The following is a 57671-nucleotide window of genomic DNA, read 5'->3' as shown; positions in this document are numbered from 1 at the left end:
GAGGCTGACCGAGCCCCGCAGCAGCGGCGCGTCGGAGGAGGTCCTGGCCACCTAGGGGGTGTCTTGCAAGTCCTGTGCGGTGCCTGCGGTGCCTGCGGTGCCTGCGGTGTCCGGTGCGTGCTCTGGGGGTCCCCCCTGCTCGAAGAGCTTGGGGCAGTGCCGGACGAAAGCCCTCGTACTGGACGTACTTGGGGTTTCGGCCGGTGCGGCGAGAGTGCGTGCCGGGCGCCGTGGGTGCTGTGCGGGATTTTCCAAGCGCCCCCTGGCCGGCGCCACGGCCCCACGCGGCTTCCTCATGGTCCGGGCGGATCCTGCGGTCCCCGCCCGGACAGCACCTCCCCGTACGCCTGCATCAGATCCGGCAACCGCAGCGTCGCGAGATCCTCACGCCCCAGCGCCCCGGGGTAGAGGGACAAGCGCAAGTCCCGGTAGGCGCAGCTCTTCTCGTACAGCGTCCGCAGGAACCGCCCGTTGCCCAACTCGTCGATCCACCCCTGGTCCACCACGTGCCCGGCGACGGACCGCAGCTCGTCGAGGGCTTCCTCGTCCCAGAGGTCGCCGTTCTCCGCCGCCAGTACCTTGCCGATCTCGGTGAGTTCGAGGGGCCGGTACGACGGGAAGTCGACGCGGGTGGTGAAACGGGACGACAGCCCGGGGTTCGCGGCCAGCAGGCGGTCCATGCCCTCCGGGTAGCCGGCCAGGATCACCACGAGGTGGTCCCGGTTGTCCTCCGCGCGCTTCAGCAGCACCTGCAGGGCCTCGTCGCCGTAGGCGTCCCCCTTGCCGTAGCCCGAGTTGGACAGCGCGTAGGCCTCGTCGACGAAGAGGACGCCCCCGAGGGCCGAGTCGATCAGCTCGTTCGCCTTCACCGCCGTCTGCCCGAGGTACTCGCCCACCAGATCGGCCCGCTGCGCCTCCACGAGGTGGTCGCCGCCGAGCAGCCCGAGTGCGTAGAAGACCCGGCCGAGGATGCGGGCGACGGTGGTCTTGCCGGTGCCGGAGGGGCCCGAGAAGACGAAGTGCCGTTTCGGCGGCTGGACCGGAAGGCCCTGCCCGGCCCGCAGCCGGGCCATGTTCAGCTGCGCCGACAGGGCCTTGACCTGGCGTTTCACCGGCTCCAGGCCCACCATGCGCTCCAGCTCGGCGAGTGCATCCTCCAGTAAGGCCGGGTCGGTCGGCCCGGCGGGCAGGGAGGAGGCCGGGCCGGTCCTGGCGCGGACCGGCGGGACGGTCACCGGAGGCAGGGGAGTGATCGGCGGCTCGGGGTCGGGCAGTCTCAGGTCGCGCCCCTCCGGACCGAAGAGCGGATCGAACCCGTCCGGCCCGTCCACGACGTCCTGGCCCGCGCCGGTGAGCGTCATCGCGGCGAGGTCCGTGACGTCGTCGTATCCGTCGCCCTCGGCTATCGCGGTGAGCCGGGCCGAGGTGTCCATGAAGGCCGGGTCGACGCGGTGCACGGCCCGGTACAGGGGGAGCGCGGCGGCACTGCGGCCGGTGCCCTCGTGCGCCCGGGCCAGCCAGTACCGCAGCTCCTTGCGCTGGGGCTGCTCGCTGCGGCAGCGCATCAGCGCGGCGGCCAGCAGCGGTTCGGCCTGGCCGTACATCTCCAGGCGGACCCGGGCCATGCCCCCGAACAGGCCCGCCTCGATGCCGAGCATGGGATCGTCGAGCAGCGGATCGGTGTGGCGGACGAGCTGCTCCCAGTCCTTGACCAGATAGGCGCGGCAGGAGTGCAGGAAGCGGACCTGGTGGTCGGTGTCCACCGGCGGCAGCCCGGCGAGCGCCCGGTCCAGCTCGGGAACATGGCGGCCGTCGAGCCAGTGGGAGGCGTGCGCGAGGAGCAGGTCGCGGGGGCTCTCCAGCACGGGTTGCACCCACCAGCCCAGCCAGTACCAGGAGTTGAGCGCACGACGGTAGCGGGAGCGCTGCTCCCCGAAGCGGTCGCGGTGCTGGAACATCCGCAGCAGCGCGGTCGTCGTGTCGACGCGCAGGGCGTGCAGTCCGAGCCAGCCGTCGGCCATCCCGGCGTCCATGCGCACGGCGGCGCGGAACTCCTCCTCCGCCTGCGGATAGGCGCCCATGGTGTAGGCGTCCACGCCTCGCAGCCAGGCGAGGTCGGCCGGGGCCTGAGAGCCCTGCGTGCCGAAGTCCATCCCGTCCCCCACGAACCGTGCCCCCGTCGGTAGGTCAACGAGCCGTCCCCCAGCCGGCTGCCCTGCTCGAACCGCTGTGCCACGGACCGCAGTTGCCGTGCGCGAAGCAACCGTCCGCAGGTCGCGACGAGGGCATCGTACCGTCGCGGGCGGCGCCCCCGTAGGGTGCCGCACGGGCCGTTCGGCGAGGTGGGAGCGGGGGCGACGGACTCGCGCGCGGTGACCCAGGGTGAGCGGTCGGCGCCCGCGCGGCGGCCGGAGAACCGGAAGAGGGCAGAACGAAGCCCCCGATCACGGGGGAACAACCGGGGGCTTCGCGTCTGCGGGCGGCTCAGATGCCGCACATTGAGAACGTAAGACCTGTACGGCCCAGCGGTCAAGCCGAGTTGAGGCGCTGCGGCGAGTTGCCCGCAAGGCCCTTCACAAGTTCAGCACACTGCGGGTGGTCCGTCACCGTGCGTGAAGGGCTGGTCCGGTCCAACGGTCCCCGCGGGTCCCGCGAGCACCTCGTATCCCTCCTCGCGCTGCCGTACCAGAAGGTCGGCGAACGGTCGCGAGGGATCACCGGCGAAGTGCCGGCGCTCCGCCGGGACCCAGCCGTCCCAGAATTCCCGCTGCTCCGCCCCGTCCCGCGACCGTCCTCGCGCCCAGGCCTCCTCGCGCGGCAGCTCCATCCACAGCAGCAGGGCCAGGTGGGGGCGCAGCGCCCGGCGTCCCACGCCGACGCCCTCCACGAGGAGCACCGGCGCGGGCGGGAGCGGGACCGGCGCGCCGAAGCGGCGGTCCCGCCAGTCGTAGGGGGTGTAGTGCGCCGTCCGGCCATGGGAGAGCGGCTCGATCACCTGGTCCAGCAGCCGCCCGGTCCAGTCGAAGAGCGCCTCGTGGCTGGCGATGTCGTCGAGACGCAGCACCGGCGCACCGCCCAGCGCCGTGGCCAACCACCCGGCGAACGTGCTCTTTCCGGACCCGGCGTGGCCGTCCACGCCGACGAGGCGGACCGGGCCGCAGGAGGGGGGGAGACGGCGGATCCGGGCGGCCAGGTCGTGCACGGCGGGGCCCGGTGCGGGGCGGAAGGACTCAGTCATCTCGCCCCGCACTCTAACGACGGTGCCCCGCGCGGTCGCCACTGGTCGACGCCAATATTGGTGGGCGTGGCGCGCGTCGAAGTGCTGGCAGGACACGGCGGGCTGTGCTCATATGTGGCGCACGCACGGATGCGTCCGGCCGTGCACGGACCTGCCCCGCCCCTGCCCGACTCCGACATCCGGGGGTCCCCGCCATGCGCAGAGCCGAACAGCCCGCCCGCAGAACCGTCCTGGCCGCCGCGGTCGCCGCAGCAGCCGTCACCGCGGGCGCGGGTCCGGCGGCCGCCGACCCCGAGGCCGCCATGACGACCGACACCGCGGACCGCGCCCGGGCGGTCCCGGCCCCCACCGTCGACAACCGGGCCTGGATCTCCTACGGCGACTGGCGCGGCGGCACCGCCATGGGCACCCGGCCCGTCCCGGGCACCCGCCCGGGCCTGGTGATCGCCCGGCCCGCCGGAACGGCCGACTACACCGACCCGCACACCGGCACCACCGCGGCGTGGGAGTACGGCACCTGGACCTCGCCCGTGCACCGGCTCACCGTGCCCGCGACCGAGGCGATCGTCTCCTGGAACGCGCGCACCCCGGCCGGCACCTGGATCCAGGCCGAGATCAGGGGTACCTACTCCGACGGCACCAGCACCCCCTGGTACGTGATGGGCCGCTGGGCGGCGGGCGACCAGGACATCCGGCGCACCTCCGTCGACGACCAGAGCGACGGCAGGAGCACGGTCTGGACCGACACCCTGGCGATCGACGCCCCGTCGACCGGTCTGCGCCTGGCCGCGTACCGGCTGCGCCTGACCCTCTACCGCAAGCCCGGCACCAAGGCCACGCCCACCGTCTGGCGGCTCGGCGCCATGGGCTCCGACGTGCCCGACCGGTTCACCGTCCCGGCGTCAGCGCCCGGCCTCGCGAAGGAACTGGCCGTCCCGCGCTACTCGCAGGAGATCCACAAGGGCCGGTATCCCGAGTACGACAACGGTGGCGAAGCCTGGTGCAGCCCGACGTCCTCCCAGATGATCATCGAGTACTGGGGCGGCCGGCTCACCGAGGAGCAACTCGCCTGGGTCGACCCGTCGTACACCGATCCGCAGGTCTGCCACGCGGCCCGGTTCACCTATGACTACCAGTACGGCGGCTGCGGCAACTGGCCGTTCAACGCCGCCTACGCGGCCACGTTCAAGGGCCTCCAGGGCGTGGTCACCCGGCTCGGCTCGCTCACCGACCTGGAGAGGCTGATCGCCGCGGGCATCCCGGCCATAACGTCCCAGTCGTTCCTGAAGGAGGAGCTGACCGGCGCCGGGTACGGTACCGCCGGGCACCTGATGACCGTCATCGGCTTCACCGCCGAGGGCGACGTGATCGCCAACGACCCCTTCTCCCCGACCGACGAGGCCGTGCGACGCGTCTACCGCAGGCGGGAGTGGGAGAACATCTGGCTCAGGACGAAGCGGTACAACGCCTCCGGCAAGGTCGCCTCCGGTACCGGGGGTATCTGTTACCTGTACTTCCCGGCCCGCCCGAGCGGGGCTCAGCGCAAGGCACTGGCGGCTGTGGGCGTCCGCGTGTGACCAAGCTCTCGGCCGCGAAAGCCGCTTCCGGTGGCAAGGTGGACAGGACTTCGGGGGGAGTCCGTCCGCACCGCCGACCCTGCGAGAAGCCATGACCGCGTACTCCGTCACCGCCACCCGCGCCCGCACCGGCGGCCCCCAGGAAGACGGCCCGAAGATCGTCGAGCACGTCATGGGGTGGGCCCTCGTCGTGGTCGTCGCGATGCTCGTGACCCAGCTCGGGCTGCTGTGACCTGACCCACGACCCGGCGTCGGCGCCTGCCATACTGCGGAGGTCCCGCCCCCGCCCGTCGAGACCAGGGTCGACCTTGAACATCAGCCCCCAGCCCGCCGCGCGCCCCCGGGCCCGCGGCACCGAGCGCTCGATGGCGCGCCGTGCCGAACTCATCGCCATCGGGCGGAGGTTGTTCGCCGACATCTCCTACGACGCCCTGTCGATGGACGACATCGCCCGGCAGGCGCACGTCGCGAAGGGGCTGATCTACTACTACTTCCAGTCCAAGCGCGGCTACTACCTGGCCATCATCCAGGACTCCGTCACGGACCTTGTCACGCTGGCGGCGAGCGGTTCCGAACTGCCTCCGGTCGACCGGGTCCAGCGCACCGTCGACAGCTATCTGCGCTACGCCGAGCACAACCAGGCCGCGTACCGCACGATCGTCAGCGGCGGCGTCGGCTTCGACACCGAAGTGCACGCCCTCCGCGACGGGGTGCGCGAGGCGGTGGTGACGACCATCGCCGAGGGTGCGTACGGCCGTGTCGACATCACCGCGTCGGCGCGGATGGGGCTGCTGGCCTGGGTGTGCAGCGTCGAGGGTGCCACGCTCGAATGGATCGACCGTCCCGAACTGCCCCGCGCCACCATGTGCGAGCTGCTCGTGAAGACCCTCGGCGGCACTCTGCGCGCGATCGAGGAACTCGACCCGGCCCACCCGGCCCCGCAGCCCGCCCGCCGGGGCGCGTGACGAAGGGGCGGAGGGTCCGCAGCGGACCTCCGCCCCTCGCTGCGGGTGTTACCTGATGGCCTTGATCAGCTCACCGTTCGACGTGTCACCGCTCAGCTCCCAGAAGAACGTGCCGCCCAGGCCCTGCCGGTTCTTGTAGTCCATCTTGGTGCCGATGGTGGCCGGGGTGTCGTAACTCCACCACTCGCCGCCGCACTTGGCGTACGCCGTGCCCGCCACCGTCCCCGTCGCCGGGCACTTGGTCCTGAGCACCTTGTAGTCCTCGATGCCCTGCTCGTACGTGCCCGCCGCCGGGCCGGTCGCGGTGCCGCCCGGGGCGGACTGCGTCACGCCGGTCCAGCCGCGGCCGTAGAAGCCGATGCCGAGCAGCAGCTTCGAGGCCGGGATGCCGAGGCCCTTGAGCTTCGCGATGGTCGCCGAGCTGTGGTTGTCCGCCTTCGGGATGCCGGAGTACGAGGTCAGCGGCGAGTGCGGAGCGGTCGGCCCCGCGGCGTCCCAGGCGCCGAAGAAGTCGTAGGTCATCGGGTTGTACCAGTCGACGTACGGGGCGGCGCCCGCGTAGTCCGCGGCGTCGATCTTGCCGCCCGGGGTGGCGTCGGCGGTGATCGCCGCGGTGACGAGGTTGCGCGAGCCGAACTCGGCGCGCAGGGCCTGCATCAGATCCCTGAAGGCCGCCTTGCCGCTGGTGTCGCAGGTGGCGCCGCAGGTGTTCGGGTACTCCCAGTCGATGTCGATGCCGTCGAACACATCGGCCCACCGGGAGTTCTCGACGAGGTCGTAGCAGGACCGGGCGAAGGCGGCCGGGTTCTTCGCGGCCTCGCCGAAGCCGGCCGACCAGGTCCAGCCGCCGAAGGACCACAGGACCTTGAGGTTCGGGTGCTTCTGCTTCAGTTTGCGCAACTGGTTGAAGTTGCCGCGCAGTGACTGGTCCCAGGTGTCGGCCTTGCCGTCGACGGACTCCGCGGCGGTGTAGGCCCGGTCGGTGGCGGCGTACCCGTCGCCCATGGCGCACTTGCCGCCGGTGACGTTGCCGAAGGCGTAGTTGATGTGGGTGAGCCTGCTGCCCGACCCGGACGTCTCGATGTTCTTGACGTAGTACTTGCGGTCGTAGGTGCCCCATTCGGTGAAGTACCCGATGACCTTGGAGCCCGCGGCCCTGGCCCCGGGGGCGTCCTTCATGGCTGCGGCGGCCTCCTGAGCCGAGGTCGCCGCGGAGGCGGAGGTGCCCGCGCCGGCCAGCAGACCGGCGCCGAGGACGGCGCAACAGGCCGCGGACACGATGGCCCGGAGGCGGGAGGAGTGGGGGGTGTGCATCCGGTGTCTCCTCGTGGGGGGGAGGGGAACGACCGCGCTCATTGGCATGAACGCGGTCAATCGGTGGAGCGAAACAGTAGGAGGACTAGACCAGTTGGGTCAATGGTGCGGACCAATTTCGCCGCTCCGGTCGCGCACGGCCTATTCTTGAAGTGAGCGGTCGTTAACTGGTGACGTGATGCCTCCGATCGGGCATACTCACAGCGCAGAGCCGCTGGTCAGCAGCGCCCGAGACCCGGGACCGCAAGCATCGGCCAGGCACCAGAACGACCCGGCGGCGCCGCCCTCACCCATGGGCCCGTCCGCCAGCGCCCGACAGGGAGGAGAGCGTCGCCATGCCCGACCGCGCCCCGCAGCCGGTGGACCGACAACTGCCCACGGAGGAGGCCCGGGACCTGATCTCGCTCGTGCGCGACATCGCGCAGCAGGAGATCACCCCGAAGGCGGCCGAGGAGGAGGACGCCGGCCGCTTCCCGCGCGAGCTGTTCACCCTGCTCTCCCGCTCAGGGCTGCTCGGCCTGCCGTACGACTCGGAGTACGGCGGCGGTGACCAGCCCTACGAGGTCTACCTCCAGGTCCTGGAGGAGCTCGCCGCGGCCCGCCTCACCGTCGGTCTCGGCGTCAGCGTCCACTCCCTGGCCTCCTATGCGCTCGCCGCCTACGGCACCAAGGAGCAGCAGCTCGAGCACCTGCCCGCGATGCTCGGCGGCGGCCTGCTCGGCGCCTACTGCCTCTCCGAACCACACTCCGGCTCGGACGCCGCCGCCCTGCGCACCAAGGCCGTTCGGGACGGCGACGGCTGGGTGATCACCGGCACCAAGGCCTGGATCACGCACGGCGGGATCGCCGACTTCTACACGGTGATGGCGCGCACCGGCGAGGAGGGCCCGCGCGGGATCAGCGCGTTCCTGGTACCCGGCGACGCCGAGGGGCTGAGCGCCGCCGTGCCGGAGAAGAAGATGGGAATGAAGGGCTCGCCCACCGCGCAGGTCCACTTCGACGGCGTCCGGGTCCCGGACGACCGGCGTATCGGCGAGGAGGGTCAGGGCTTCGCGATCGCCCTGTCCTCGCTCGACTCGGGACGGCTCGGCATCTCGGCGTGCGCCATCGGCGTGGCGCAGGCCGCGCTCGACGAGGCCCTGACCTACGCGACCGAAAGGCGCCAGTTCGGCAAGCCGATCGCCGACTTCCAGGGACTGCGGTTCATGCTCGCCGACATGGCGACGCAGATCGAGGCCGGCCGCGCGCTCTACCTCGCCGCCGCACGGCTGAAGGACGCGGGCCGGCCCTTCGCGCGGCAGGCCGCCATGGCCAAGCTGCACTGCACCGATACGGCGATGCGGGTCACCACCGACGCCGTGCAGATCCTCGGCGGCTACGGCTACACCGCCGACTTCCCGGCCGAGCGCTATATGCGCGAGGCCAAGGTGCTGCAGATCGTGGAGGGCACCAACCAGATCCAGCGGATGGTCATCGCCCGCCATCTCGTCGGTCCAGAGGGACGCTGAACCGGTCGAGGCCCCCCCAGGGGGCCGCGAGCCGCATCCACTCCGGGTCGTGCCGGCCCGGCAGGGTGCGGCCGCCCTCGGCCCAGGTCCGCATCAGATCGCGGTAGATCGGCGGGTCCTGATAGCGGGGCGGAGCCGGTCGAACCGATTCTGCGGGCGGCGGGACGTACAGGAGGCGCTGACGCCCGGTCGCTGAGGAGATGGGGGTCATACCAGGGCAACGCGGCAGAGCCCGGCCAGGTCACCGCATGGTGGAATCGGCCGTGCGTTCAGGGCCCGCCCGGATCGGTCCGTGGCTCCGGGCGCACCGGTCCCGCACCACGGCGGTCTGCGAGCCGTGGCGCGGGGCGGCTACGGGAGCGGGCGGGCGGAGAAGGCCCGCGCTCAGGCCGCGTGGCGGCGCATGACGGGGACCCTGATGGGGCGCGAGCCCGGCCCGCCGACGTGCGAGAAGGGCTGGGTCCGCCAGTCGAGCCCCTGGGGGAGCGTCAACAGCAGGGCGGTGTCCTGCTCCTGCGGTTCCACGGACTCGTCCGCGGGGCGGGCGTCCGCGGCCCTGCGGCCGGTTCCGGCGCAGACCGTGAGTCCGAAGGGGTTCCACGGCGAGGCGCATATCGCGTGCTCCGGCAGCACCTCCTCGTCCGCCAGCAGGGCGATGGGCTGCGCGCAGTCCGGGCAGACGACCCGGAACATCTCGAACGTGTCGTAGGCGTCGAGTTCGTCGTCGAGGGTGTCCGGTTCGACACCCTCCGGCTCGGGCTCGACGACGAGCTGCTGCCGCTTGGGTGCGGTGCGACCAGGGCGCTTAAGACTCTGCATTGGGTTCTCCCCCTAGGGCTGGGCCGTATCAGGCACTGCGGCCTCGACCACAGCAAGCACTTCCCGCGCCCCCTGGGCGGTAATCACGAGAACATTACGGAGACTGTTCGAGGACTGTGGCGTTCGTCACATGCCCCGCGCAGGTGTCCGCTGCGGTGTGTTTGTCCCCCCGAACTGCTGACAGCCGGCTTCCGCCCCCGTCACGAAGCGGGCATGACCTGGGCCGCTCGGGTATCCCGGGAGATCAACCGCACTGTAGGTTCTTGCGCCATGGAGGAGCTGGACCGACAGATCGTGCAGCTGCTCGTCAAGGACGGGCGGATGAGCTACACCGACCTGGGCAAGGCCACGGGCCTGTCCACGTCGGCCGTGCATCAGCGGGTGCGGCGGCTCGAGCAGCGGGGTGTCATCCGGGGCTATGCCGCGGTGGTCGACCCGGAGGCCGTGGGGCTGCCGATGACGGCGTTCATCTCGGTGAAACCGTTCGATCCCAGTGCGCCCGACGACATCGCGGACCGGCTGGCCGGCGTGCCGGAGATCGAGGCGTGCCACAGCGTCGCGGGGGACGAGAACTACATCCTCAAGGTGCGGGTCGCCACACCGCACGAGCTGGAGGAGCTGCTGGCCCGGCTGCGGTCGCTCGCCGGGGTGTCGACCCGGACGACGGTGGTCTTGTCCACGCCCTACGAGGCGCGGCCACCCAGGATCTGACCGGTCGGTACCGCGGCCCCGCGGGGCCGCGCGCCGGATCGCGCCCGCGCGGCGGAGCCGCACCTCGACAGCGTTGCGCGCCCCTTCGCGGGGCGTCGAAGGGCGGCCTGTGAGACTGTGCTCCATGAGTGAGTCCAGTGTGCCGCCGAAGACCGTTCTGCTCCGCCGTGGCGAGGTGCACAGCCCCGCCGACCCCTTCGCCACCGCGATGGTCGTGGAGCGGGGGCAGGTCGCGTGGGTGGGGTCCGAGGGAGCCGCTGACGCCTTCGCCGACGGCGTCGACGAGGTGATCGACCTCGACGGGGCCCTGGTGACCCCGGCATTCACCGATGCGCATGTGCACACCACTGCCACCGGGCTCGCCCTGACCGGTCTCGATCTGTCGGGCGCCCCCTCCCTCGAAGCCGCCCTCACTCTCGTACGGGACTTCGCCGCCGCCCGCCCGGAGGACCGGGTGCTGCTCGGGCACGGCTGGGACGCCGCCCGCTGGCCCGGCGGCCGGCCCCCGGCGCGGGCCGAACTCGACGAGGCCACCGGGCACCGGCCCCTCTACCTCAGCCGGATCGACGTCCACTCGGCGGTGGTGAGCACCGCCCTGCTCGACCTGGTTCCCGAGGTCACCCGTGAGGACGGTCCGCTCACCGCCGGCGCCCATCACGCCGTGCGGGCCGCCGCCTTCGCGGCCGTCACGTCCGAGCAGCGCACCGAGGCACAGCGCACCGCCCTCGCGCACGCCGTCTCACTCGGCATCGGCACGGTCCACGAGTGCGCCGGGCCCGAGATCTCCTCCGAGGACGACTTCACCGGCCTGCTGCGCCTCGCCGCGGCGGAACCCGGACCGCGTGTCGTCGGCTACTGGGCCGAACAGGACGTCGCCAAGGCCCGCGTGCTGGGCGCGGCCGGAGCCGCGGGGGACCTGTTCGTCGACGGCGCCCTCGGCTCCCACACGGCCTGCCTGCACCGGCCGTACGCCGACACCGGGGACACCGGCATCGCCTACCTGGACGCCGCCGCGGTCGCGGCGCACATCGTGGCCTGCACCGAGGAGGGCCTGCAGGCCGGGTTCCACGCCATCGGCGACGCGGCCGTGGACGCCGTGGTGGAGGGCGTGCGCGCCGCCGCCGGGAAGCTCGGCCTCGCCCGGATCCGGGCCGCCCGTCACCGCGTCGAGCACGCCGAGATGCTCACCCCGGAGAGTGTCGCCGCCTTCGCCGAACTCGGCCTCACCGCTTCGGTGCAGCCCGCCTTCGACGCCCTGTGGGGTGGCGAGGAGGGCATGTACGCGCAGCGCCTGGGCGTCGAACGGGCCCGTGCCCTGAACCCCTTCGCGGCCCTGCTGCGCGCCGGTGTCCCGCTCGCCTTCGGCTCCGACAGCCCGGTCACCCCGCTCGATCCGTGGGGCACGGTCCGGGCCGCCGCCTTCCACCGCACACCGGAACACCGCGTCTCCGTGCGCGCCGCGTTCACGGCCCACACGCGCGGCGGCTGGCGGGCCGTCGGACGGGACGACGCGGGCGTCCTGGTCCCGGGCGCCCCGGCCGACTACGCCGTCTGGCGCACCGGCGAACTCCTCGTGCAGGCCCCGGACGACCGCGTCGCGCGCTGGTCGACGGATCCCCGTTCCGGCACGCCCGGTCTGCCCGACCTGACTCCTGGCCGCGACCTGCCCGTCTGCCTGCGCACCGTGGTGGGCGGACGCACGGTCTTCGTACGGCCGGGCGAGTGATGTACGGGGGTGGCGCGCTTGAAGCCGTGCGCCGCGCCCCCGGCGTGCGACCTGCGTAACCTCCGCGCTGACCAGGGCCTTGCCGGAAGATGCGCAGCTCGAACGGCTGTTGACAGGCGGCCGGAGGAGGCCGGTAGGTTCGGCGGAGTCCACCACCGGACGCCCGACCGGGGAACGTCCGAGCACTCGCCGCGGCGCCGCCGGGTCAGGGACGGTGTGCCGCACCGGGGCACCGCCACTGGGAGCCAGGCTCAGGCCGGCGCAGCGCCGAGGGAACGTTCCGGCAGGTCGGGGAGGTGTGACCCGGGTGGGGCCCGGGCTCAGTAGACAACGGCTTTCGGTCGATCCGCAGCCGGCGGATCCCAGGCCGGCCCGAAGGGCGCCGGGCCCCCATCCGCCGTACGCGCGCACCCGGAAGCGCGTTCTCCCCCGCGTCTTGCGGATTCGACACCACGATTCGAACCTCCTGTCATGTCGGTGCAGGCCGGGCCCACTATGGTGGACCTCTGCGTATGGACATGAAGGGGCAGTAGTGAACGACGGCGACGGAACCCTCGCGGCGGGGGCCCAGGGGAGGAAGTTCGGCCCGCTCGGCACGGCCTTGGTGATCATCCCGACCTACAACGAGGCGGAGAACATCAAGAGCATCGTCGGCCGGGTGCGCAAGGCCGTCCCCGAGGCGCATGTGCTCGTGGCCGACGACAACAGCCCCGACGGCACGGGCAAGCTGGCCGACGAGCTGACCGTCGAGGACGATCACGTCCACGTGCTGCACCGCAAGGGCAAGGAGGGCCTGGGCGCCGCCTACCTCGCGGGCTTCCGCTGGGGCCTGGAGCGGGACTACGGCGTGCTGATCGAGATGGACGCCGACGGCTCCCACCAGCCCGAGGAACTGCCCCGTCTGCTCACCGCCCTGAAGAGCGCCGACCTGGTGCTGGGGTCGCGCTGGGTGCCGGGCGGCCGGGTGGTGAACTGGCCGAAGTCCCGCGAGGTGATCTCCCGGGGCGGCAGCCTCTACTCCCGGCTGGCGCTCGATCTGCCGCTGCGCGACATCACCGGCGGCTACCGTGCCTTCCGCCGCGAGACCCTGGAGGGACTCGGCCTCGACGAGGTCGCCTCCCAGGGGTACTGCTTCCAGGTGGACCTCGCCCGCCGTTCGGTCAAGGCCGGCTACCACGTGATCGAGGTGCCCATCACCTTCGTCGAGCGGGAACTCGGCGACTCCAAGATGAGCCGTGACATCCTCGTCGAGGCGCTGTGGCGCGTCACCGCGTGGGGGGTGGGGGAGCGGGTCGGCAAGGTCACGGGACGCGCCGGAAAGCCGTCGAAGCCGTAGCGCCGTCCGGTCCCTTCCCGGGCCGCCGCTCACAGAATCAGCTGATGGCGGCCTTATGCCGCGCTGAGCCGGGGCCAGGCACACTGGAGGCATGACGACTGGCGCTCAGACCCCTCTGTCCCCCGCCCGGCCCCGGCGCTCCCGGCTGCGCACGCTCCTGCCGCTGGGCCTCGCCGTGTGGCTGGTGCTGGAGATCTGGCTGCTCACGATGGTCGCGGGGGCGACCAGCGGGCTGGTGGTCCTCCTCGTCCTGCTGGCGGGTCTCGTTCTCGGCACCGTCGTCATCAAGCGGGCCGGCCGGCGGGCCTTCCGTAAGCTCTCCGAGGCGCTGCAACAGCAGCAGAGCGGTGTGATGCCCGAGGCGGCCCGGCCGGGCAGCGAGGGCAACGGCCTGATGATGCTGGGCGGCCTGCTCCTGATGATCCCGGGTCTGGTGTCGGACGCGCTGGGCCTGCTCCTGCTGCTGCCGCCGGTGCAGAAGGCGGTGAGCCGCTCCGCCGAGCGCACTTTCGAACGCAAGCTCAGGGAGGCCCGCCCGGGCACCCTGGGCGGCGCGTTCCAGCAGGCGCGTATGCACCAGCCCGACGGCAAGGTCGTCCAGGGCGAGGTCATCAGGGACGAGCCGGGGGACGCCCCGCGGCCGCCGCGGCCGCCGTTGGCCCACTGAGGCGCCCCGGGCCCAGCCGGTCCGGCATCGGGCCCGGGCACGCGGAAGACCGCGGGCGCCGTACATCTCGTACGGCGCCCGCGGTCTTACTGATGCGCTGTTGCTTCGGCCAGACCCTGGAGGGGCTATGCCGACTTGCGGCTGTCGCGGGGATGAACAGCGATGTTCATCGCACCGGAGCGCAGAACCGCCAGGCGCTCCTCGAGGACCTCTTCGAGTTCCTCACGGGTGCGCCGCTCCATCAGCATGTCCCAATGCGTACGCGCGGGCTTGCCCTTCTTTTCTTCAGGGACATCGCCGTCCACGAGGAGTGCCTGGGCCCCACAGACCTTGCACTCCCACTCCGGCGGGATCTCCGCCTCGACCGAGAAGGGCATCTCGAAGCGGTGCCCCTTCTCGCATGCGTACTCCACGGCCTGGCGCGGGGCCAGGTCGATGCCGCGGTCCGTCTCGTAGCTGGTCACCACGAGGCGCGTGCCGCGAAGAGCTCGCTCACTCATGAATCGTGCCTCCCGGGCTTGTCGCCCACAGGACAGGTGTCGCTGTCGTCGTCATCCGGTCAACGTCCGGTCGGCGGTAAAGATTCCCGTTCCGAGTCCCGTTCCGGGTCATGCGTCGCCGTCGTAGCCGCCCTTGTTGTACCCACCAGCGCCCGGTTTGTCACATCTGCTACCAGATATAACCCAGCGTTTCGGCATCTTTGACGCGCAGTAACGGTCCGCCTGGCAGGCCAAACGCGTACACTACAGCCCTTTCGCGTCCAGTGCTAAATCCTTTCCGGAACCGGGTTCCCCGCTTCGGCGATCGCACGCCGCACCGGAACCCGTGCGAGCAGGCCGAACCCGAGCACGAAGAACGCCACCAGCGAGATGATCGCGTCCCGGTAGCTCCCGGTCAGCTGGTAGGTGACCCCGAACAGCAGCGGTCCCAGCCAGCTCATGCCGCGGTCGCTCACCTCGTACGCCGAGAAGTATTCGGCCTCCTTGCCTGCCGGGACCAGATGGGAGAACAGGGACCGGGACAGCGCCTGGCTGCCGCCGAGGACCAGTCCGATCCCGGCGGCCAGGACGAAGAACCACACCGGCGCCCCGGCCGGCAGGAAGTACCCGGCCGCCAGCGTCACCGTCCACGCGACCAGCGAGCCGAGGATCGTGCGTTTGGCCCCGTACACCCGGGCCAGCCGGCCCATGGTCAGCGTGCCCGCCACCGCCAGCACCTGCACCAGCAGGACCGCGCCGATGAGGGTGGACTGACCCAGGCCGAGCTCCTCCGAGCCGTAGACCGAGGCCTGGGAGATCACCGTCTGGATGCCGTCGTTGTAGACCAGGTACGCGAGCAGGAAGGCCAGGGTGAGCGGGTGGCGGCGCATGTCGCGGATGGTCGCCGCGAGCTGCCGGAAGCCGGGGAGGGCCGCCTCCCGGCCGGCGGTCCGGCGATCGCGCAGCCGCCGCAGCGGGACGAGGGCGAACGCGCCCCACCAGAGCCCGGCCGACGCCAGGCAGATGCGGACCGCCGCGCTCTCGGAGAGCCCGAAACCTTCGTGGCCGGTGTAGAGGACCAGGTTGGCGACGAGAACCAGCGAGCCGGCGGCGTAACCGAAGGCCCAGCCGCGGGAGGAGACCGCGTCCCGCTGCTCGGGCGGGGCGATCTGCGGCAGGTAGGAGTTGTAGAGCATCATCGCCACCGACTGTGCGGCGTTCGCCACGATCAGGAGGACGCCGCCGAGCAGGTAGCGGTCGCCGTCCAGGAAGAACATGGCCGCCGTCGCCGTGGCGCCGGTGTAGGCGGCGGCCGCGAGGAGGGGCTTCTTGCGGCCGGTGCGGTCGGCGGCCGCACCCACCAGGGGCATCACCAGCACGGCCACGATCACCGACAAGGACACCGAGTAGGCGAAGAAGGAGCCGGCCCGCACCGGTATGCCGAGGGGGTGGACGTACCCGTCGGCGTCGGCCGCCGACTTGGCGACCGAGGTGAGGTAGGGGCCGAGGAACACGGTGAGCACGCTCGTCGAGTAGACGGAGCAGGCCCAGTCGTAGACGTACCAGCCGCGCTGCTCGCGCCTCAGCTCCGCGTCCCCGTCGGCCGGTGGTGTCCGCACGGTGTCCTGGCCCACCCGTGCCCTCGCTTCCCCGTGAACGCGCGTGGGGGATGGGCCCGGGGTCTCAGACCCAGTCGCCGCGGTCCTCCATGACCTTGCGCAATGTGTCGATGTGATCGGTCATGATGCCATCCACGCCCAGGTCCAGGAGCCGGTGCATGCTCTCGGCGTCGTTGACCGTCCACACGTGGACCTGGAGCCCTCGCCCGTGGGCGGCGCGCACGAAGCGCCCGTCCACGACCTGGATGCCGGACTGGATCTCGGGGACCTGCGCGGCCACCGCCGAGCGGCGCACCGACGCCGGCAGCCCCCAGGAGCGCAGGCGCAGGTTGAGCACGCCCCGCGTGCCGTACGACGTGGCCAGACGCGGGCCGGCCAGCCGCTGGGCACGCACCACACGGGCCTCGGAGAACGAGCCGAGGCAGATCCGGTCCCAGGAGTCCGTCCGCCCGACCAGGTCCAGGAAGGGCAGCAGGGCCGCCTCCGCCTTGACGTCCACGTTCCAGCGCACGCCGGGGAAGGTCTCCAGGAGTTCCTCGAAGAGGGGGAGCGGTTCCTCGCCCGCCACGCGCGCCTGCCGCACCTCCTGCCACGGCAGGTCGGCGATCCGGCCCGCCCCGTCCGTCACCCGGTCCAGCGTCGCGTCGTGGAAGGCGACGAGCTTGCCGTCCCGGGTGGTGTGGACGTCGGTCTCGATGTACCGGTAGCCGGCCTCCACGGCACACCGGAACTGCCGCACGGTGTTCTCCAGCCCGTCCGCGGCCCCGCCCCGGTGGGCGAAGGCGATCGGGCCGGGATGGTCGAGGTAGGGGTGGCGTATCCGCGGGGTCACGGACGCAGTATCGTCCCTCGGGGTTGAGCGAGGGCAACGGCCGTGCTGACAGAGGGTGCCGGGGGGACGGCGAACACGCGCAGGAAGACCTGTGCGAGCGGGCCGATCGCCAGGGCGTACAGAAGGGTGCCGATCCCGACGGTGCCGCCCAGGACGAAGCCGGTCGCCACGACCGTGAGCTCGATGCCCGTGCGGACCAGACGGATAGAGACGCCCGTGAGCCGGTGCAGTCCGGTCATGAGGCCGTCGCGCGGGCCCGGTCCGAAGCGGGCCGCGAGGTACAGCCCGGTCGCCGCCCCGTTCAGGACGATCCCCGCCACCAGCAGCGTGACGCGCGACGTCAGACCGTGCGCGTCGGGCGCCAGGACCAGCGTCGCGTCCATCGCCATGCCGATGGCCAGCACATTGGAGATCGTGCCGAGGCCCGGTCGCTGGCGCAGCGGGATCCACACGAGCAGCACCGCGGCGCCCACCAGGGTCAGCACGACGCCGATCGACAGGCCGGTCCGCTCGGCGAGGCCCTGGTGCAGCACGTTCCACGGCTCCAGACCGAGACCCGAGCGCACGAGCAGTGCCGAGCTCGCTCCGTACAGCGCGAGACCGGCGTAGAGCTGGACGAGCCGCCGGGTGAGACGCCCCCGCGTGGACATGATGTGCCCCCCTGTGGTGGTAGTGGACTGCTGCATGACACCATGTGGCTTGGATGGAGAGATCATCCATGGCCAATGCGGGGAAGGTGGACTGATTTCGATGGCGGAGTGGACCTCGGCCGTGGGCGCGGCGCAACTCGCCCGGCTCCTCAGCTCTCAGCAGGACCGACCGGCGGGACCCGGCACGCGCCGGCCGCCGGCCTATCGCGCTCTCGCCGACGGCATCCGCCTGCTGGTCCTCGAAGGGCGGGTCCCGGTGGCCGCCCGGCTGCCCGCCGAGCGCGAACTCGCACTCTCCCTGTCCGTCAGCCGTACGACGGTCGCCGCCGCCTACGAGGCGCTGCGCAGCGAGGGGTTCCTGGAGTCCCGGCGCGGCGCGGGCAGTTGGACCGCGGTGCCGGCCGGGAACCCGCTGCCCGCGCGCGGGCTGGAGCCCCTGCCCCCGGAGGCACTCGGCTCGATGATCGACCTGGGCTGCGCCGCCCTGCCGGCCCCCGAGCCCTGGCTCACCCGGGCCGTCCAGGGCGCCCTGGAGGAACTGCCGCCCTACGCGCACACCCACGGCGACTATCCCGCGGGGCTGCCGGCGCTGCGGGCGATGATCGCCGAGCGGTACACCGCGCGTGGCATCCCCACCATGCCCGAGCAGATCATGGTGACGACCGGGGCGATGGGCGCGATCGACGCCATCTGCCACTTGTTCGCCGGGCGGGGGGAGCGCATCGCCGTCGAGTCGCCCTCGTACGCCAACATCCTCCAGCTGATGCGGGAGGCCGGGGCCCGGCTCGTGCCCGTCGCCATGGCGGAGGGGCTCACCGGCTGGGACATGGACCGCTGGCGGCAGGTTCTGCGCGACGCAGCGCCCCGCATCGCCTACGTCGTCGCCGACTTCCACAACCCGACCGGGGCGCTCGCGGACGAGGACCAGCGGCGGCGGCTGGTGGACGCGGCGCGGTCGGCGGGGACCGTGCTGATCGCCGACGAGACGATGAGCGAGCTGTGGCTCGACGCGGAGGTACGGATGCCGCGGCCGGTGTGCGCGTTCGACCCGGCCGGGTCCACGGTGATCACGGTGGGGTCGGCGAGCAAGGCCTTCTGGGCCGGTATGCGGATCGGGTGGGTGCGGGCCGCGCCGGACGTGATCCGCAGTCTGGTCGCCGCGCGGGCGTATGCCGACCTCGGTACGCCGGTGCTGGAACAGCTGGCGGTGAACTGGCTGTTCGGGACCGGGGGCTGGGTGCAGGCCGTGGAAGTGCGGCGGGAGCAGGCCAGGGCGAACCGGGACGAGCTGGTCGCCGCGGTGCGGCGGGAGCTGCCCGACTGGGAGTTCGAGGTGCCTCAGGGCGGGCTGACGCTCTGGGTGCGCACGGGAGGACTGTCCGGTTCGCGGCTGGCCGAGGCGGGGGAGCGCGTCGGGGTGCGGGTGCCGTCCGGGCCGCGTTTCGGGGTGGACGGGGCGTTCGAGGGGTATGTGCGGTTGCCGTTCACCGTCGGGGGTGCGGTGGCCGAGGAGGCGGCCGTGCGGCTGGCCGCGGCCGCGGCACTGGTGGAGAGCGGCGTCGTCGGGGGCGCGGAGGCGCCGCGCACGTTCGTCGCCTAGTGCCGCGGTCGGCGACGTCTGCCCGTTGTCTTCGGCACGGGGTAACGCCACGTCGCAGGCGGGTGCCTACGCCAGGAGCGTTGTCCGGTGCGTGCTCTCGGCGGACCCGGCCGGGCGTCCTCGCAGGGGACGTCCTTGGGCTTTCGGCCGGTGCGGCGGTGGGCCCCTCCCGTTCGAGCGGAGCCGAGGAGGGAGGGAGCGTGCCGGGCGTCGCGACGGGGCGAACCGTCGCCTGCCGCGCACTGGCCAGGACGGGGCGGCGGATCGCCCGCGGCCCGGTGGGCTACGAGCGATCCGCTTCCGAGGGTTTCGTCAGAACCGGCGCCGGATGCGGCCGGGGGTCCTGACCGAGGACCGGCACCGGGCCGGGGTTCGCTTCCGTCGCCACGGGCCCGACGGCCACCGGCTCCGGTTCGCCGGCCGTCGCCACCGGCTCCGGCTGCCCTGCCGTCGGTACCGGCTCCGGTTCGTCCGCCGACTGGTCCTGCTCCGGGATCGTCTCCCCGTCCGCCGGGGTCGTCCGGGGCGGGAGGAGGTCCAGGACCGCCTGGCACAGGGCGTCGGGCGTCGCGTCGTCGTAGGGGTTCGGGGTGGCGGGGACCTGGAGGCGGTGGACCGGGCCCGTGCCCAGGCGGGCGTAGCCGCGGCCGGGTGGGAGCTGGTCGATGGGGGTGGTGTGCGGGGGCGCGCCCAGCACCGACTCGAGCTGGTCCGCCGTCGCCGGGCCCAGGACCACGCGGGCGCGGGTGTGCCGGCGCACCGGCTCGCTGAGGGCGTCCATGCTGTCCAGCTGGTCGGCCACGACCACCGTCACGTTCGCCGGACGGCCGTGCCGGAGGGGGACCTGGAGGAGCGACTGCGGATCCCTGCGGCCGTCCGCGGCGGCCAGATGGGTGAACGCCGTGGGGCGGTCGAGGAGGATCCACAGCGGACGCTTGGTGTCGTCGGGCGGCGGGTGGCCCGCTTGGTGGGCGCGGTTGGCGGCGACGAGGCGGCGCTCCGTCTCGGTCGCCGCCCACTCCAGGCTGGCCGTGACCCCGGCGAGCCCGGCCTCGACGGCCAGGACGCCGTCCCGGCCGGAGAGGCAGGCGTACTCGCCGGTGCCCCCGCCGTCGATGATCACCACATCGCCGTGCCGCAGGGCCTGCAGGGCGATGGACCGCAGCAGGGTGGAGGTGCCGCTGCCCGGCTGGCCGAGAGCCAGCAGGTGCGGCTCGGTGGAGCGCGGGCCCGTGCGCCAGACGACCGGCGGCACGTCGCGGCGGCGTTCGCCGTGGGTGAGGGGCAGGGTGCGCTGGACCAGGGTGGGGTCGGTGAAGCCCAGGACCGTCTCGCCGGGGGCGGTGACGAAACGCTGGGCGGTGATGTCGACGGGCAGCGGCAGGAGGACGCCGAGCGTCAACTGGTTGCCCTCCTCGTCCCACGCGAAGTGGTATTCGCGGCCCCGGCCCGACTTGGCCGCGAGGAGGTGCTCGATGCGGGCGCGGGCCTCGGCCTCGCCGTCGGTGAAGTACGCGGGGTAGCGCACCACCAGCTGCGAGATCCGGCCGCCGCCGTCGAACGCGTAGGTGGGGAAGGCCTTGTCCCACGCGCCGCCGTGGGAGTACAGCGGCTCGGGGTCCTCGGCGGCGGAGAAATGCGGCACGAGAGCCTCGTACAGCGACTTCAGCCGCTGGCTCTGCGACTCGTCGGGCCCGTCGGACGCCGCCGCGGTCCGGTCCCGGCCCTGCCAGGCCGCGGCCCCCATCAGGGTGATGACGGCGAGCAGCGGCCCGTACGGCACCAGCGCCACGACCAGGACCACGGAGGTCACCAGGAACAGCAGCGCCCCCCGTCGCTCCTTGGGGGTCTCGGCCCATCTGCGCCGCCCGGCCGCTGCCAGCCGGCGCAGCCCCCGCGTGATCGTGATCAGCGGGTGGAGGACGTCGGCGGCACTGTCGGCGGCCGTCCGGGCCAGCTCCCGGCTCCGGGCGAGCTGCGCGCTGCCGTTGCTCAGAATGCGGGGGAGGGGGCGCCGGGCCACTACTGCCTCCAGTGGGTGCGTACGGGCGGGATGCGTACGGGGAACGGGGCCGTCAGAACTTGATTCCGCCCAGGAGGCTCGCGAGGCTCTCGCCGCCCGCCTTGATGCTCGGGGCGAGGGCCGTGCTCGCCAGATAGAAGCCGAACAGCATGGCGACCACGGCATGCGAGGCCTTCAGTCCGTCCTTGCGGAAGAAGATGAAGACGACGATGCCGAGCAGGACCACGCCTGAGATGGAGAGGATCATTGGGGATCTCCTGGTTCGCGGGGACAGTCACCATGAGTACTTCCAGGCTCACAGGATGTATCCATACGATAAAAGGTGCAACTGGGTGAAATTTGGACGATTTCTCCCATGTGGTGGAGTGGCCCCGCGCCCGGTGGGACCGGACGGTTGCGCTTGTCCGGGTCTGTGCTGATCTTTACCTCGGGCACATCGGGTCATGTGCCGCGCGAGCCAGTACCCTGGCGATTCACCCGTACGGCTGCGCCCTCGCAGGCGTACACCCGGAGCAGACGCGTAGTGGAGAGGCGGTCCGGCCGATGACCGAAGTCCCCGACCCCGAGGTCGTGGAGCTGGCGACCAAGATCTTCGATCTGGCCCGGCGGGGACAGACCGAGGCCCTCGTGGCGTACGTCGACGCGGGTGTTCCGGCCAACCTCACCAACGACCGCGGTGACTCGCTCGTGATGCTCGCCGCCTATCACGGCCACTCCGACGCGGTGCGGGCGCTGCTGGAGCGCGGCGCCGAGGCCGACCGTAGCAACGACCGGGGCCAGACCCCGCTCGCCGGAGCGGTCTTCAAGGGCGAGACGGACGTGATCAAGGTTCTTCTGGAAGGCGGGGCCGACCCGTCCGCCGGCACGCCCTCGGCGGTCGACACCGCCCGGATGTTCGGGCGGACCGAAGTGCTCGAACTCTTCGGCGAACACTGAGCCGACCGGCCTGACCAGGCACGACACGGAAAACGGGGGAGGCGGTACCAGGCCGCCGAAATTTCGGTCGCGGTGGACGAGAGTGCCGAGTCATCATGACGACGTGGTTCACGGACGTGATGGCTGGGCAGGGGTTGCCGCACCGCGCGGGCCGTGACGCGGTCCGCAAGGGCCACCGACGAGAGGCAGAGGAAGATGGTCTGCAGCAAGCAGGAAACGGCGGGCACTCCGACGTGTTGTCGCGCGGCCAGGTAGTACACGTCCCCGGTTGCGTCGACGCTTGATGTGAGGCTGTTTCCCATGTTCGATCCGGTCATAGCGCCCAGCGGTACGCTGCTCGGCCTGCTCCAGCGGGGCCGCGGCGACGGCACGCTGCACGCGCTCACCGCCCCGCGCCCCGAGGCGCTGGCGGCGCTGAACCACTGTGTGCTGCGCGATCCCCGCCACGACTGGCAGGTGGAGAACCGCTCCCTCTACTACGCCCGCCTCTACCTCGACCTGAACGGCGAGCTGGACGAGGTCGAGGCCCACCTCTTCTGCGCCGAGGACGTCCTCGACACCGACGAGTCCCGCACCGGGCTCGCCCTGGCCGTCCTCGGGCACCTCGCCTCCTACGGCAGGCGGGACGCCCTCGAACTGCTGCGCAGGTACGCCGCCCACGGCTCCAACTGGGCCTGGGCCCTCGACGAGCTGGCCCTCAGGGACGACGACGCGGGTCTGCGCGCCCTCGCCGCACCCGTCCTCGCCCGGTTCCCGGCCGATCCGGAGGGCGACGCCGAGCTGGCCGCCACCGTCCGGGACGCCTTCGAACCCCGGCCCTGGCGCCTGTGGGCGGAGGATCCGCGCGAATCCGTCGCCACGCGCGTGCGTGCCGCCCACGAAACCGGCAGCTTCGACCGCTGGCAGCGGCAGATGCGGCCGTCCGGCCCCCGCCCGGGGTGGAGCGTGCAGGCCGTCTTCGAGTGGGCCCAGCAGGGCATCGAGCGGGGTGCCGCCCTCCATGTGCCGGCCGCCCGCTGTCTCAGCGCCGTGGCAGGGCCCGAGGACCGGGCCGAGATCGTCCGGGCGGCGCAGGACGGCACCGACGGAGCCCGGTGCACGGCCCTCAGGTACCTCGCCGACGGCAACGATCCCGAGGCCCTCGATCTGATCGAGGGAGCCGTGGCCACCGGCTCGACGCTGGCCGTGGACGCCGCCGTCGACGCCTTCGAACGCATGCGCTCACTGGCGGCCGTGGACCGGGCGCGCGGCTGGGCCCGGCGGCCGGACGTGCTGGGCGCCGCGGCCGGACGCCTCCTCGCCTGCCGTGGCGGGGTCCAGGACCGCGACCTGGTCCTCACGGCGCTACGGGAGGCCGTACGGGGCGAAGGCCCCGACGCGCCGACCCTGTGGACCCTCGTGGACGGCACCGGACGGCTCGGCATCGCCTGTGCCGCACCCGTCCTGCGCCATGTGTACCGCGAGACGGCCTCCTCCCATCTGCGCGGCCGGGCCGCCCGGGCCCTCGCCGCCACCGACCCCTCCTTCGCCACCGGCTTCGCCGTCGAATGCCTGTGGGACTGCGAGGAGACCACCCGGGAGATCGCCGCCCGGCACGCCGAGACCGGAGACACCCGCGTCGTCGAGCGACTGCGCCGGCTCGCCGCCGACCCGGCCGAGGAGGCCGAGGTCCAGACGGCCGTCCGCAGCCGCATCGGTCCCGAGGAGACCGCTGTGTGACCCCCTGCCCGACGGGATGCCCGGGCGGATTCGCGCCTCCCGGGTGAACACGGGACGACTCGCGGGTCAGGAGGGCATGGACACGACCTGACCTGCGCGGGTGCACCTCAGAACGCTCATGGACGTTCCACGTGCGGAAAGATCCACGTTGACGCGGCCACGTCCGGCACGGCGACAACACCGGTATGCGTGTCGTCATCGTGGCCGAATCCTTTCCCCCGGATGTGAACGGCGTGGCCCACTGCGCGCTCCAGCCCCCCCGGCACCTCGTTGATCGCGGTCACACCCCCGTCGTCGTCGCCCCGGCCCCCTCCCCCGAGCTCGCGGCTTCGCTCAAGCTGGAAGGCCCCTCCTCCGGCGACGAGCCCGAGCCCGGGGCACGAGCACCCGACTCGACCTGCGGGCCTCGGCCGCGGTGTCCGCCGCCCTCGCCGCTCTGCCGCTCGCGGAGCAGGCGGACGCGGCCTGACGGGCCTGTCCCGCGAACCCGCGTACCGGTCTCAGCGGCGGCGCACGGCCACGAAGCGGACCGGCGTCCCGGGGACCGCCTGAGCGGCGGCGGAGAGGTCGGCTGCACGGACCACGGCGATCACCGGGTAGCCCCCGGTCGTCGGGTGGTCGGCCAGGAACACCACCGGCCGGCCGTCCGGCGGGACCTGCACGGCACCCAGCACCATGCCCTCGCTGGGGAGTTCGCCCGGCCGGGCCCGCTCCAGGGCCGGCCCCTCGGTGCGCAGCCCGATGCGGTTGCTCGCGGAGGACACCCGGTAGACGCGGGAGCCGAAGGTGTGTACGGCCTTCGGTGTGAACCAGCCGTCGCGCGGGCCGAGTGTCACCCGCAGCACCAGCTCGGCCGGTGGCGCCGGCTGCGGGGCGACGTCCACGCGCGCGTGCCCGCCCGTCGGCCGGCCCAGGGGCAGCACCGCGCCGCCCGCGAGCGGGGGCGGGCCGAGCCCCGACAGCAGATCCGTCGACCGGCTGCCGAGCACCGGCTCGACCGCGATGCCACCGCAGATCCCCACGTAGGCGCGTACGCCCGAGACGGCGGGTCCGACGTCCAGCAGCGCCCCGGCGGGTACCCGCACCGGCGCGCACCAGGCGACGGGCCGCCCGTCCACCGTGACCCGGCAGGGCGCGCCCGCGACCGCCACGGTGACGCTCGAACGGGAACGGATGGCACAGCCGTCGAGGGTCGTCTCCAGCACGGCCGCCCCGGGCGGATTGCCGACGAGCCGGTTGACGAGGTCGGCGGCGGGCCGGTCCAGGGCCCCGGAGCGGGGCACACCCAGGTGGGCGTGGCCCGGGCGGCCCGCGTCCTGCACGGTGGTCAGGGCCCCGGCTCGGACCACGGCGAGCGCCCGGTCGGTCATGACCCCGCCTCGGGGACGAACCGCACCCGCGTACCCGGCGACAGCAGCGCCGCCGGCACGCGCGTGTGGTCCCACAGCACGACGTCCGTGCTGCCGATCAGCTGCCAGCCGCCGGGCGACGAGCGCGGGTACACGCCCGTGTACGGGCCGGCCAGGGCGACCGACCCCGCCGGGACGGCCGTCCGCGGGGTGGCCCGGCGCGGGACGTCGTAGCGCGGCGGCAGTCCGGTGAGGTAGCCGAATCCGGGCGCGAAGCCGCAGAAGGCGACCCGGAACTCGGTGCCCGCGTGGATACGGGCGACCTCCGGCACCGGCACGCCCCAGTGCGCGGCGACGTCGGGCAGGTCGGGGCCGTCGTAGCGCACCGGGATCTCGACGACCGCGTGTGCGTGCGACGGACGGGGCGGCAGCTCGGCGGCGGTCAGTTCGGCGGCCAGCCGGGCGGGGGAGTCGAGGCCGTCGATGAGGACCGTGCGGGCCGCCGGCACGATCTCGCGGGCCGGGAGCGAGCCCTCCGCGCGGCGTCGCAGCAGCTCCGCGTGCAGGGCCTCGGCCTCGTCGCCCGAGGACACCTCGACGAGCAGGGCGTCGTCGCCGACGGGCAGGACCCTCATGCGAAAGCCTCCACGCGGACGCCCGAGGCCTCCAGCCGCTTCCGCACCCGGCGCGCCAGTTCCACCGCGCCCGGGGTGTCGCCGTGCAGGCACAGGGAACGCGCGCGTACCTCGATGCGAGTCCCCGAGCGGGAGACGACCTCGCCGGAACGGGCCAGGCCCAGGGAGCGTTCCACCACGGTGTCCGGGTCGGTGATCACGGCGCCTTCCCGGGCGCGCGGCACCAGGGTGCCCTCATCGGTGTACGCCCGGTCCCCGAAGGCCTCGGTGACGACCGGCAGTCCGGCCTTCCCGGCCAGCTCCAGCAGGCGCGAGCCGGGCAGGCCGAGGACGGGCAGGGCGGCGTCCGCGAGGAGCACGCCGTCGACGACCGCGGCGGCCTGCTCCGCGTCGCCCACGACCCGGTTGTAGAGCGCGCCGTGCGGTTTGACGTAGGCCACGCGGGCGCCCGCTGCGCGGGCGAACACCTCCAGGGCGCCGATCTGGTACGCGACCTCGGCCGCCAGTTCGGCGGATGGCACGTCCATCGCGCGCCGCCCGAATCCGGCCAGGTCCCGGTAGGAGACCTGCGCGCCGATCCGGACCCCGCGCTCGGCGGCCAGCTCGCACACCCGGCGCATGGTGACCGCGTCCCCGGCGTGGAAGCCGCAGGCCACGTTGGCGCTGGTGACGACGGACAGCAGTTGTTCGTCGTCGGTGAGCCGCCAGCGGCCGAAGCCCTCGCCGAGGTCGGCGTTCAGATCGATGCAGGCCATGTGTCCAGTGTCTCCTGTCAGGCCACGCGGTACTGCTCGTCGCGGGCGTCGGTGAGGAACATCTGCCCCGGGGCGTGCGTGAGGGCGAACGGCGGACGCGAGGCCATGACCGCCGCCTGCGGGGTCACCCCGCACGCCCAGAACACCGGGATGTCGTCCGGCTCGGCGTCCACCGGGTCGCCGAAGTCGGGGCGGCCGAGATCGCCGATGCCGAGCCCGGCGGGGTCGCCGCAGTGCACGGGGCTGCCGTGCACCGCCGGCAGCAGACTGCTCTCCCGGATCGCCGCCGCCAGATGTCCGGGCGGCACCGGCCGCATCGACACCACCAGCGGCCCGTGCAGCCGCCCTGCCGGACGGCACTGCCGGCCCGTCACGTACATCGGGACGTTGCGGCCCTGCTCGACGTGGCGGATGGGCACGCCCGCCTCGCCCAGCGCCCACTCGAAGGTGAAGCTGCATCCGATCAGGAACGACACCAGGTCGTCCCGCCAGTACGCGCGCACATCGGTCGGTTCGTCCACGAGCTCGCCGTCCCGCCAGACCCGGTAGCGCGGCAGGTCCGTGCGCAGGTCCGCGCCCTCGGCGAGCACGGTCGTCCAGGACCCGGCGTCGGTGACGTCCAGGACCGGGCAGGGCTTGGGGTTGCGCTGGCAGAACAGCAGCATGTCGTAGGCCCAGTCGGCGGGGACCGAGACCAGGTTGACCTGGGTGTGGCCCGCCGCGACCCCCGCCGTGGGCCCCGTCAGGCCGTCACGGAAGCGGGCCCGGGCCGTCGCGGGGCTCCACGCGCGCGCGTGCTCGTCGACGAGGAGCAGGGGCCGGTCCTCGGTGCTCGTGCGGTTCACGCGAGCTCCTTCCCACGCGTCTCCGGCAGCCCGAGCAGCGCCAGGGCCGCGATGCCGTAGCCGATCGCGCCGAAGACCAGCGCGCCGCCGACGCCCCAGCTGTCGGCCAGGAACCCGACCGTGGTCGGGAACACGGCGCCCACCGCGCGGCCGGTGTTGTACGTGAAGCCCTGCCCCGTCCCGCGCACCGCCGTCGGGTACAGCTCGCTCAGGTAGGACCCGAAGCCGCTGAAGATCGCCGACATGCAGAACCCGAGCGGGAAGCCGAGCACCAGGAGCAGGGCGTTGGCGCCGCTCGGGATGTTCGCGTACGCCAGGATGCAGAGCGCCGACAGCAGGGCGAACAGCCAGATGTTGCGCCGCCGGCCCAGCCTGTCGGTGAGATAGCCGCCGGTCAGGTAGCCGATGAAGGCGCCCGAGATGAGGAACGTCAGATAGCCGCCGGTGCCGACGACCGAGAGGTCGCGCTCGGTCTTCAGATACGTCGGCACCCAGGTGGCCAGCGTGTAGTAGCCGCCCTGGACACCGGTGGACAGCAGCACCGCGAAGATCGTGACCCGCAGCAGGCCCGGCTTGAAGATCGCCGTGAACGAGCCCTTCTGCGCGCTCTGTTCACGTGCCGCGGTCGCCTCGGGCGCGTCGTGCACATTGCGCCGCAGCCAGACGACGAGCAGCGCGGGCAGGGCCCCGGTCCAGAACATGATGCGCCAGGCCAGGTCGTCGCCGGCCACCGAGAAGACCAGGGTGTAGACGATCACGGCCAGGCCCCAGCCCACGGCCCACGAGCTCTGGATCGCGCCGAGCGTGCGCCCCCGGTGCTTGGCGCTCGCGTACTCGGCCACGAGGATCGCGCCGACCGCCCACTCACCGCCGAAACCGAGGCCCTGGAGCGCGCGGAAGACCAGCAGCGTCTCGTAGTTGGGCGCGAAACCACAGGCGACCGTGAACACCGCGTACGTGATCACGGTGACCATCAGCGCCTTCACCCGGCCGACGCGGTCCGCGAGCACGCCCGCGAGGGCGCCGCCGATCGCGGAGACCACGAGCGTGACCGTCGTGAAGAGTCCGGTCTGGCCGCTGTTCAGGCCGAAGTACGCCGAGAGCGCGACCATGCTCAGCGGCAGCGTGAAGTAGTCGTACGAGTCCAGGGCGTAGCCGCCGAAGGCGCCGGCGAACGCGCGGCGCCCGCGCGGGCCCAGGGCCCGCAGCCAGCCCAGCGGCCCGTCGTCCGGGGCGCGTTCCGCGGTCGCGGCGCGGGTGTCGTCGATCTTCGCCTGCGGTGGAGGAGTCGTGCTCATGGGCACCTCGCAGAGGGAGGAGGAGGGTGCTTGGGGTGAGCCGGGTCGTGCCGAAGCGGTCGGCGCGACGGTGGGGAAAGCGACTGCCGTGCGGAGCACCGTAGAGGATTGTTCAACGATCCCTCAATACCCATGTTGGGTCGTTCTTGTGATCTGCGATTGAATTCCGGCATGGCAGAGCAACTGAAGGACCTCGCCGACGACCGGGCCCTCCTCGGGCGCACCAGCACCGCGGAACGGGTCTCGGACATCCTCAGGAGCCGGATCGCCGAAGGCTACTTCCCGCCCGGGACCCGCCTGTCGGAGGACAGCATCGGCGGCGCGCTCGGCGTCTCCCGCAACACGCTGCGCGAGGCGTTCCGGCTGCTCACGCATGAACGCCTGCTCGTCCACGAGCTGAACCGGGGCGTCTTCGTCCGGGTGCTGACCGTGGAGGACGTCGAGGACATCTACCGCACCCGCCGGCTCGTCGAGTGCGCGGTCGTGCGAGGCCTCGGGCAGCCCCCGTACGGGCTCGACGGACTGGCCGGTGCGGTCGCGCAGGGGCGGACGGTGGCCCGGGAAGGTGACTGGAAAGCGGTGGGTACGGCGAACATCCACTTCCACCGGGAACTGGTCGCTCTCGCCGCGAGCGAACGCACCGACGAGCTCATGCGGAGCGTCTTCGCCGAACTGCGGCTGGCCTTCCACGTGGTGGACGAGCCGCAGCGACTCCACGAACCGTACATCGCGCGCAATGCCGCGATCCTCGAGGCTCTGCGAAGCGGCGACCGCCAGAAGGCCGAGAGCCTGCTGGCGGGATACCTCGACGACTCGCTGGAGCGCGTCGTCGAGGTGTACCGGCGGCGGGTCGGCGAGGACGGCTGAGGACGGCGGCGCCGGGGTCGCACCGCGTCGTTTGGGCCGATGTCAGACCCAGGACCTAGTCTGTGCACCGTGACTTCGCCTGCATCGACGGACAGCGTTCCGCCCCAGCTCAGCGCGGGGCCGCGCCCCGCCCCGGGGCCGGCCGCCGACGAGGGCCTGGCGCGGCGCCTGCGTGCGCTCGCCTGCACCGCGCCGCTGCACGACCTCGACGCGCGCAAGGCGAACCTCGCCGGGGAGTACTCGGTGTACGGCATGGCGGAGGTGGCCCTCGCGGCCATCGACCTGGTCACCCTGAACATGGACTTCGACACGGGCGCGGACCACGACCAGATCGTCGCCCGCCTCATCCCGCGCATCGCCGCCCAGGCCGCGCAACGGCCCGCCGCCGAGCACGAGCGGGTCGCCCGCTGGGTGATGGAGAACCTGATCAACGTCGGCAGTGTCGACCGCGGCTTCCGCGCGGTGTACGGCACGTTCGCGGCCGACGGCACCTATGTGCGCCGCGACTACGACTTCAAGCTGATCGAGGAGGTCCCCGGCCCCGGCGGCACGGTCTACCTCCGTACCACGGACGAAGCGGTCAACGTCCTCGTCGGCGCCCTCGACACGGACGTCACCAGCGCGCAGATCGCCGCCGAGGTCAAGCTGGAGGTGCTGATCAGCCGCGGCAGGCTCGCCGACGCCCAGCTCGCGGCCGAACAGGCCCGCTACCGCACCGTGCAGTACTCGGAGACCCTGCGCCGCGCCCTGGAGGCGACCCGGCGCAACGTGCGCGCGGTGGACTGGCTCTCCACCGTGCCCGACATGATCGCCGAGGCGCTGGAGCACGTCGCCGACCGCTACCGCCACGAGAACGCGATCCTCACGAACATCCGCAAGGCGCGCGACGAGTCCGAGGACCCCGAGCACAAGCGCCGGGCCGCCGAACTCGTCGACATCGTCAAGGACTGCATCCGCCGGCACACGCAGTTGCAGTCCCGGCTGCTGGAGGCCGGACCGCTGTTCCGAGCCGAGCAGGACCGGCAGGCCTTCGCCACCCCGATGAGGACCTCGGGGACGGACCTCTACGGGCACCTCCTCGCGCCCGTGCTGCCGCTGCCGCTGGAGCAGGCCGTCCGCGTCACGGACGCGTTCTTCGGCCGCGGCACCGGGCTGCGCACGCCCGTGTCCGTCCGGGTCGGTGACCTCGTCGACATACTGCTGACGCCGCCGGTGGAGCGGGAGCATCTGGGCGCGGAGATGCCGGAGCCCGACCTGATCGCCACACCGGACGACAGCCGCTTCAGCGAGGAGCAGCTCGCGTCGGCGCAGGAGCTGCTCGACCTGCCGGCGGACGCGCCGCGCCGGTTGTCGGGGCTGCTGACGCAGGCCCGGCGGCTGGATCCCGAACTGCCGTATCTGGTGGCCCTGCTGGCGGTGCACGCCGCCAGTCCGCCCGTCGGCACGGCCTATCGCCAGGGCGAACAGAAGCTGCTGTTCGCCGTGGACGACGGGACCCGGCTCGACGATCCGGAGTTCGGCGGCGCGGACCTCATCGTCGGTACCGCGCTGCTGGACGCGGCGGGGATGGCGGCGGACCGGACGGAAGCGGCATGAGTCAGTACGAGTGGCACAAGGAGTCCCGACCGTGAGCGAGCATGTCGAGTGGAGCGAGCCGGACGGGCCGGCCCCGGCGGCCGGCGCCGCCGTCACTCCCGCCGACGCCGCCGACGCGGCCCGGCTCGTGTCCTTCGGGTTGCAGCCCAAGCTGCAGCCCGCCCGCGACCAGGAGTACGCGGACCTGCTGCGGCGCTACCGCGAGGACCCGCCCTTCGCCCGGCTCGCGGACGCCGTGGCGACCGGTCTGGGGCTGATCGTGCTGGAGGTGTCCCCGCGTGCGGGCATGGCCGTCACCGCCGCCGAGGACTCGGTGTTCGCCGTCCGCATGGGCGACTACGCGCGTCGTACGTCCGCCGACGGTGGTGACCGGTTCCTGCACGGGCTCGCCCATCTCGCCGTCGCCGCCCTGGCGTTCCCGCGTCCCGAGGACCTCGCCGACGACGGCTACATCGGCCGGGTGACGGTCAACGGCGTCGACGCCTTCGTGCGCCAGGCCTGCCGACGGCTGGAGGAACGCGCCGCCGAGCAGGGCGAGAACACCGACCCGGCGACCGACGCCCCCGGACTGGAGGCCGCCTGGCGGATCTGGGTGCGGCGCAGCGCCACCGGCGCCACCAAGGACGCGCGCCGGCTGGCCGGTTCGACCACCGGCATCGTCGCCAAGGCCGTCACCTTCCTCACCGACTCCGGTTTCCTGCAGCGCACCGGCGACGACCACGGCGGCACGTACCGCACCACCGCCCGCTACCAGCTCCAGGTCCGTGACATGGCCGGCAGCGCCGCCATGGCCGAACTGCTGGAACTGGGCGTCGTCCCGGTCACCGACGGCACACCGACGCTGCTGCCCCCCGAGGAGGGCGACGACCTGGAGCTGGTCGCCGACGCCGGGCTGCCCTTCCACGCCTCCTGACCCCCCATCTCACGAAGATCTACGAGAGTCCGCCATGTACGAGCTGTCCCGGGTCCGCCTCTACTCGATCGGGCCCGCCGGTGCGCGCTACGCCGACACCGTGCTTGACCTGCGGGGCGTGGGGGAGATCGTGCCCGACCCCGCGCCCGCGCAGGCGGAGTTCTTCGAGGAGGAGCCGGTCGGCCCGCCGCGTCGGCCGGCGCCCGCGGGTGTGCTCTTCCTGGAGAACGGCGGCGGCAAGTCCGTGCTGCTCAAGCTGATCTTCTCGGTGATGCTGCCCGGACACCGGAACACGCTCGGCGGCGCCAGCTCCGGCGTGCTGCGCAAATTCCTCCTCGCCGACGACTGCGGACACGTGGCGCTGGAGTGGCAGCACGTGCTGACCGGCGAGTGCGTCGTCGTCGGCAAGGTCAGCGAGTGGCGCGGACGGCAGGTCTCCAACGACCCGCGGAAGTTCGCCGAGGCCTGGTACTCCTTCCGGCCCGGCCCCGGGCTGAGCCTCGACAACCTCCCCGTGGCGGAGGCCACCGCCGTACGGGCCCCGGTCGAGGGCCAGTCCAGTGCGCGCGGGCGGCGCCGCACCATGAAGGGCTTCCGCGACGCCCTCACGGAGGCGGGCAGGACCTACCCGCACCTGGAGCTCCACTGGGAGGAGATCCACGACCGCTGGATCGAGCACCTCGGCGATCTCGGCCTCGACCCCGAACTCTTCCGCTACCAGCGGGAGATGAACGCCGACGAAGGCGAGGCCGCCGGTCTCTTCGCCGTCAAGAAGGACGCCGACTTCACCGACCTGCTGCTGCGTGCCGTCACCGACACCCGCGACACCGACGGGCTCGCCGACCTGGTCAGCGGCTTCGGCAACAAGCTGGGCCGGCGTGCCGAGCTGATCGCCGAACGCGACTTCACCGCCGGATCGGTGGACCTCCTCGGCCGGATCGTCGAGGCCGCCGAGGCCCGCTCTCACGCGCGTGACGTCCACGCCGGAGCCGAACGCCGTACCCGGACCCTGGCCCGCAGGCTGTCCGCGCGCGGGGTGCGGGAGCAGGTCCGGGCCGCTGACCTGGCCCAGCGGGTCACCGCCGCCGCCTACGCCGTCACGCACGCCGAGGCGGCCCGCGAGCGCAGCGCGCTGATCTCCGCCGAACTCGCCTACCGGCACGCCTCGCTGGCCCTCGCGGCGGCCGAGAAGTCCGCCGCCGCGCAGAAGCGCGAGCTCGCCGACGCCCGCACCCTGTACGCGGCCTGGCAGGCCGCCGAGGTCGTACTGCGCCACCGCGCCGCCTCCGACCGCGTCGCCCGCGTGTCCGCCGCGATCCAGGAGGCCGAGCGGGACGCCGCACCCGCCCTGGCCGCCCGCTCCAGGGCCGCCGTGGATCTCGTCCGGGCCCTGCACGCGGCCGCCGAGAAGGCCGAGAGCCACGCCAACGAGGAGGAAGAGCGCTCCGCCGCCCTCCAGGAGGTCAGCGACGCGGCCTACCGGGACTCCACCGCCGCCGCCACGCGGGCCCAGCGCGCCCGCAGCGAGATCGGTCACCTCAAGCAGCGCCTCGCCGAGGTGGAGCAGGAGACCGCCGAGGCGGTCCGGGCCGGCTGGCTCGACGACTCCGCGCCCGACGCCGACCCGGCCCGCGCGGCCCTCGCCGCCAGCGACGCCGAGAAGACCGCTGTGGCGGCCTGGGACTCCGCCCGCGAAGCGTCCCGCCGGGCCACGGAGCACGCGCGCGAAGCCGCCTCCACCGAGAGCCGCGCCGAGCTGACCGCGGCCCGCGCGGCGGACGCGGCGACGGCGGCGGAGCGGTCGTACGAGGCCGAGCGCCGCACCGCCGACGCACTGGCGGGGGAGAAGCGGCTGGCGGAACTGCTCGGCCTGACCCCGGAGACCCGCCCGGGCATCCCGCAGCCCCGCCACGGCGCGGACACCGAGCCGAACCCGCAGTCGGCCTCCGGCACCCCGGGGCTCAGCCCGGAAGACCTCGACCGCTTCGCCGACGACCTGCGCGAACTCCTCGACGACACCGTCGGTTCGGCGGAACGGCACCTGTTCGAGCTGCGCACGGCCGCCGCCGACGACTCCCGCATCCTCGGCGCGCTCGGCGACGGCGGGCTGCTGCCGCCCGGCCCGGATGTGCTGGCCACGGTGGAGTTCCTCGGTGAGCACGGCATCCCCGCCCTGCCCGGCTGGCGCTATCTCGCCCAGGCCGTCGATCCGGCCGACCACGCGCGGGTGCTGGCCGCCCGTCCCGAACTCGTCGACGGGGTGATCATCACCGACCCCGACTCCCACGCCCGTGCCCGGGAGGCGCTGGGCGACGCGGCTCTGCTGCCCCGTTCCGCCGTGGCCGTCGGCACCGCCGCCGCCCTGCTCGCCCCGACCCCGGCACCGGACACCGACAGCGGCGACGTCTTCCTCGTACCGCCGAACCCGGCCATGCACGACGAGCACGCCGCCGACGAGGAACGGCAGGCACTGCGCGCCCGGGCGACCGAGCGGGACGAGGAGATCCGCACGCTTGCCGCCAGGCTCGGCAAGGACCGCGAGCTGGCCGCCCGGCTCGCCTCCTGGCGCACCGGCTGTCCGGCCGGCCGACTGGCCGAACTGGCCCGGGCGGCCCAGGACACCCGGGAGTTCGCCGAGGAGGCGGAGGCCGAACTGGCCGAGGCCCGGACCGTGCGGGCCGAGGCCGACGAGGCCGCCGCCGAGGCCGCACGCGTCCGGGACGAACGGCAGGAGGCCGCCCAGAAGGCCCGCCGCTCCGCCGACGCCCTCGCCGGGCTCGCCTTCCGGCTGCGCGAGCGGGCCGGCTGGCAGGTCAAGGTGCGCGAGCTGGCCGACGAGGCCGCCGAGTCCGAGGCGAGCGCCCAGGCCTGCCTGGAGCGGGCCCGGGCCGCCGACGAGGACCGGCGTGCCGCCCAGCGCGCCGCCGACGACGCCCGCCGCACCGCCCGCGCCCTGCGCGCGGAGCGCTCCGAGATCGCGGGCGCTCCCGACGACGTGCCCGAGGACGACGCCCAGGCCCCCCAGACCTCCCTGCCCGCCCTGCGCGAGGCCTACCGGGCCGCATCCCAGCTGTACGAGAAGGTCGGCGTGGGAGCCGACCTGCGCGCCGAGCAGGCCCGCGCGGAGAGCGACGAGAGCGCGGCCCGCGCGGAGCTGGACCGGCTGAGCAACAAGGTCCGTACGCGCGCGGAGCAACTCCTCGAATCACCCGACGGTTCGGACGGGCCCAGCCGCCAGGCCGCCGCCGCCCGCGCCGAGGAACTGGTGCAGCTCCTGGAGACACGGATGTCGACCGCGAGCGAGCAGCTCGGGCGGCTGCGCGGCGAGGCCGAACGACTCGCACCCGAGGACGGCGAGGCGCACACCGGCCTCCCCGAGGAGCTCCGGCCGCGCGACGCGGAGCACGCGCAGACGCTGCTGCGCACCGCCACCGCCGAACTGGCCTCCCACACCGAGGCGCTGAACCGGGCCCGTGAGGCGCACGCCGACCTCCTCGACGCCCACCGCGCCGCCGAGGACGCGGCGAGCGGCTTCGACGAGATCGCCGCCCTGCTCCGCGATCTGCTGCGCGAGCACGGCACCGAGGAGGAGCAGGAGGAGACGGAGCCGTACCCCGGCAGCCCCGAGGAGGCCCGCCGGTCCGCCGCCGAGGCCCGCCGCTCCCTGCGCGGCTGCGCGGCCGACCTGTCCACGGCCGAGGCCGCCGTCCGCGAGGCCGGCGACATCCTCGTCCGGCACGCCAACTCCACGCGCTACGAGCAGGTCCGCACCCCGGCCCGCCAGCAGATCCGCGAACTGCCCGCCTCCGCGCTGCCGGAGCACGCCCAGAAGTGGGCGGACGCCTTCGCACCCCGGCTGCGCGTCCTGACCGACGAACTGGAGCAGCTGGAGCGCAACCGCGACTCGATCGTGGACCGCCTGCGCGGCCTGGTCGAATCGGCGCTGGCCACCCTGCGCTCGGCCCAGCGGCTCTCCCGGCTTCCGGAGGGCCTCGGCGAGTGGTCCGGGCAGGAGTTCCTCCGTATCCGCTTCGAGGAGCCCGACCAGGCGACCCTCACCGAGCGGCTCGGTGAGGTCATCGACGAGGCGACGCGCGCCGCCGTCAAGAAGAACTCCGACCTGCGGCGCGACGGCATGTCCCTGCTGCTGCGGGGCGTCGCGGCGGCCCTCCGGCCCAAGGGCGTCGCCGTGGAGATCCTCAAACCGGACGCGGTGCTGCGCGCCGAGCGCGTGCCCGTCGGGCAGATGGGCGACGTCTTCTCCGGCGGCCAGCTCCTCACCGCCGCCATCGCCCTGTACTGCACGATGGCCGCGCTGCGTTCGAACGACCGGGGCCGCGACAAGCACCGGCACGCCGGCACGCTGTTCCTCGACAATCCCATCGGCCGCGCCAACGCCACGTACCTGCTGGAACTGCAGCGGGCGGTGTCGGACGCCCTGGGTGTGCAGCTGCTGTACACCACGGGCCTGTTCGACACCACCGCGCTGGCCGAGTTCCCCCTGGTCATCCGCATGCGCAACGACGCCGACCTGAGGGCGGGCCTCAAATACATCAGCGTCGAGGAACACCTGCGCCCCGGTCTGCCGCAGCAGCCCCAGGACGGCGAGGCGGTCCACAGTGAGATCACGGCGACCAGGATGTACAAACGCCCGGTTTCCTAGGCCTGGCGTCCCTACGGTGAGGGATGCCGCCGGGGCGGGCCTCGGCCGAGCGACCCATCTCGCTTGCGGTCGCCCACCGCGGCCCCTCGCGCCACGCCTCAGGAGTGGGACAACTGTCCGGCTCCACCGCGCCGGCCTATCCGCCCCTGTGCCCGCGCGGCGGCCCGCTCCTGCCGCCGGGTCCGGCGCCGCTCGCGCCGCAGGGCCCGGGCCGTGCTGCTCGGCACGGACACCACTCCGTTGCGCTGGTTCCAGACCTGGCGGGTCACCCACACGTCGAGCGCCCCCCAGGTGGCCGCGATCGTGCTGACCACGCTGCTGATCACCATAGGGAACGCCAGCCAGGACCCGGCCATCGTGCACAGGAAGGCCACCATCGCCTGAATCAGCGTCACGGCTATGAGGAGGACCGCCCGCACGGCGGCCGTCCGCACGGGATCCGGCAAGCGGCGCCGCCGCGCGGGCTCCTCGACCCACAGCGGCCGGTAGTACTGCTGTTCCCGGGCGCCGCGGCCCATCTCGTGAGCCGGAACCTCCGGCCCCCGCTCCGCAGGCATCACCGGATTCCCGGGACTGTCGCGATCGGTCGCCTGCGTCTTCCGGGGCCTCGTCATCTGCGCCCCCTCCGCCCTCGGCGCACTGTGCCGTTCCGCCGTGCCCATCACCGTGTCACTCCCCACCGCCAGCAGACCGCTCGCTCGCATCCGAAGACCCGTGCTCCCCAGTGGCTGCCCGGCTTGCGCTGTTTTACGCCGCCCAGATGCGGGACGCGGCTCCTGTGGCCGATTCCGCCCCCGTTTCCCATGGAGAAGGACGAACAACTCCTCACGAAGATTCCCGGATAACGAAGAATTTCAGCCAACCGCCCTGGCCGAACACGGGAATTGCCCCACACCGCCACCACCGGTTTCGGGGAGACAACTCCCGCCATGACCGGACAACTCCCGACGCCGTGCCACCGGCGCGGAAGTTCGGGCTCCGGGCCGGTCTTCGAGTTCCCTGTAGGTCGGTAGTAGGCTCTCGCCGTTTGTTGACGTACATGTGTACCCCGGGTAGCCCGGGGGCCCGAGCTGGGGGAGGCCATGCGCTTTCGCGGGAAGTCCATCCGCCGGAAGATCGTGGCGCTGCTTCTCGTGCCGCTGGTGTCCCTGACCGCGATCTGGGCCTTCGCCACGGTCCTCACGGGACGTGAGGCGGGCGACCTGTTCAACGTGTCGTCCGTGGTGGAGAAGATCGGCTACCCCATCGAGGACACCGTGCGCGTCCTCCAGGAGGAACGCCGCCAGACCCTCGTCCACCTCGCCGACCCCCGTGCCTCCGACGGACTCGCCGCCCTCCGCCGCAGCCGGATCGCTACCGACGAGGCCGTCGGCAGCATCCGCGAGAACGCCCGGCACCCCGACGTGCGCGACGCGATGGGCGCGGACACCGACGAGCGGCTGACCGCGGTCCTGGACGCCTTCGACGGCATCGAGTCGCTGCGCCGCAGTGTCGAGGACGGCACCGTCAACCGCGCCCAGGCCCTCGACCTCTACAACCGGCTCGTCGACCCCTGCTACGTCCTCCTCGCCAACCTCCATGTGGTCGACAACGTCGAACTGGACAAGCAGTACCGCGCGTTGGTCAACCTCGCCCGCGCCCGTGAACTGCTCTCCCGCGAGGACGCCCTCCTCGGCTCCGCCCTGATCGTCGGCAGGATCTCCCGCTCCGAAGAGCGCGACATCTCCGACCTCGTGGCCCAGCGCACGCTGATGTACGACGTCAACCTGCCGTTGCTGCCCGCGGCGGAGCGCGACCGCTACCAGAGTTTCTGGAAGAACGCCTCCTCCGCTCCGCTGCGCGTGGCCGAGGAAGCCGCCGTCTCCAGCGGCTCCGGGACCCCCCGCGGCGTCTCGGCCCAGAGCTGGAACAGCGCCGCCGGCGATGTGCTCGACGAACTCGGCACCCTCAACGACCAGGCCAACGACCGCTACCAGGACCGCGTCCACCCTGTGGCCGTCGGCGTCATCGCCAAGGCGGTCATCGCGGGCGCCCTCGGCCTGATCGCGCTCCTGCTGTCCCTCTTCCTGTCCGTACGCGTCGGCCGCACCCTCATCCGCGATCTGCGGCAACTGCGCCTGGAGGCCCACGAGGCGTCCGGAGTGCGGCTGCCCAGCGTGATGCGCCGCCTCTCGGCCGGCGAGCAGGTCGACGTCGAGACCGAGGTCCCGCGCCTCGAATACGACAAGAACGAGATGGGCGAGGTCGGCCAGGCCCTCAACACCCTGCAGCGCGCCGCCGTGGAGGCCGCCGTCAAGCAGGCCGAGCTGCGCGCCGGCGTCTCCGAGGTCTTCGTCAACCTCGCGCGCCGCAGCCAGGTCCTCCTCCACAAGCAGCTGACCCTGCTCGACGCCATGGAACGCCGGACCGAGGACACCGAGGAACTCGCCGACCTGTTCCGCCTCGACCACCTGACCACCCGCATGCGCCGGCACGCCGAAGGTCTCGTGATCCTCTCCGGCGCCGCGCCCTCCCGTCAGTGGCGCAAGCCCGTCCAGCTCATGGACGTCGTGCGCGCCGCCGTCGCCGAGGTCGAGGACTACGAACGCATCGAGGTCCGCCGGCTGCCGAGGATCGCCATCAGCGGCCCGGCCGTCGCCGACCTCACGCACCTCGTGGCCGAACTCCTGGAGAACGCCACGGTCTTCTCCCCGCCGCACACCGCCGTCCAGGTCCTGGGCGAGCGCGTCGCCAACGGCTTCACCCTGGAGATCCACGACCGCGGCCTCGGCATGGCCGCCGAAGCGCTCCTGGACGCCAACCTCCGGCTCGCCGAGACACCGGAGTTCGAGCTGTCCGACACCGACCGCCTCGGCCTGTTCGTGGTCAGCCGACTCGCCCAGCGCCAGAACGTCCGGGTCTCCCTGCAGCCCTCGCCGTACGGCGGCACGACCGCCGTGGTCTTCATCCCCGACGCGCTCCTGACGGACGACGTCCCCGACACGAACGGCATCGGGTTCCGGCTCGACCGCCCCCGGCTCGCGCCCGGGAGCGAGCCGCAGGACAACCGCCGCGCCGCCCTGTCCCAGGCGTCCGCCCAGCGTTCCGGCGTGCCCGCCTCCCTGCTGGACGGTCCGGTCGAACTGGAGGCGCCCGTCGACCTGGACACCGTCGGCGACTTCCCCGGCGCCATCGAGGACGACGACAGCGAACACGGCGGCCTGTTCCGCCCCCGCCACTCGCTCACCCGCGCCCCGGACGAGACGGCGGGACGTCTCGACCCGCGCCGTCAGGGCGCCGAGGCCCGCAGCGCAGGGGACCGGACCGACGGCGAGGAGGAGCTGAGCGCCCCGGTCCCGTTGTCCCGCCGCCACACCCCCAAACTGGTCAGTTCGCACGGGCGGCCGGTCACCGACCAGCGACCCCGGCGGGGGAACGCGGACGAGGAGACCCCCACGACCACCGGCCGAACGGAGCCGGGCCCCGCCTCGGCGCTTCCGCAACGCCGCCGTGGCGAAGGGCCCACGCCCGGCCGCTCCGGCCCCGAGCCCGCCCCCGCCCTTCCCGACCGGAGCCGCACCGAGAGCTCCTCGACCGGCAGCCGGCGGGGCGCGGCCCGGCCGGACGCCCCGCCCCCGCTGCCGGCCCGCCGTCGAGGGACGGACTCCTCCCGCCGCGGCATCGGCGCCGCCGACCGCGACGAGGACCGCACCAGTGCCCCGGCCGCGCCCGGCAGCGCACCCGGCGACCTGCCGAAGCCGTCCGGTCCGCCCAGGCGCACCCGCCGCGCGGAGATCGCGGCGAGCGGCCCGGACGCACCCGATCACCCCTCCGCCTCCACGCCGGAGACCACCGGCGGCACCACGCGCCGGGGAGCCGGCGCCGCACCCCGCGGAACCGGCTCCGGCACCTCGCCGCTGCCCCGGCGCGTCCGGCAGGCCAACCTGGCCCCGCAGCTGAAGCGGACCTCGCAGCCGCGCACCGAGGACGGGGCCGAGCCCGTCGAACGCGACGCCGATGAAGTACGAAGCCGCATGGCCTCGCTCCAGCGCGGCTGGCAGCGAGGCCGCGAGGAGAACGCCGCGGGCGATGCCGCCCACAGCGGCACAGCACCACAAGGAACGACAGAGGGGGACGGTCGATGACCGCACCGAAGGCGACCGGCCACACCACCAACACGGGCGAGCTGAACTGGCTCCTCGACGACCTGGTGGACCGCGTCGCGAGTATTCGCAAGGCCCTCGTGCTCTCCGGCGACGGATTGCCGACGGGCGTCTCCAAGGACCTGACCAGGGAGGACAGCGAGCACCTCGCCGCCGTCGCCTCCGGGTTCCACAGCCTCGCCAAGGGCGTGGGACGCCACTTCGAGGCCGGCAACGTCCGCCAGACGGTCGTCGAACTCGACGACGCCTTCTTGTTCGTCACGGCCGCCGGCGACGGCAGCTGCCTCGCCGTCCTCTCGGACGCCGACTCGGACGTCGGCCAGGTCGCCTACGAGATGACGCTCCTCGTGAAGCGGGTGGGCGTGCATCTGGCCGCCGCTCCGCGCACCGATCTGCCCGCGGGCGGGTAGTGGGATGACATGAGCGCTGACGGTCAGGGAAGAAGCCACTGGTTCGACGACGAGGCCGGACCGGTCGTCCGTCCGTACGCGATGACCCGCGGCCGCACCAGCAGCCAGGGCCAGCACCGCCTGGACCTGATCGCGGTCGTGGTCGCGGAACCGCAGGCGGACGACCCGGAAGCGGACCACATGCTCTCCCCGGAGCACGTGGACATCGTCGAACTGTGCCGCGACGACCCGCAGTCGGTCGCCGAACTCGCAGCGGAACTCGACCTGCCGATCGGGGTGGTGCGGGTCCTCGTCGGAGATCTCGTGGACGCGGAGTTCGTCCATGTGAACCGGCCCGTGCCCCCTGCCGAGCTGCCGGACGAGAGCATTCTGCGCGACGTGATCAACGGGCTCCGAGCGCTGTGAACAGCGCGGAAGCGGGGTACTGACATGACTGGCCGACAGCTCAGGACGGACCGGGTCGGCACCCGCACGGACGTCGTCGCCCGGCGCCCGGACGGTCGGCTGCTCGCGTACAGGCCGCTCTTCGACCGTGCCGCGCGCGGCTTGGGCACTCCGGGCGTCGCCCCCGGGGACCGCCTGGGCGCGTTCGCCCGTCGCACCGGCCGCCCGGACGGTCGGCTGCTCGCGTACGGGCCGCTCTTCGACCGTGCCGCGCGCGGCTTCGGCACTCCGCGTGTCGCCCCCGGGGACCGTCCGGCCGCTTTCGCCCGCACCGGTCTGTCCGCGCTGCCGCACGACCGGGTGGTCGAGCTGCACGAGGGCACCGCCGCCGACGGCACCGTCCTGCGCGCCCCGGACCTGGACGGCCCCGCCGGACTCCACCGCGCGCACCGCCACCGCCACCTCCGCCCCGCCCGACGGCCCGTACCCCGGTCGACGGGGGTGGGGGCCGCGACGGTGCGGACGTCGTCACCGGCGACGTACTCGTCATCGAAACCCCGGGCGCCCAAGGCTGCGGCCCGCCGTCGTCCGACCCCATCAAGCAGGAGAAGAGATCGATGATCTTCGGGCGTTCTGAGCGCGGCAAGCCTCCGGTCGAGCCCGTCACGCTCAAGATCCTGGTGGCCGGCGGCTTCGGCGTGGGCAAGACCACGCTCGTCGGCGCGGTCAGCGAGATCAGGCCGCTGCGCACCGAGGAGCTGCTCACGGAGGCCGGGCGTCCGGTCGACGACACCAGCGGCGTGGAGGGCAAGCACACCACCACCGTGGCGATGGACTTCGGGCGCATCACCCTCCGCGAGGACCTCGTGCTGTACCTCTTCGGCACGCCGGGCCAGGAGCGGTTCTGGTTCATGTGGGACGAGCTCTCCGAGGGCGCGCTCGGTGCCGTCGTGCTCGCCGACACCCGCCGCCTGGAGGACTGCTTCGCCGCCATCGACTACTTCGAACGGCGCTCCATACCGTTCCTCGTCGGCGTCAACTGCTTCGAGGGCGCTCCCCGCTACCCCATCGAGGACGTGCGCCAGGCCCTCGACCTCGACGAGGACGTGCCGCTCCTGACGTGCGACGCCCGTGACCGCGAGTCGGTCAAGGAAGCGCTCATCGGCGTCGTCCAGCACGCCATGGCGTACGCGGCCGACCGCCGCGAGGCCGTGACCGGCTGACCGCCGCCCCGGCCGAACGGGAACGGCCCGCACCCCGCCGACCGGGGTACGGGCCGCCGTCGCACACGACGCTCCACGCGCGCGTGGTCAGCTGTCGTCCTCCTCCCAGCCGAAGCTCTTCTCCACGGCCTTGCGCCAGTTGTGGTACTCGCGGTCGCGCACCGGCGCCTCCATGTTCGGCGTCCACTCGACGTCCTTCTGCCAGTGCGCCTTGAGCTCGTCCAGGTCGTTCCACACACCGGTGGCCAGACCGGCCGCGTACGCGGCGCCCAGGCAGGTCGTCTCGGAGATCTTCGGCCGCACCACCGGCACGTCGAGGACGTCCGCCTGGTGCTGCATGAGCAGGTTGTTCTTGGTCATACCGCCGTCGACCTTCAGGGTGGTGATGTGCACGCCGGAGTCCTGGTACATGGCGTCCACGACCTCACGGGTCTGCCAGCTCGTCGCCTCCAGCACCGCCCGCGCGAGGTGTGCCTTCGTGACGTACCGGGTCAGGCCGGTGACCACGCCCCGCGCGTCGGAACGCCAGTACGGCGCGAACAGGCCCGAGAACGCCGGCACGATGTACGCGCCGCCGTTGTCCTCCACACTGGCCGCCAGGGGCTCGATCTCGTCGGCGGTACGGATGATGCCGAGCTGGTCACGGAACCACTGGACCAGCGCGCCCGTGATGGCGATCGCGCCCTCCAGGCAGTAGACCGGGGCCTCCTCGCCGATCTTGTACCCCATCGTCGTCAGCAGGCCGCTCTTCGACGGCACCGGCCGGTCGCCCGTGTTGAGCAGCAGGAAGCTGCCCGTGCCGTACGTGTTCTTCGCCGTGCCCACGTCGTAGCAGGCCTGCCCGAACACGGCCGCCTGCTGGTCGCCCAGTGCGGAGGCCACGGGCACGCCGGCGAGCTGCCCGACGGCCGTGCCGTACACCTCGGCCGAGGAACGGATCTCGGGCAGCATGGCCTCGGGGATGTTCATCGCCGAGAGGATCGAGGAGTCCCACTGGAGGGTCTCCAGGTTCATCAGCATGGTGCGCCCGGCGTTGGTCACGTCGGTGACGTGCTGCCCGCCGTCCGTGCCGCCGGTGAGATTCCAGATCAGCCAGGAGTCCATCGTGCCGAAGGCGATCTCGCCGCGTTCGGCACGCGCCCGCAGATCGGGCACGTTGTCGAGCAGCCAGGCCGCCTTGGGCCCGGAGAAGTAGGTGGCCAGCGGCAGCCCCGTCTGCTCGCGGAACCGGTCCTGCCCGTCCGAGCCGCCCAGCTGGTTGCACAGCGCGGCCGTCCGCGTGTCCTGCCAGACGACGGCGTTGTGCACCGGCTTGCCCGTGGCGCGGTCCCACAGCAGCGTCGTCTCGCGCTGATTGGTGATTCCCATCGCGCTCAACTGGTCGGCGCGCAGACCGGCCTTGGCGATCGCTCCCGCCACCACCGCCTGCACCTTGGACCAGATCTCGGTGGCGTCGTGCTCCACCCAGCCCGGCTTGGGAAAGATCTGGCGGTGCTCGCGCTGGTCGACGGCGACGATCGCGCCGTCCTGGTTGAAGACGATGCAGCGGCTCGAAGTGGTGCCCTGGTCGATCGCTGCGACGTACTTCTCGGCGTTGTCCGTCATGACTACCCCTTGGACTGGTTCAGAAGGCTGCGTTGTAGATGAGAGCCGCGAGAATTCCACCGACCGCCGGCCCCACCACCGGGATCCAGGCATACCCCCAGTCGGTCGTCCCCTTGTTCGGGATGGGAAGGAACTGGTGCACGATGCGCGGGCCGAGGTCACGCGCCGGGTTGATCGCGTAGCCGGTGGGCCCACCGAGCGAGAGGCCGATGCCGACGACCAGCAGGGCCACCAGCAGGATCGAGATGCCGGAACCGTAGATCCCGGCTCCCTCGCCCCGGATGGGTCCGATGCCGACCCCCTGCACGACCCTGTTGTCACCGACCAGCGCGAGGATGGGAAGTACCAGGGCGATGGTCGCGAGGGTCTCCGTCATCAGGTTGGCGGCCGGGTTCCTGATCTCCGGGATGGTGGAGAAGATGCCGAGGGTCGGCACCGGCTCGTCCGCCGTTCCCTCCGTGGTTCCCGTCTGCCGTACGTTGGCCTGGAATTGGGCGAAGTAGAGCAGGTACGCCAGGACGGCGCCGAGCATCGCACCCACGATCTGCCCGAGCAGATACACCCAGACCTTGCTCCACACACCCGTGTCGACGGCCAGCCCGAGGGTCACGGCCGGGTTGATGTGGCCGCCGGACAGCGGGGCTGCGGTGTACGCGCCGGCCAGGACACCGAAACCCCAGCCGAACGCGATGACGATCCAGCCCGCGGCCCGGGCCTTCGAGAATCTCAGGGTCACGGCGGCGCAGACGCCCGCGCCGAACAGGATGAGGATCGCCGTGCCGATGATCTCGCCGACGAAGATGTCTACGTTGCTCATGGCGGCTCCTAGGCCCAGGCCCGGGGACGGTGAACCCCGGGCCTCACATGCAGGGTGCGTTACCCATGGCTACTTCAGCCGAAGGCAGGGAGACTCGCGCCCCGCCCGGCATCCGTGCCGAGCGTGCCGTCGCAACCGAATCGCCTGGGGAGGCCTGGCCTTGGCGTCGGCGCACCCACGCGCCGGGGTGCCGGAATATGCCGAGTATGTACGGCGATGTCGACTGACACCGGAAGTGTTCACCGGCACCCAGGGAGCGTCAAGGTCGCCGACCGCAACGGTTGACGGTCGTCCGACGGCCGCCGGGCTCCTGCCGGACCGGTGGGCCGATGCCCGGCCCGGTGGCGCCCGGTCGCCTCATTGTTCAGATCTCCTCCGGCTCGTGCGGACCCGAGTGAGAGCCGCACGAGGCTTGGCTGATGGTGTCCGGCCTCCGCCGGGCTCCGCCTGGGCGGCGTGATCCCGGCCCGACCTGACTCTTCGCTTGCTCGTGTCCAGGATCCACCTGACCTGGCCGCTTCTCAACCGCACGAGTTCCGCGGCGCCATGGCCGCCCCGAAAGCCCCGACGGCCCGGCCACCGCTCCGCCCCGCCCCGACGGCCCGCCCCGACGGCCCGCCCCGACGGCCCGGCCACCGCTCCGCCCCGCCCCGACGGCCCGGCCGCCGCGCCGCCCCGTTCCGACGGGGCCTTACAGCGCCGCCAGCCGGCCGCCCGCCGCCCGGTGGGGGTCCCCGTCCCCCGCTCCCGGTACCCGGGCCTCAGCCCCCAGCCCGCCAGCCGTCGCAGTGCCGCAAGCCCTGTCTCCGGCCCCGGCCCCGGGTTCCGGGCCTCGCTGAGGGCTGGGGCCCGGTCCCCGGGTTCCGGGCCTCAGCCCTCAGTGCTCGAGCCGTCACAGTGCCGCAGGCCTCGTGCCCGGCCCCGGCCCCGAGGCCTCAGCCGTCCAGCCGCCGCAGCGCTAGCAGCCTCGTGCCAAGCCCTAGGTCCCCGGCTCCCGAGCCTCAGCCCTCGGGTCTGCAGCCGTCGCAGAGCTGCGAGCCTCGTGCCCAGCCCCCAGCCCCCAGCCCCCAGCCCCCAGCCCCCAGCCCCCAGCCCCCAGCCCCCAGCCCCCAGCCCCCAGCCCCGCGGCTCCCGGGCCTCAGCCCCCATCTCTCCGAGGGCGTGGCTGTAGCGGCCCGACACGGACAGCAGGAAGCGCGAGCGGTGCACCGACCGGACCGGCACCCCGGCGGTGTCCACAAGCAGCACCCCGGACAGGTCCGGTGATCCGGTCAGCAGGGCTCGCAACGGAGCGTACGTCCGAGGGCGCGTACGGCGGTACGACCGGCCCCCGGAGCGGCGTCGGCCCGGGGCCCTCGTACCTCACCGGCCTCTCATACCTCACCGCACCGCGATCACCGCCGACCCGTGCCCGAACAGCCCCTGGTTCGCCGTGATGCCCACGCGCGCCCCGACGACCTGCCGGTCACCCGCCTCGCCTCTCAACTGCCGCGTCAGTTCGCAGACCTGAGCTATCGCCTGCGCCGGAACGGCCTCGCCGAAGGAGGCCAGTCCACCGCTGACGTTCACCGGTATCCGACCGCCCAGGGCTGTCGCGCCGTCCCGCAGCAGCTTCACGCCCTCGCCCTCAGCGCACAGTCCCAGGTCCTCGTACCACTGCAACTCCAGGGCGGTGGACAGGTCGTAGACCTCGGCCAGCGACAGGTCCTCCGGCCCGATTCCCGCCTCCTCGTAGGCGGCGCGGGCGATCCGGCTGCGGAACGGCGTCCCGGGGGGATTTACCGCTGCCGTGGAGTCCGTGGCGATGTCCGGCAGGTCCAGCAGGGTGTTCGGGTAATGCGGTGTCACCGTGGACACGGCCCGTATGCGCACCGGCCGCGCATGCCCGTGCCGGCGCGCGAAATCCATGCTCGAGAGCACCACCGCCGCGCCGCCGTCGGAGGTCGCGCAGATGTCGAGCAGACGCAGCGGGTCGGCGACGACGGCGGAGGCGGCGACCTCCTGGGCGGTGACGTGGCTGCGGTAGCGGGCGTGGGGGTTCAGTGCTCCCATCGCCGAGTTCTTCACCTTCACCTGCGCGAAGTCGTCCGGTGTGTCGCCGTGCACGGCCATGCGTCTGCGGGCGTACAGCCCGAAGTACACCGGGTTGGTCGCCCCGAGGATCCGGAACCGCAGCCAGTCGGGGTCGTCGGGCCGGTCCCCGCCCGCGGGACGGAAGAATCCCTTGGGAGCCGCGTCGGCCCCCACGACGAGCACCACGTCGGCCAGCCCGGCGAGGATCTGTGCCCGCGCAGCGTCGACGGCCTGCGCCCCCGACGCGCACGCCGCGTACACGCTGGTGACCCGCGCGCCCTGCCAGCCCAGTGCTTTCGCGAACGTCGCCCCCGCGACATATCCGGGATAGCCACCCCGCACCGTGTCCGCGCCGATGATCGCGCCGATGTCCCGCCACTCCAGCCCGGCATCGGTGAGCGCCGCGCGGGCCGCCGCGACGCCGTACTCCACGAAGTTGCGCCCCCACTTGCCCCATGGGTGCATGCCCGCGCCGAGCACCACCACCTCTTCCGTCATGCCGTCACCCCCGTCGGCCGCCAGTGCCACGTCGTCCAGGTCGTCTCCGCGTCCTCATGGAGCACGCCGGGCACGACCTCCACCTCCATGCCCACCGCCAGATCGGCCGCGGTGGTTCCGGGAACCGCCTGTCCCAGCACCACCATCCCTTCTGCCTCCAGCTCCGCAGCGATCAACGCGCACGGCTCCCACGGAAGTTCCGCATCGGTCACGTAGGGTGACGGCGGCCGGTACCGGCTGTCCGTGTACGACCAGATACGGCCATGGCGCGACAGCGGAAGCTCCCGCAGCTCCCCGCCCACGCAGGCGGGATTGCGGCAGTGGTGGTCCTCCCTGGGGAAGAAGACGGTGGCACACGCCGAACAGCGCGTGCCGAGCAGCCGGAAACCGTCCCCTTCCCCGGCGAACCACCCGTCCACCACAGGTGTTCGTACACGTGTCACAGCGCCTCCCCGCAGACCGGATCTGACGGAACGTCAGAAGTCTGTCACGGGCGGGTCGCTGATCGGCAGGCCACGAGACCCGCGCTCACTGAGCCGCCTGCCCGAGGCGCCCTCCGCGTGATCGGCTACAGTCCGCCGCGTGTCCGAAACTCAGCACTCCGCTTCCAACTCCGCGCCGAACTCCCACTGTTCGAGCTGCGGCGCGCCCTACGGCGAGGGCGTCACCGGCTGGCCCCGCACCTGTCCGATGTGCGGCGCCGTGGCCTACCGCAATCCACTCCCGGTCGCGGTGGCCCTCCAGCCCGTGTACGACACCAAGGGCACCGCCCTGGTCGTCATCACCCGAACCATCGCCCCCGCGCGCGGGGGCATCGCCCTGCCCGGCGGCTACATCGACGACCGGGAGGACTGGCGGCAGGCCGTCATACGCGAACTCAGGGAGGAAACCGGCATCGACGCGGCCGGTCGTGACGTGCGGCTCGTCGACGCCATGAGCTCGCCCGACGGGCACCTGCTGCTGTTCGGCCTCCTCCCGGAACGCCCGGCCGAGGGCCTGCCGCCCTCCACCACCACGGACGAGACGGAGGGCTGGCACCTCCTGCGCAGGCCCGAGGAGCTCGCCTTCCCCCTGCACACCCTGGCCGTACGGGCCTGGTTCGAGGGCCGGTACATCTGAGCCCGGCCCGCTTGGCTCAGTGTCCCTCTGCCCCGCGGACGCACACGGAACGGGGCGGCGCACTCGCGTCGTCCCCACCCTCCCGCTCCACGACCACCCGCGACCCCATCCAGCGAGCGGTATAGCGCTCGATCTCCGGCTCGTCCCACCCCTCGCCCCCGTCCGGCACGACCAGACCACCTCCGGTCCGCCCCCGGGCGGGCGCCCACACCTCCAGTTCCAGACCACCGTCCTCCCCACGGACCGGAATCACGGCACCCGCGCGGGCGAACACCGGAATCCGCGACAGCGGCGCGTCGACGAGCACCTGCCCCGGACCTTCGTACGCCTGCCCTGTCGCGGTGTCGTACCAGCGCCCCCGCGGCAGCCGCACGGCACGCCGCTCGGCGCCCGGGTCCAGCACCGGCGCCACCAACAGGCTGTCACCCAGCAGAAAGACATCCTCGCAGTCACGCAGCGCCCGCTCCTCCGGCGCCCCCCACCACAGGGGCCGTACACAGGGTGCCCCGGTACGCCGCGCCAGATGCGCCAGCGTCATGAAGTACGGCAGCAGCCGCCGGCGCTCCACGAGCGCCACGCGCGCGTGCTCCAGCACCTCACCGCCGAACTCCCACGGCTCCCTGCGGCCCGCCCGCAGACCCGCATGCGTACGGAACAGCGGCAGGTACGCGCCCAGCTGCAACCACCGCAGATACAGCTCGGGGGACGGATCCCCGTCGAAGCCCCCGACGTCCGGCCCCGAGTACGGGACGCCGCACAGGCCGAGACCCATCACCAGCGACAACGACGCCCGCAGCCCCGCCCAGCCGGTGGCCACGTCACCCGACCAGGTACCTCCGTAGCGCTGCATGCCGGCCCACCCTGAGCGGGAGAACAGGAACGGCCGCTCCTGGGGCGCGAGCCTCCTCAGGCCCTCGAAGCCCGCCCTGGCCATGCACAGGGCGTACACGTTGTGTGCCTCGCGATGGTCACCGCCACGCCCCTCCAGGCAGTGCCGGGCCGAACGCGGCAGCGTCGACTCCCCGAAGGCGGTGAACGACGTGGGCTCGTTCAGGTCGTGCCAGAACCCCGAGAAGCCCTGGGCGAGCCGCTCCGCGTAGAGGCCACCCCACCACTCCCGCACGCGCGCGTGCGTGAAATCGGGAAACACCGCCTCCCCGGGCCACGCGACACCCTCCACGACCTCACCCGAGGCGTCCCGCACGAACGCTTCCTCCGCCACACCGCCGTCGTACACCGCGTTGCCGGGAATGGCCTTCACCGCCGGGTCCACGATCGACACCAGCCGGATGCCGTCCCGCCGGAGCTCCTCGGCCAGCACGGGCAGCTTCGGGAAACGGCTCTGGTCGACGGTGAACACCTGGTGTGCGTCGAGGTGGTCGGTGTCCAGGTGCACGGCGTCGAGCGGCAGGCCGTGCTCCGCATACCCCGCGACGATCCGCCGCACCTCCTGCTCACCGCCGAACCCCCACGGCGCGTGATGGTGCCCGAGCGCCCACGCGGGCGGCAGGGCGGGCGCCCCGGTGAGCGACGCCCAGGCGAGCAGCACGCGCGCGGGGGCGCCCACCATCACCCAGCAGCGCAGTGGACCGCCGTCCATCCGCAACTCGCTCGTCCCCACCCGGTCGTGTCCGGAACCCGAGCCCTCCTCGCCCGCCCGCAGCGTCACCGTGCCGTCCCACGCGTTGTCGTGGAAGGCCAGGTGGGTGCCGCCGTCGGACACCACCACCTGCACGGGCATCGTGATGTACAGCGGGTCGTCGCCCGGCGCCAGGGAGCGGCCGGGATCGGTGTTCCACAGCCGGTACGTCCCATCCGGCAGCCGAGGACCCGCGGTCCGCCCCCCGAGACCGAAGAACCGCGCGTCGGCGCCCACCTCCGACCGCTGCATCCACCGTCCCGGGCCCCCGCCGACCGGCTCCCACCACCGCGGCGGCAGATCGCGCCGCAGGGTCACACCACCCGGAGTGAGCACCTCCACCGCGCCGTGCCGAGAGACCACGACCGTGACCCGCTCGGCGACCACCCGCCAGCCGCCGTCCTTGTCCGGCTCCAGGACCGCCCGCGGATCCGGCTCCGGACACCCGCCGGCCAGCGCGTACGACGGCTCGGGCTCCGCCCCGTCCCAACCCCAGAACACCGCCCCGTTCGCGGCGACCAGAATCCGCAGCTCCGACCGGCTGAAGCGGACGACACCGCCCCCCGGCCCCGGCTCCGCGTCCTGCACGGGCCCGGGCACCCGGGCACGCTCCGCCCCTCGCGTCGGCAGCCCGGTGGCGTCGGCCCGGTGCCTGCGCCACGCTGCTCGTACGGTACGCACACCCTGCGCCGCCCCCACCGAAGCCACCGCTCTCACCGAACGCACCAGGTCACGACCGTTCATGCTGCTCACCCTGCCACTGACCGCCACGCGCACGGGTGTCGTTCAACTGCCGTTCACCCGTGCCAGGACCACATCTTCACGACACGGACTGTGTGGGGCGCACCCTGGTGCCGAAGTCGATCACATGGCATTGTCCGTGCCAGCCGCTCACGCGCACACCCCAGCCCGTGCGCGGAGGACGCACACGACGCGCACAGTCCCGGGAGCCGACCATGTCGACCGAGAGTCCCCAGCCGCTCTGGCAGCCAGACCCCGAGCGCATCGCCCGGGCACGGATCACCAGGTTCCAGGCCTGGGCCGCCGAACGCCACGGCGCCCCCGCCGAGGGCGGCTACGCGGCCCTGCACCGCTGGTCCGTCGACGACCTCGACACCTTCTGGAAAGCCGTCACGGAGTGGTTCGACGTCCGCTTCTCGACCCCCTTCGCGCGCGTGCTCGGCGACCGCTCGATGCCGGGCGCCCAGTGGTTCCCCGAAGCGACCCTCAACTACGCCGAACACGCCCTGCGATCGGCCGCCACCCGCGCGGACGAACCGGCCCTCCTGCACGTGGACGAGACGCACGAACCGCGCCCCGTCACCTGGGCCGAGCTGCGTCGCCAGGTCGGCTCCCTGGCCGCCGAACTGCGCGCGCTCGGCGTACGCCCCGGCGACCGCGTCAGCGGCTACCTCCCGAACGTCCCGCAGGCCGTGGTCGCCCTCCTCGCCACAGCCGCCGTCGGCGGAGTCTGGACCTCCTGCGCGCCCGACTTCGGCGCCCGCAGCGTCCTGGACCGCTTCCAGCAGGTCGAACCCGTCGTCCTCTTCACCGTCGACGGCTACCGCTACGGCGGCAAGGAACACGACCGACGCGAGGTCGTCGCCGAGCTTCGCCGCGAACTGCCCACCCTGCGCGCCGTGATCCACATCCCGCTCCTCGGCACCGAGGCACCCGAGGGCGCCTTGCACTGGTCGGCCCTCACCACGGCCGACACGGACCCCGTCTTCGAGCAGGTGCCCTTCGACCACCCCCTGTGGGTGCTCTACTCCTCCGGCACGACCGGCCTGCCCAAGGCCATCGTCCAGTCCCAGGGCGGCATCCTGGTCGAGCACCTCAAGCAACTCGGCCTGCACTGCGACCTCGGCCCGGAAGACCGGTTCTTCTGGTACACCTCGACCGGCTGGATGATGTGGAACTTCCTCGTCTCCGGCCTGCTCACCGGCACCACGATCGTCCTCTACGACGGCAGCCCGGGCTACCCCGACACCGGCGCCCAGTGGCGGATCGCCGAACGCGCCAAAGCCACCCTCTACGGCACCTCGGCCGCTTACGTCATGGCCTGCCGCAAGGCGGGTGTGCACCCGTCGCGCGACTTCGACCTCTCCGCCGTCCAGTGCGTCGCCACCACCGGCTCGCCCCTGCCGCCCGACGGCTTCCGCTGGCTCCACGACGAGGTCCGCGACGACCTGTGGATCGCCTCCGTCAGCGGCGGCACCGACGTGTGCTCCTGCTTCGCCGGTGCCGTGCCGACCCTCCCGGTCCACGTCGGCGAACTCCAGGCCCCGTGTCTCGGCACCGACCTGCAGTCCTGGGACCCGAGCGGTAACACCCTCGTCGACGAGGTCGGGGAACTGGTCGTCACCAACCCCATGCCGTCGATGCCCATCCACTTCTGGAACGACCCCGACGGCAGCCGCTACCACGACAGCTACTTCGACACCTACCCCGGCGTCTGGCGGCACGGCGACTGGATCACCGTCACCTCCCGCGGATCCGTCGTCATCCACGGCCGCTCCGACTCCACGCTCAACCGCCAGGGCGTACGCATGGGCTCCGCCGACATCTACGAAGCCGTGGAACGTCTCCCCGAGATCAGGGAGTCCCTGGTCATCGGCATCGAGCAGCCCGACGGCGGCTACTGGATGCCCCTCTTCGTCCACCTGGCCCCCGGAGCCGTCCTCGACGAGACCCTGCTGACCCGCATCAAGCAGACGATCCGCGAGCAACTGTCACCGCGCCATGTCCCCGACGAGATCATCGAAGTGCCCGGAGTCCCGCACACCCTCACCGGCAAGCGCATCGAGGTCCCCGTCAAGCGCCTCCTCCAGGGCACCCCGCTGGAGAAGGCGGTCAACCCGGGCTCCATCGACAACCTCGACCTGCTGAACTTCTACGAGGACCTGGCCCGCAAACGCGCCTGACCCCCATCACAACGCGACGTCACCACGGCGAAGGCCGCAGCACAGACCCCCACCCGCCGCTGTGACCTGCGCTTTTGCCCTCCTGGCGCTGCCGATCAATACCTGTGCCATGGCGCCCCGGCTCACTGTCAGTGCTGGCGATTACTGTGAGTGAGCATTGATCGACCGTGCACAGGGGGAAACAATGGCGCACACCGACAACCGCACCATGCGACGCCTACTGCGCCGCGAAATCGCCGGCACCATCGGCCTGCTGACCGACGAGCACGACTTCCGCGCCATGCGGCGCTACCGCAGCTTCACCTTCGACGACCACGCCACCTACCTGGAACAGGTGGAGGGCCTCCTCAGGAGCCGAACCCTGCAGGGCAGCCACACCGCGGTGGCGCTCTTCGACCCCGAGGAGTACGCCGAGTTCTGCACGCAGAAGGGCCTCGACCCCGACAGCCCGTCGAGCCGCACCCGCTTCACCGCACAGATCGCCCTCACCGGTCCGACCCTCCCTTACGACGGCCGGCCCCTGGCGGACCTGCTCCCGGACCTCGTCGACGAGGCCGTGCGCCAGGCCACCTGGGAGTACGCGACCACCCTCCTCGCCCGCCTGGGCGCCTGCACCGCCTGTGGCGAGGACATCGGACGCGCGGCCTTTAGTCGGGCCTCCGACCTGCTCGCCCGCATCCTCGACACGGCGCCACCCGGTCACCGGCACCTCGTCTGCAGCGTCACCGGGCCGCCCGAACCCCTTATCGCCGCCCTCCACAGCACCGACCAAGGGGCCGAGCCGAACCCGCACGGGACCGAAGCCCTCGAATTCACCACGGTCCTCGCCCTCGGCCTGGCCACCAACAGCCCCGGCGGACTCGTCATCCGCACCAGCGCCCCAGGCACACCCGACCGCGTCTACGGCTGGCGCATGCGCGCATACGGACTCGAACCCCTCACAGCGGGAGAGGTCTTCGACGCATACTGCACCGACATCGAATCCGGGGACCTGATCTCCCCGGAATCCAACGTCGACTACTGCACGCCACCCGACCTCGGAGAGGAGAAACCCGCCCGAGGGCATCAGCACTGAACGCGCGAGGGGCGCCCCACCTCGGTGGAGCGCCCCTCGCCGGGCAGCCGGCCTGCCGTGCCGGACCTACTCGCCCGACAGCACCGCCTGCGCCGCACTGCGCGCGTCCTCGGCACTGTCCGTCGCCCGCGCCGCAGCGGCAGCCCGCTCGCACTGCGCCAGCGTGTACTTCGCCAGCGTCGCCCGAACATAGGGAATGGACGCCGCACCCATCGAGAGAGAGGTGACGCCCAAACCGGTCAGCACACAGGCGAGCAACGGGTCGGACGCGGCCTCACCACAGACACCGCAGCTCTTGCCCTCGGCCTTCGCCGCCTCTGCGGACAATTCCACCAGGTCGAGCAGGGCGGGCTGCCACGGATCCTGCAACCGGGACACCGCACCCACCTGACGGTCGGCGGCGAAGGTGTACTGGGCGAGGTCGTTGGTCCCCAGCGACAGGAACTCGACCTCCTGCAGGATCGAGCGAGCCCGCAGCGCCGCCGACGGGATCTCGACCATCGCGCCGAACTTCGCCCGCAGCCCGGCCTCACGGCAGGCGTCCGCGAAGGCCCGGGCATCCGTACGGTCCGCCACCATCGGGGCCATGACCTCCAGATAGACCGGCAGCCCCTCCGCGGCCTTCGCTAGCGCGGTCAGCTGGGTGCGCAGAACATCCGGATGGTCGAGCAACGTCCGCAGGCCCCGCACGCCGAGCGCCGGGTTGGGCTCGTCGGCCGGCGTGAGGAAGTCGAGCGGCTTGTCCGCGCCCGCGTCCAGCACCCGCACCACGACGCGTCCCTCGGGGAACGCCTCGAGCACCTGACGGTAGGCGGCGACCTGCTTCTCCTCGGACGGCGCCTGCTTGCTGTCGTCCAGGAAGAGGAACTCCGTACGGAAGAGACCGACACCCTCGGCACCGGCCTCGACAGCGGCCGCCACATCGGCGGGGCCGCCGATGTTCGCGAGCAGCGGCACCTTGTGACCGTCCGCCGTGGCACCGGGTCCCGTCGAGGCCGCCAGCGCCGCCTTGCGCTCGGCGGCCGCGGCCTCGAGCTGCGCCTTCTTCGCGTCGCTCGGGTCCACGAAGATCTCTCCCGTGCTGCCGTCGACGGCGACCATCGTGCCCTCGGCGATCTCACCGGCACCAGGCAGGGCCACCACCGCCGGCACACCGAGCGCACGCGCCAGGATCGCACTGTGGCTGGTCGGCCCGCCTTCCTCGGTGACGAAGCCGAGCACCAGCGTCGGGTCCAGCAGCGCGGTGTCGGCCGGAGCGAGGTCACGGGCGACCAGAACGTAGGGCTCGTCGCTGTCGGGGACGCCCGGCATCGGCACCCCCAGCAGACGGGCGACGATGCGGTTCCGCACGTCGTCGAGGTCCGCCACCCGACCGGCGAGGTACTCACCGGCACCCGCCAGCAGCTCGCGGTAGGAGGCGAACGCGTCGTACACGCCGCGCTCCGCCGTACTGCCCACGGCGATCCGCCGCTCCACATCGGCCATCAGCTCGGGGTCCTGGGCCATCATGGCCTGAGCCTCGAGCACCGCCTGGGCCTCACCCCCGGCCAGATTGCCACGCGCCATCAGGTCGGCGGCCACCGCCTCCACGGCCTTGCGGGCGCGCCCCTGTTCGCGCTCCGCCTCCTCCGCCGGGATCTGCTTCGCGGGCGGCTCGAGCACCGCCGTTCCCATGTGCCGCACCTCGCCGATCGCCACACCGTGGCTCACACCGACGCCTCGCAGGGTTGTCTCCATCTCACCCGTCTCCGATAGAGCGGCGGGCCCCGCCGCCGCGTTGGTTGTGGTACTCGCCGTCATCACGACGGCACTGACGTCACTTCCAGAGGAAGAGACTGTCGCCGGCCTTCACTTCGCCGTCCATACGAAGATCGGAGAGTGCTTCGGCCGTGGCCTCCAGGGCCACGACCGGGCAGACCGAGGACTTGCCGGCGGCCTCGACGGCGGCCGGGTTCCAGCGCACGACGCCCTGACCGCGCCGTACGGTGTCGCCCTTGTTCACGAGCAGCTCGAAACCCTCGCCGTTGAGCTGCACGGTGTCGATGCCGAGATGAGTGAGCACACCGTGCCCGTTCTCGTCGACGACGACGAACGCGTGCGGGTGCAGGGAGACGACGACGCCGTCCACGGGCGAGACGGCCTCGGAAGGCTCACGTACGGGGTCGATCGCTGTGCCCGGGCCGACCATGGCCCCGGAGAAGACGGGATCCGGCACGGCTGCCAGTCCGATGGCGCGTCCTGCGAGCGGGGACGTCACGGTGGTCATGGGAAACCTCCCAGGGGTGGAGATCGATATGGCCGTCCCTGTAGATACCGGACGGCACACTGTTCAGCAGCGTATGTCACCTGAAGTGCCGGTTCCGCGTGAGCACCCCGAAGTGGTCTAGACCATACCCCAGATCAATTTGCACCCGCTCCACGGCCGCGTGTACAGTCGTACTCCTGCTTGGGGCTGAACGACGCGACCTCGCGTCCTGGCCGGGCAGCAACCAACTTGTCAGATCCTATCTCTGGGTCGCCTTCTGCATGCCTGCAGGACGGTGGTCAGGAGGACGGAAAAACACTGATAGAGTGTGGAACACCGAAGGGAAGCCCGGAGGAAAGCCCGAGAGGGTGAGTACAAAGGAAGCGACCGTTCCTTGAGAACTCAACAGCGTGCCAAAAGTCAACGCCAGATATGTTGATACCCCGTCCATCGGACAACCGATGGTCGAGGTTCCTTTGAAAAACACACAGCGAGGACGCTGTGAACGGTCGGGCCTATTCCGCCTGACTGTTCCGCTCTCGTGGTGTTGCACCGGCCGGTATTCATGTACCGGCCGAGTAGACATTCACGGAGAGTTTGATCCTGGCTCAGGACGAACGCTGGCGGCGTGCTTAACACATGCAAGTCGAACGATGAACCACTTCGGTGGGGATTAGTGGCGAACGGGTGAGTAACACGTGGGCAATCTGCCCTGCACTCTGGGACAAGCCCTGGAAACGGGGTCTAATACCGGATACTGACTGTCACAGGCATCTGTGAGGGTCGAAAGCTCCGGCGGTGCAGGATGAGCCCGCGGCCTATCAGCTTGTTGGTGAGGTAATGGCTCACCAAGGCGACGACGGGTAGCCGGCCTGAG

General features: G+C 72.4%; 47 protein-coding genes, 1 rRNA gene and 1 pseudogene (1 of these 49 running past the window's edge). 26 read left to right on the top strand and 23 right to left on the bottom strand.

Translation table 11 applies throughout. From position 1 onward, the window contains the following. Positions 1–55, top strand: partial view of a hemolysin family protein gene (locus tag ABTX62_RS28950; RefSeq protein WP_352118935.1) — the 3' end only. It extends 1031 nt beyond the left edge of the window; 55 of the gene's 1086 nt are visible here — the last part of the coding sequence; its start codon lies off the left edge, out of view; its stop codon occupies positions 53–55. A gap of 238 nt (positions 56–293) precedes the next feature. On the opposite strand, the gene ABTX62_RS28945 is transcribed toward ABTX62_RS28950, so the two are convergent. Then, complete coding sequence (locus ABTX62_RS28945; RefSeq protein ID WP_352118934.1) at positions 294–2153, bottom strand: AAA family ATPase; 1860 nt, start codon at positions 2151–2153, stop codon at positions 294–296. 428 nt (positions 2154–2581) lie between these two features. Continuing rightward, complete coding sequence (locus ABTX62_RS28940) at positions 2582–3238, bottom strand: uridine kinase family protein (RefSeq protein WP_352118933.1); 657 nt, start codon at positions 3236–3238, stop codon at positions 2582–2584. A 194-nt stretch (positions 3239–3432) separates the two neighbouring features. Between ABTX62_RS28940 and ABTX62_RS28935 the strand changes: the two genes are divergently transcribed. From ABTX62_RS28935 to ABTX62_RS28925, 3 genes are all read left to right on the top strand, one after another. Beyond that, positions 3433–4815 carry a C39 family peptidase gene (locus ABTX62_RS28935; protein ID WP_352118932.1) on the top strand — a complete coding sequence of 461 codons (1383 nt, stop codon included), beginning with the start codon at positions 3433–3435 and terminating at the stop codon, positions 4813–4815. 91 nt (positions 4816–4906) lie between these two features. After that, entirely contained in the window at positions 4907–5047 is a 141-nt protein-coding gene (locus tag ABTX62_RS28930; RefSeq protein ID WP_283972519.1) for an SCO1431 family membrane protein, read from the top strand. Between the two features lie 76 nt (positions 5048–5123). After that, positions 5124–5780, top strand: coding sequence for a TetR/AcrR family transcriptional regulator (locus tag ABTX62_RS28925; protein WP_352118931.1), 657 nt, complete (start codon positions 5124–5126; stop codon positions 5778–5780). A 48-nt stretch (positions 5781–5828) separates the two neighbouring features. Here ABTX62_RS28925 and ABTX62_RS28920 read toward each other — a convergent pair whose 3' ends face one another. Continuing rightward, on the bottom strand, positions 5829–7094 hold the full coding sequence (locus ABTX62_RS28920) for a glycoside hydrolase family 18 protein (protein WP_352118930.1): 1266 nt from the start codon (positions 7092–7094) through the stop codon (positions 5829–5831). Between the two features lie 335 nt (positions 7095–7429). Between ABTX62_RS28920 and ABTX62_RS28915 the strand changes: the two genes are divergently transcribed. Beyond that, the gene (locus tag ABTX62_RS28915; protein ID WP_352118929.1) at positions 7430–8602 is read left to right on the top strand and encodes an acyl-CoA dehydrogenase; all 1173 of its coding nucleotides are present in this window, start codon (positions 7430–7432) and stop codon (positions 8600–8602) included. Positions 8603–8986: 384 nt separating this feature from the next. Here ABTX62_RS28915 and ABTX62_RS28910 read toward each other — a convergent pair whose 3' ends face one another. Further along, a complete protein-coding gene (locus ABTX62_RS28910) occupies positions 8987–9421 on the bottom strand; it encodes a hypothetical protein (RefSeq protein WP_352118928.1) in 435 nt (144 codons plus the stop codon). 270 nt (positions 9422–9691) lie between these two features. Between ABTX62_RS28910 and ABTX62_RS28905 the strand changes: the two genes are divergently transcribed. From ABTX62_RS28905 to fxsA, 4 genes are all read left to right on the top strand, one after another. Continuing rightward, complete coding sequence (locus tag ABTX62_RS28905) at positions 9692–10132, top strand: Lrp/AsnC family transcriptional regulator (RefSeq protein ID WP_004002750.1); 441 nt, start codon at positions 9692–9694, stop codon at positions 10130–10132. A gap of 124 nt (positions 10133–10256) precedes the next feature. Continuing rightward, the gene (locus tag ABTX62_RS28900; protein WP_352118927.1) at positions 10257–11858 is read left to right on the top strand and encodes an amidohydrolase; all 1602 of its coding nucleotides are present in this window, start codon (positions 10257–10259) and stop codon (positions 11856–11858) included. A 532-nt stretch (positions 11859–12390) separates the two neighbouring features. Beyond that, entirely contained in the window at positions 12391–13194 is an 804-nt protein-coding gene (locus tag ABTX62_RS28895) for a polyprenol monophosphomannose synthase (RefSeq protein ID WP_352118926.1), read from the top strand. Between the two features lie 91 nt (positions 13195–13285). Further along, positions 13286–13861, top strand: a complete 576-nt coding sequence (fxsA, locus tag ABTX62_RS28890; protein WP_352118925.1) for an FxsA family membrane protein — start codon at positions 13286–13288, stop codon at positions 13859–13861. A 125-nt stretch (positions 13862–13986) separates the two neighbouring features. Here fxsA and ABTX62_RS28885 read toward each other — a convergent pair whose 3' ends face one another. The 4 genes from ABTX62_RS28885 to yczE all read right to left on the bottom strand — a co-directional run bounded on the left by ABTX62_RS28885 (position 13987) and on the right by yczE (position 17477). After that, on the bottom strand, positions 13987–14361 hold the full coding sequence (locus ABTX62_RS28885; RefSeq protein WP_030247095.1) for an RNA polymerase-binding protein RbpA: 375 nt from the start codon (positions 14359–14361) through the stop codon (positions 13987–13989). Positions 14362–14627: 266 nt separating this feature from the next. After that, positions 14628–15974: an MFS transporter gene (locus ABTX62_RS28880; RefSeq protein ID WP_352118924.1), complete on the bottom strand. Its 1347-nt coding sequence runs from the start codon at positions 15972–15974 to the stop codon at positions 14628–14630. Positions 15975–16023: 49 nt separating this feature from the next. Further along, positions 16024–16791, bottom strand: coding sequence for a glycerophosphodiester phosphodiesterase family protein (locus ABTX62_RS28875; protein ID WP_352118923.1), 768 nt, complete (start codon positions 16789–16791; stop codon positions 16024–16026). Continuing rightward, on the bottom strand, positions 16788–17477 hold the full coding sequence (yczE, locus tag ABTX62_RS28870; RefSeq protein WP_352118922.1) for a membrane protein YczE: 690 nt from the start codon (positions 17475–17477) through the stop codon (positions 16788–16790). The genes ABTX62_RS28875 and yczE overlap by 4 nt, the downstream gene beginning before the upstream one ends. Positions 17478–17541: 64 nt before the next feature. Here yczE and ABTX62_RS28865 point away from each other — a divergent pair, with 64 nt between their 5' ends. Further along, positions 17542–19041, top strand: coding sequence for an SCO1417 family PLP biosynthesis transcription factor (locus ABTX62_RS28865; protein ID WP_283972508.1), 1500 nt, complete (start codon positions 17542–17544; stop codon positions 19039–19041). 283 nt (positions 19042–19324) lie between these two features. On the opposite strand, the gene ABTX62_RS28860 is transcribed toward ABTX62_RS28865, so the two are convergent. Both ABTX62_RS28860 and ABTX62_RS28855 read right to left on the bottom strand, forming a co-directional pair. Continuing rightward, entirely contained in the window at positions 19325–21064 is a 1740-nt protein-coding gene (locus ABTX62_RS28860; protein ID WP_352118921.1) for a hypothetical protein, read from the bottom strand. A gap of 52 nt (positions 21065–21116) precedes the next feature. Further along, positions 21117–21311, bottom strand: coding sequence for a hypothetical protein (locus tag ABTX62_RS28855; protein WP_234845140.1), 195 nt, complete (start codon positions 21309–21311; stop codon positions 21117–21119). A gap of 296 nt (positions 21312–21607) precedes the next feature. Here ABTX62_RS28855 and ABTX62_RS28850 point away from each other — a divergent pair, with 296 nt between their 5' ends. The 3 genes and pseudogenes from ABTX62_RS28850 to ABTX62_RS28840 all read left to right on the top strand — a co-directional run. Continuing rightward, entirely contained in the window at positions 21608–22000 is a 393-nt protein-coding gene (locus tag ABTX62_RS28850) for an ankyrin repeat domain-containing protein (RefSeq protein WP_352118920.1), read from the top strand. A gap of 300 nt (positions 22001–22300) precedes the next feature. Then, complete coding sequence (locus ABTX62_RS28845) at positions 22301–23719, top strand: HEAT repeat domain-containing protein (RefSeq protein ID WP_352118919.1); 1419 nt, start codon at positions 22301–22303, stop codon at positions 23717–23719. Between the two features lie 185 nt (positions 23720–23904). Next, a pseudogene (locus tag ABTX62_RS28840) lies at positions 23905–24031 on the top strand (glycosyltransferase family 1 protein); the annotation flags it as partial. A gap of 188 nt (positions 24032–24219) precedes the next feature. Here the strand turns inward: ABTX62_RS28840 and ABTX62_RS28835 are convergent. From ABTX62_RS28835 to ABTX62_RS28815, 5 genes are read right to left on the bottom strand one after another with little or no spacing between them, the layout of a single operon-like run. Further along, positions 24220–25089, bottom strand: a complete 870-nt coding sequence (locus ABTX62_RS28835) for a 5-oxoprolinase subunit C family protein (RefSeq protein ID WP_352118918.1) — start codon at positions 25087–25089, stop codon at positions 24220–24222. Further along, on the bottom strand, positions 25086–25703 hold the full coding sequence (locus ABTX62_RS28830) for a 5-oxoprolinase subunit B family protein (RefSeq protein WP_352118917.1): 618 nt from the start codon (positions 25701–25703) through the stop codon (positions 25086–25088). Before ABTX62_RS28830 ends, ABTX62_RS28835 begins: the two co-directional genes overlap by 4 nt. Continuing rightward, the gene (locus tag ABTX62_RS28825) at positions 25700–26458 is read right to left on the bottom strand and encodes a LamB/YcsF family protein (protein ID WP_352118916.1); all 759 of its coding nucleotides are present in this window, start codon (positions 26456–26458) and stop codon (positions 25700–25702) included. The genes ABTX62_RS28830 and ABTX62_RS28825 overlap by 4 nt, the downstream gene beginning before the upstream one ends. Before the next feature lie 17 nt (positions 26459–26475). Then, the gene (locus ABTX62_RS28820; protein WP_283972498.1) at positions 26476–27303 is read right to left on the bottom strand and encodes a putative hydro-lyase; all 828 of its coding nucleotides are present in this window, start codon (positions 27301–27303) and stop codon (positions 26476–26478) included. Continuing rightward, positions 27300–28601: an MFS transporter gene (locus ABTX62_RS28815; RefSeq protein WP_352118915.1), complete on the bottom strand. Its 1302-nt coding sequence runs from the start codon at positions 28599–28601 to the stop codon at positions 27300–27302. Before ABTX62_RS28815 ends, ABTX62_RS28820 begins: the two co-directional genes overlap by 4 nt. A 171-nt stretch (positions 28602–28772) precedes the next feature. Between ABTX62_RS28815 and ABTX62_RS28810 the strand changes: the two genes are divergently transcribed. From ABTX62_RS28810 to ABTX62_RS28795, 4 genes are all read left to right on the top strand, one after another. Then, positions 28773–29468 carry a GntR family transcriptional regulator gene (locus tag ABTX62_RS28810; protein WP_352118914.1) on the top strand — a complete coding sequence of 232 codons (696 nt, stop codon included), beginning with the start codon at positions 28773–28775 and terminating at the stop codon, positions 29466–29468. A 69-nt stretch (positions 29469–29537) separates the two neighbouring features. Further along, on the top strand, positions 29538–31064 hold the full coding sequence (locus tag ABTX62_RS28805) for a hypothetical protein (RefSeq protein ID WP_352118913.1): 1527 nt from the start codon (positions 29538–29540) through the stop codon (positions 31062–31064). 31 nt (positions 31065–31095) lie between these two features. Continuing rightward, positions 31096–31977, top strand: a complete 882-nt coding sequence (locus tag ABTX62_RS28800) for a hypothetical protein (RefSeq protein ID WP_283972494.1) — start codon at positions 31096–31098, stop codon at positions 31975–31977. 34 nt (positions 31978–32011) lie between these two features. Continuing rightward, entirely contained in the window at positions 32012–36640 is a 4629-nt protein-coding gene (locus tag ABTX62_RS28795; protein ID WP_352118912.1) for a hypothetical protein, read from the top strand. A 98-nt stretch (positions 36641–36738) separates the two neighbouring features. On the opposite strand, the gene ABTX62_RS28790 is transcribed toward ABTX62_RS28795, so the two are convergent. Next, positions 36739–37302, bottom strand: coding sequence for a hypothetical protein (locus ABTX62_RS28790; RefSeq protein WP_352118948.1), 564 nt, complete (start codon positions 37300–37302; stop codon positions 36739–36741). A 420-nt stretch (positions 37303–37722) separates the two neighbouring features. Here ABTX62_RS28790 and ABTX62_RS28785 point away from each other — a divergent pair, with 420 nt between their 5' ends. The 5 genes from ABTX62_RS28785 to ABTX62_RS28765 are packed head-to-tail and all read left to right on the top strand — an operon-like array spanning position 37723 to position 42799. After that, positions 37723–40764: a sensor histidine kinase gene (locus ABTX62_RS28785; protein WP_352118911.1), complete on the top strand. Its 3042-nt coding sequence runs from the start codon at positions 37723–37725 to the stop codon at positions 40762–40764. Next, positions 40761–41192, top strand: coding sequence for a roadblock/LC7 domain-containing protein (locus tag ABTX62_RS28780; protein ID WP_175431362.1), 432 nt, complete (start codon positions 40761–40763; stop codon positions 41190–41192). Before ABTX62_RS28785 ends, ABTX62_RS28780 begins: the two co-directional genes overlap by 4 nt. Before the next feature lie 9 nt (positions 41193–41201). After that, positions 41202–41597: a DUF742 domain-containing protein gene (locus ABTX62_RS28775; protein ID WP_283972491.1), complete on the top strand. Its 396-nt coding sequence runs from the start codon at positions 41202–41204 to the stop codon at positions 41595–41597. A 24-nt stretch (positions 41598–41621) separates the two neighbouring features. Next, positions 41622–42197: a hypothetical protein gene (locus tag ABTX62_RS28770; protein ID WP_352118910.1), complete on the top strand. Its 576-nt coding sequence runs from the start codon at positions 41622–41624 to the stop codon at positions 42195–42197. Then, on the top strand, positions 42194–42799 hold the full coding sequence (locus ABTX62_RS28765) for a GTP-binding protein (protein ID WP_352118909.1): 606 nt from the start codon (positions 42194–42196) through the stop codon (positions 42797–42799). The genes ABTX62_RS28770 and ABTX62_RS28765 overlap by 4 nt, the downstream gene beginning before the upstream one ends. Positions 42800–42886: 87 nt before the next feature. Here the strand turns inward: ABTX62_RS28765 and glpK are convergent, their stop codons facing one another. From glpK to ABTX62_RS28740, 4 genes are all read right to left on the bottom strand, one after another. Continuing rightward, positions 42887–44404, bottom strand: coding sequence for a glycerol kinase GlpK (gene glpK / locus ABTX62_RS28760; RefSeq protein WP_352118908.1), 1518 nt, complete (start codon positions 44402–44404; stop codon positions 42887–42889). Positions 44405–44423: 19 nt separating this feature from the next. Continuing rightward, positions 44424–45221, bottom strand: coding sequence for an MIP/aquaporin family protein (locus ABTX62_RS28755; RefSeq protein WP_352118907.1), 798 nt, complete (start codon positions 45219–45221; stop codon positions 44424–44426). A gap of 1380 nt (positions 45222–46601) precedes the next feature. Next, a complete protein-coding gene (locus tag ABTX62_RS28745; protein WP_352118906.1) occupies positions 46602–47792 on the bottom strand; it encodes a lipid-transfer protein in 1191 nt (396 codons plus the stop codon). Then, positions 47789–48214, bottom strand: a complete 426-nt coding sequence (locus tag ABTX62_RS28740) for a Zn-ribbon domain-containing OB-fold protein (RefSeq protein WP_352118947.1) — start codon at positions 48212–48214, stop codon at positions 47789–47791. Before ABTX62_RS28740 ends, ABTX62_RS28745 begins: the two co-directional genes overlap by 4 nt. Before the next feature lie 160 nt (positions 48215–48374). Here ABTX62_RS28740 and ABTX62_RS28735 point away from each other — a divergent pair, with 160 nt between their 5' ends. After that, positions 48375–48911: an NUDIX domain-containing protein gene (locus tag ABTX62_RS28735; RefSeq protein WP_352118905.1), complete on the top strand. Its 537-nt coding sequence runs from the start codon at positions 48375–48377 to the stop codon at positions 48909–48911. 16 nt (positions 48912–48927) lie between these two features. On the opposite strand, the gene ABTX62_RS28730 is transcribed toward ABTX62_RS28735, so the two are convergent. Further along, entirely contained in the window at positions 48928–51294 is a 2367-nt protein-coding gene (locus tag ABTX62_RS28730) for a glycoside hydrolase family 31 protein (protein WP_352118904.1), read from the bottom strand. 212 nt (positions 51295–51506) lie between these two features. Here ABTX62_RS28730 and ABTX62_RS28725 point away from each other — a divergent pair, with 212 nt between their 5' ends. Together ABTX62_RS28725 and ABTX62_RS28720 are read left to right on the top strand one after the other, a co-directional pair. Further along, the gene (locus ABTX62_RS28725) at positions 51507–53474 is read left to right on the top strand and encodes an acetoacetate--CoA ligase (RefSeq protein ID WP_352118903.1); all 1968 of its coding nucleotides are present in this window, start codon (positions 51507–51509) and stop codon (positions 53472–53474) included. 184 nt (positions 53475–53658) lie between these two features. Continuing rightward, entirely contained in the window at positions 53659–54549 is an 891-nt protein-coding gene (locus ABTX62_RS28720; RefSeq protein WP_352118902.1) for a DUF8829 domain-containing protein, read from the top strand. Between the two features lie 66 nt (positions 54550–54615). Here the strand turns inward: ABTX62_RS28720 and ptsP are convergent, their stop codons facing one another. Continuing rightward, positions 54616–56286 carry a phosphoenolpyruvate--protein phosphotransferase gene (ptsP, locus tag ABTX62_RS28715; RefSeq protein WP_352118901.1) on the bottom strand — a complete coding sequence of 557 codons (1671 nt, stop codon included), beginning with the start codon at positions 56284–56286 and terminating at the stop codon, positions 54616–54618. A gap of 79 nt (positions 56287–56365) precedes the next feature. Continuing rightward, positions 56366–56815, bottom strand: a complete 450-nt coding sequence (locus ABTX62_RS28710; RefSeq protein WP_352118900.1) for a PTS sugar transporter subunit IIA — start codon at positions 56813–56815, stop codon at positions 56366–56368. A 564-nt stretch (positions 56816–57379) separates the two neighbouring features. Here ABTX62_RS28710 and ABTX62_RS28705 point away from each other — a divergent pair. Further along, a 16S ribosomal RNA gene (locus tag ABTX62_RS28705) occupies positions 57380–57671 on the top strand; the annotation flags it as partial.

The sequence above is a fragment of the Streptomyces sp. NPDC096046 genome (assembly GCF_040303285.1).
GTDB lineage: Bacteria > Actinomycetota > Actinomycetes > Streptomycetales > Streptomycetaceae > Streptomyces.
The sequence above is the reverse complement of the archived record's forward strand: the minus strand, read 5'-3'. Positions and strand labels throughout refer to the sequence as shown.

Bases quoted from the DNA above. Each gene is read 5' to 3' on its own strand.
- ABTX62_RS28945 (WP_352118934.1), bottom strand. From the start codon at position 2,153: ATGGACTTCGGCACGCAGGGCTCTCAGGCCCCGGCCGACCTCGCCTGG.
- ABTX62_RS28940 (WP_352118933.1), bottom strand. From the start codon at position 3,238: ATGACTGAGTCCTTCCGCCCCGCACCGGGCCCCGCCGTGCACGACCTG.
- ABTX62_RS28935 (WP_352118932.1), top strand. From the start codon at position 3,433: ATGCGCAGAGCCGAACAGCCCGCCCGCAGAACCGTCCTGGCCGCCGCG.
- ABTX62_RS28930 (WP_283972519.1), top strand. From the start codon at position 4,907: ATGACCGCGTACTCCGTCACCGCCACCCGCGCCCGCACCGGCGGCCCC.
- ABTX62_RS28920 (WP_352118930.1), bottom strand. From the start codon at position 7,094: ATGCACACCCCCCACTCCTCCCGCCTCCGGGCCATCGTGTCCGCGGCC.
- ABTX62_RS28915 (WP_352118929.1), top strand. From the start codon at position 7,430: ATGCCCGACCGCGCCCCGCAGCCGGTGGACCGACAACTGCCCACGGAG.
- ABTX62_RS28910 (WP_352118928.1), bottom strand. From the start codon at position 9,421: ATGCAGAGTCTTAAGCGCCCTGGTCGCACCGCACCCAAGCGGCAGCAG.
- ABTX62_RS28905 (WP_004002750.1), top strand. From the start codon at position 9,692: ATGGAGGAGCTGGACCGACAGATCGTGCAGCTGCTCGTCAAGGACGGG.
- ABTX62_RS28900 (WP_352118927.1), top strand. From the start codon at position 10,257: ATGAGTGAGTCCAGTGTGCCGCCGAAGACCGTTCTGCTCCGCCGTGGC.
- fxsA (WP_352118925.1), top strand. From the start codon at position 13,286: ATGACGACTGGCGCTCAGACCCCTCTGTCCCCCGCCCGGCCCCGGCGC.
- ABTX62_RS28885 (WP_030247095.1), bottom strand. From the start codon at position 14,361: ATGAGTGAGCGAGCTCTTCGCGGCACGCGCCTCGTGGTGACCAGCTAC.
- yczE (WP_352118922.1), bottom strand. From the start codon at position 17,477: ATGCAGCAGTCCACTACCACCACAGGGGGGCACATCATGTCCACGCGG.
- ABTX62_RS28865 (WP_283972508.1), top strand. From the start codon at position 17,542: ATGGCGGAGTGGACCTCGGCCGTGGGCGCGGCGCAACTCGCCCGGCTC.
- ABTX62_RS28855 (WP_234845140.1), bottom strand. From the start codon at position 21,311: ATGATCCTCTCCATCTCAGGCGTGGTCCTGCTCGGCATCGTCGTCTTC.
- ABTX62_RS28850 (WP_352118920.1), top strand. From the start codon at position 21,608: ATGACCGAAGTCCCCGACCCCGAGGTCGTGGAGCTGGCGACCAAGATC.
- ABTX62_RS28845 (WP_352118919.1), top strand. From the start codon at position 22,301: ATGTTCGATCCGGTCATAGCGCCCAGCGGTACGCTGCTCGGCCTGCTC.
- ABTX62_RS28835 (WP_352118918.1), bottom strand. From the start codon at position 25,089: ATGACCGACCGGGCGCTCGCCGTGGTCCGAGCCGGGGCCCTGACCACC.
- ABTX62_RS28830 (WP_352118917.1), bottom strand. From the start codon at position 25,703: ATGAGGGTCCTGCCCGTCGGCGACGACGCCCTGCTCGTCGAGGTGTCC.
- ABTX62_RS28825 (WP_352118916.1), bottom strand. From the start codon at position 26,458: ATGGCCTGCATCGATCTGAACGCCGACCTCGGCGAGGGCTTCGGCCGC.
- ABTX62_RS28815 (WP_352118915.1), bottom strand. From the start codon at position 28,601: ATGAGCACGACTCCTCCACCGCAGGCGAAGATCGACGACACCCGCGCC.
- ABTX62_RS28810 (WP_352118914.1), top strand. From the start codon at position 28,773: ATGGCAGAGCAACTGAAGGACCTCGCCGACGACCGGGCCCTCCTCGGG.
- ABTX62_RS28795 (WP_352118912.1), top strand. From the start codon at position 32,012: ATGTACGAGCTGTCCCGGGTCCGCCTCTACTCGATCGGGCCCGCCGGT.
- ABTX62_RS28790 (WP_352118948.1), bottom strand. From the start codon at position 37,302: ATGGGCACGGCGGAACGGCACAGTGCGCCGAGGGCGGAGGGGGCGCAG.
- ABTX62_RS28785 (WP_352118911.1), top strand. From the start codon at position 37,723: ATGCGCTTTCGCGGGAAGTCCATCCGCCGGAAGATCGTGGCGCTGCTT.
- ABTX62_RS28780 (WP_175431362.1), top strand. From the start codon at position 40,761: ATGACCGCACCGAAGGCGACCGGCCACACCACCAACACGGGCGAGCTG.
- ABTX62_RS28775 (WP_283972491.1), top strand. From the start codon at position 41,202: ATGAGCGCTGACGGTCAGGGAAGAAGCCACTGGTTCGACGACGAGGCC.
- ABTX62_RS28770 (WP_352118910.1), top strand. From the start codon at position 41,622: ATGACTGGCCGACAGCTCAGGACGGACCGGGTCGGCACCCGCACGGAC.
- ABTX62_RS28765 (WP_352118909.1), top strand. From the start codon at position 42,194: ATGATCTTCGGGCGTTCTGAGCGCGGCAAGCCTCCGGTCGAGCCCGTC.
- glpK (WP_352118908.1), bottom strand. From the start codon at position 44,404: ATGACGGACAACGCCGAGAAGTACGTCGCAGCGATCGACCAGGGCACC.
- ABTX62_RS28755 (WP_352118907.1), bottom strand. From the start codon at position 45,221: ATGAGCAACGTAGACATCTTCGTCGGCGAGATCATCGGCACGGCGATC.
- ABTX62_RS28745 (WP_352118906.1), bottom strand. From the start codon at position 47,792: ATGACGGAAGAGGTGGTGGTGCTCGGCGCGGGCATGCACCCATGGGGC.
- ABTX62_RS28730 (WP_352118904.1), bottom strand. From the start codon at position 51,294: ATGAACGGTCGTGACCTGGTGCGTTCGGTGAGAGCGGTGGCTTCGGTG.
- ABTX62_RS28725 (WP_352118903.1), top strand. From the start codon at position 51,507: ATGTCGACCGAGAGTCCCCAGCCGCTCTGGCAGCCAGACCCCGAGCGC.
- ABTX62_RS28720 (WP_352118902.1), top strand. From the start codon at position 53,659: ATGGCGCACACCGACAACCGCACCATGCGACGCCTACTGCGCCGCGAA.
- ptsP (WP_352118901.1), bottom strand. From the start codon at position 56,286: ATGGAGACAACCCTGCGAGGCGTCGGTGTGAGCCACGGTGTGGCGATC.
- ABTX62_RS28710 (WP_352118900.1), bottom strand. From the start codon at position 56,815: ATGACCACCGTGACGTCCCCGCTCGCAGGACGCGCCATCGGACTGGCA.